This is a genomic window from Alteromonas sp. KUL17 (genome assembly GCF_006538305.1).
GTDB lineage: Bacteria > Pseudomonadota > Gammaproteobacteria > Enterobacterales > Alteromonadaceae > Alteromonas > Alteromonas macleodii.
This window is the reverse complement of sequence record NZ_BJKJ01000003.1, coordinates 115,344-173,014: the sequence shown is the minus strand read 5'-3', so window position 1 is coordinate 173,014 and position 57,671 is coordinate 115,344. Positions and strand designations below refer to the sequence as shown.

At 43.3% G+C, this 57,671-nt stretch carries 43 protein-coding genes (2 of these 43 cut by a window edge); 36 read left to right on the top strand and 7 right to left on the bottom strand.

Going from position 1 to position 57,671, the window contains the following annotated elements; all coding sequences use genetic code 11:
* A protein-coding gene (locus tag KUL49_RS21440) for a S8 family serine peptidase (protein WP_165477873.1) crosses the window boundary here: on the bottom strand, window positions 1–1,273 show its 5' end (the start). It extends 2,705 nt beyond the left edge of the window; only the first 1,273 of its 3,978 coding nucleotides appear in the window; its start codon is at window positions 1,271–1,273; its stop codon lies beyond the left edge, outside the window.
* A 501-nt stretch (window positions 1,274–1,774) separates the two neighbouring features.
* On the opposite strand from KUL49_RS21440, the gene KUL49_RS04060 reads away from it, so the two are divergent.
* The 28 genes from KUL49_RS04060 (at window position 1,775) to rmf (ending at window position 42,177) form a co-directional block, all read left to right on the top strand.
* Window positions 1,775–2,962: a thiamine pyrophosphate-dependent dehydrogenase E1 component subunit alpha gene (locus tag KUL49_RS04060; protein WP_131136383.1), complete on the top strand. Its 1,188-nt coding sequence runs from the start codon at window positions 1,775–1,777 to the stop codon at window positions 2,960–2,962.
* Window positions 2,962–3,939, top strand: a complete 978-nt coding sequence (locus KUL49_RS04055; RefSeq protein ID WP_014949532.1) for an alpha-ketoacid dehydrogenase subunit beta — start codon at window positions 2,962–2,964, stop codon at window positions 3,937–3,939. The genes KUL49_RS04060 and KUL49_RS04055 overlap by 1 nt, the downstream gene beginning before the upstream one ends.
* A gap of 16 nt (window positions 3,940–3,955) precedes the next feature.
* Window positions 3,956–5,653, top strand: a complete 1,698-nt coding sequence (locus KUL49_RS04050) for a dihydrolipoyllysine-residue acetyltransferase (protein ID WP_131136382.1) — start codon at window positions 3,956–3,958, stop codon at window positions 5,651–5,653.
* Between the two features lie 147 nt (window positions 5,654–5,800).
* Window positions 5,801–6,679, top strand: coding sequence for a 23S rRNA (adenine(2030)-N(6))-methyltransferase RlmJ (locus tag KUL49_RS04045; protein ID WP_131136381.1), 879 nt, complete (start codon window positions 5,801–5,803; stop codon window positions 6,677–6,679).
* An 83-nt stretch (window positions 6,680–6,762) separates the two neighbouring features.
* Complete coding sequence (locus KUL49_RS04040) at window positions 6,763–8,643, top strand: phosphotransferase (protein ID WP_039227720.1); 1,881 nt, start codon at window positions 6,763–6,765, stop codon at window positions 8,641–8,643.
* On the top strand, window positions 8,636–9,496 hold the full coding sequence (tesB, locus tag KUL49_RS04035) for an acyl-CoA thioesterase II (RefSeq protein ID WP_131136380.1): 861 nt from the start codon (window positions 8,636–8,638) through the stop codon (window positions 9,494–9,496). Before KUL49_RS04040 ends, tesB begins: the two co-directional genes overlap by 8 nt.
* Before the next feature lie 10 nt (window positions 9,497–9,506).
* Window positions 9,507–10,031 (top strand): gamma carbonic anhydrase family protein, encoded by a 525-nt coding sequence (locus KUL49_RS04030; RefSeq protein WP_131136379.1) that lies wholly within the window; start codon window positions 9,507–9,509, stop codon window positions 10,029–10,031.
* A gap of 520 nt (window positions 10,032–10,551) precedes the next feature.
* The gene (locus tag KUL49_RS04025; RefSeq protein WP_039227716.1) at window positions 10,552–11,673 is read left to right on the top strand and encodes an alanine--glyoxylate aminotransferase family protein; all 1,122 of its coding nucleotides are present in this window, start codon (window positions 10,552–10,554) and stop codon (window positions 11,671–11,673) included.
* A 391-nt stretch (window positions 11,674–12,064) separates the two neighbouring features.
* Complete coding sequence (locus KUL49_RS04020) at window positions 12,065–12,796, top strand: SIMPL domain-containing protein (RefSeq protein WP_131136378.1); 732 nt, start codon at window positions 12,065–12,067, stop codon at window positions 12,794–12,796.
* Between the two features lie 12 nt (window positions 12,797–12,808).
* Window positions 12,809–13,264 (top strand): GAF domain-containing protein, encoded by a 456-nt coding sequence (locus KUL49_RS04015; protein ID WP_131136377.1) that lies wholly within the window; start codon window positions 12,809–12,811, stop codon window positions 13,262–13,264.
* A 2-nt stretch (window positions 13,265–13,266) separates the two neighbouring features.
* Window positions 13,267–13,557, top strand: a complete 291-nt coding sequence (locus KUL49_RS04010; RefSeq protein ID WP_014949541.1) for a hypothetical protein — start codon at window positions 13,267–13,269, stop codon at window positions 13,555–13,557.
* Window positions 13,558–13,573: 16 nt separating this feature from the next.
* Entirely contained in the window at window positions 13,574–14,242 is a 669-nt protein-coding gene (proQ, locus tag KUL49_RS04005; protein WP_014949542.1) for an RNA chaperone ProQ, read from the top strand.
* Window positions 14,243–14,245: 3 nt separating this feature from the next.
* A complete protein-coding gene (prc, locus tag KUL49_RS04000) occupies window positions 14,246–16,288 on the top strand; it encodes a carboxy terminal-processing peptidase (RefSeq protein ID WP_014949543.1) in 2,043 nt (680 codons plus the stop codon).
* Window positions 16,289–16,370: 82 nt separating this feature from the next.
* Window positions 16,371–17,705, top strand: coding sequence for a sodium-dependent transporter (locus KUL49_RS03995; RefSeq protein WP_131136376.1), 1,335 nt, complete (start codon window positions 16,371–16,373; stop codon window positions 17,703–17,705).
* Window positions 17,706–17,777: 72 nt separating this feature from the next.
* A complete protein-coding gene (nhaC, locus tag KUL49_RS03990) occupies window positions 17,778–19,253 on the top strand; it encodes a Na+/H+ antiporter NhaC (protein ID WP_014979337.1) in 1,476 nt (491 codons plus the stop codon).
* Window positions 19,254–19,300: 47 nt separating this feature from the next.
* On the top strand, window positions 19,301–21,910 hold the full coding sequence (gene pepN / locus KUL49_RS03985; protein WP_131136375.1) for an aminopeptidase N: 2,610 nt from the start codon (window positions 19,301–19,303) through the stop codon (window positions 21,908–21,910).
* Window positions 21,897–22,115: a DUF2835 family protein gene (locus tag KUL49_RS03980; RefSeq protein WP_242633715.1), complete on the top strand. Its 219-nt coding sequence runs from the start codon at window positions 21,897–21,899 to the stop codon at window positions 22,113–22,115. Before pepN ends, KUL49_RS03980 begins: the two co-directional genes overlap by 14 nt.
* A 356-nt stretch (window positions 22,116–22,471) precedes the next feature.
* Window positions 22,472–24,550: a DUF1302 domain-containing protein gene (locus KUL49_RS03975; RefSeq protein WP_131136374.1), complete on the top strand. Its 2,079-nt coding sequence runs from the start codon at window positions 22,472–22,474 to the stop codon at window positions 24,548–24,550.
* 11 nt (window positions 24,551–24,561) lie between these two features.
* Window positions 24,562–25,929: a DUF1329 domain-containing protein gene (locus KUL49_RS03970; protein ID WP_131136373.1), complete on the top strand. Its 1,368-nt coding sequence runs from the start codon at window positions 24,562–24,564 to the stop codon at window positions 25,927–25,929.
* Window positions 25,930–26,008: 79 nt separating this feature from the next.
* On the top strand, window positions 26,009–27,055 hold the full coding sequence (locus KUL49_RS03965; protein WP_131136372.1) for a YCF48-related protein: 1,047 nt from the start codon (window positions 26,009–26,011) through the stop codon (window positions 27,053–27,055).
* Between the two features lie 15 nt (window positions 27,056–27,070).
* A complete protein-coding gene (locus tag KUL49_RS03960) occupies window positions 27,071–29,389 on the top strand; it encodes an RND family transporter (protein WP_069944360.1) in 2,319 nt (772 codons plus the stop codon).
* Window positions 29,390–29,584: 195 nt separating this feature from the next.
* A complete protein-coding gene (locus tag KUL49_RS03955) occupies window positions 29,585–34,423 on the top strand; it encodes an NAD-glutamate dehydrogenase (RefSeq protein ID WP_131136371.1) in 4,839 nt (1,612 codons plus the stop codon).
* A 166-nt stretch (window positions 34,424–34,589) separates the two neighbouring features.
* Window positions 34,590–35,597, top strand: a complete 1,008-nt coding sequence (gene pyrD / locus KUL49_RS03950) for a quinone-dependent dihydroorotate dehydrogenase (protein WP_131136370.1) — start codon at window positions 34,590–34,592, stop codon at window positions 35,595–35,597.
* Between the two features lie 67 nt (window positions 35,598–35,664).
* Window positions 35,665–37,761 carry a bifunctional 23S rRNA (guanine(2069)-N(7))-methyltransferase RlmK/23S rRNA (guanine(2445)-N(2))-methyltransferase RlmL gene (gene rlmKL, locus KUL49_RS03945; RefSeq protein ID WP_131136369.1) on the top strand — a complete coding sequence of 699 codons (2,097 nt, stop codon included), beginning with the start codon at window positions 35,665–35,667 and terminating at the stop codon, window positions 37,759–37,761.
* Complete coding sequence (locus KUL49_RS03940) at window positions 37,758–37,991, top strand: glutaredoxin family protein (RefSeq protein WP_131136368.1); 234 nt, start codon at window positions 37,758–37,760, stop codon at window positions 37,989–37,991. The genes rlmKL and KUL49_RS03940 overlap by 4 nt, the downstream gene beginning before the upstream one ends.
* The gene (locus KUL49_RS03935) at window positions 37,988–39,928 is read left to right on the top strand and encodes an ABC transporter ATP-binding protein (protein ID WP_131136367.1); all 1,941 of its coding nucleotides are present in this window, start codon (window positions 37,988–37,990) and stop codon (window positions 39,926–39,928) included. Before KUL49_RS03940 ends, KUL49_RS03935 begins: the two co-directional genes overlap by 4 nt.
* Before the next feature lie 12 nt (window positions 39,929–39,940).
* Window positions 39,941–41,698 (top strand): DUF3466 family protein, encoded by a 1,758-nt coding sequence (locus KUL49_RS03930; protein WP_131136366.1) that lies wholly within the window; start codon window positions 39,941–39,943, stop codon window positions 41,696–41,698.
* A gap of 302 nt (window positions 41,699–42,000) precedes the next feature.
* A complete protein-coding gene (gene rmf, locus KUL49_RS03925; RefSeq protein ID WP_014949558.1) occupies window positions 42,001–42,177 on the top strand; it encodes a ribosome modulation factor in 177 nt (58 codons plus the stop codon).
* A 100-nt stretch (window positions 42,178–42,277) separates the two neighbouring features.
* Here rmf and fabA read toward each other — a convergent pair whose 3' ends face one another.
* Complete coding sequence (gene fabA, locus KUL49_RS03920; protein ID WP_131136365.1) at window positions 42,278–42,796, bottom strand: bifunctional 3-hydroxydecanoyl-ACP dehydratase/trans-2-decenoyl-ACP isomerase; 519 nt, start codon at window positions 42,794–42,796, stop codon at window positions 42,278–42,280.
* Window positions 42,797–43,004: 208 nt separating this feature from the next.
* Here fabA and KUL49_RS03915 point away from each other — a divergent pair, with 208 nt between their 5' ends.
* Window positions 43,005–43,292: a hypothetical protein gene (locus KUL49_RS03915; protein ID WP_014976601.1), complete on the top strand. Its 288-nt coding sequence runs from the start codon at window positions 43,005–43,007 to the stop codon at window positions 43,290–43,292.
* 5 nt (window positions 43,293–43,297) lie between these two features.
* Here KUL49_RS03915 and KUL49_RS03910 read toward each other — a convergent pair whose 3' ends face one another.
* A complete protein-coding gene (locus KUL49_RS03910; protein WP_131136364.1) occupies window positions 43,298–44,929 on the bottom strand; it encodes a cryptochrome/deoxyribodipyrimidine photo-lyase family protein in 1,632 nt (543 codons plus the stop codon).
* Window positions 44,930–44,941: 12 nt separating this feature from the next.
* On the bottom strand, window positions 44,942–46,249 hold the full coding sequence (locus KUL49_RS03905; RefSeq protein ID WP_131136363.1) for a DASH family cryptochrome: 1,308 nt from the start codon (window positions 46,247–46,249) through the stop codon (window positions 44,942–44,944).
* 111 nt (window positions 46,250–46,360) lie between these two features.
* On the opposite strand from KUL49_RS03905, the gene KUL49_RS03900 reads away from it, so the two are divergent.
* The 6 genes from KUL49_RS03900 to KUL49_RS03875 all read left to right on the top strand — a co-directional run bounded on the left by KUL49_RS03900 (window position 46,361) and on the right by KUL49_RS03875 (window position 54,398).
* Window positions 46,361–47,785 carry a deoxyribodipyrimidine photo-lyase gene (locus tag KUL49_RS03900; protein ID WP_131136362.1) on the top strand — a complete coding sequence of 475 codons (1,425 nt, stop codon included), beginning with the start codon at window positions 46,361–46,363 and terminating at the stop codon, window positions 47,783–47,785.
* Between the two features lie 3 nt (window positions 47,786–47,788).
* The gene (locus KUL49_RS03895) at window positions 47,789–49,327 is read left to right on the top strand and encodes a cryptochrome/photolyase family protein (protein WP_131136361.1); all 1,539 of its coding nucleotides are present in this window, start codon (window positions 47,789–47,791) and stop codon (window positions 49,325–49,327) included.
* The gene (locus KUL49_RS03890) at window positions 49,314–49,463 is read left to right on the top strand and encodes a DUF2256 domain-containing protein (protein WP_131136360.1); all 150 of its coding nucleotides are present in this window, start codon (window positions 49,314–49,316) and stop codon (window positions 49,461–49,463) included. Before KUL49_RS03895 ends, KUL49_RS03890 begins: the two co-directional genes overlap by 14 nt.
* A 123-nt stretch (window positions 49,464–49,586) precedes the next feature.
* Window positions 49,587–50,891: a DUF2254 domain-containing protein gene (locus KUL49_RS03885; protein WP_131136359.1), complete on the top strand. Its 1,305-nt coding sequence runs from the start codon at window positions 49,587–49,589 to the stop codon at window positions 50,889–50,891.
* A gap of 1,755 nt (window positions 50,892–52,646) precedes the next feature.
* Entirely contained in the window at window positions 52,647–53,843 is a 1,197-nt protein-coding gene (locus KUL49_RS03880) for a tyrosine-type recombinase/integrase (RefSeq protein ID WP_131136358.1), read from the top strand.
* A 204-nt stretch (window positions 53,844–54,047) separates the two neighbouring features.
* The gene (locus tag KUL49_RS03875; RefSeq protein WP_014949580.1) at window positions 54,048–54,398 is read left to right on the top strand and encodes a hypothetical protein; all 351 of its coding nucleotides are present in this window, start codon (window positions 54,048–54,050) and stop codon (window positions 54,396–54,398) included.
* Between the two features lie 38 nt (window positions 54,399–54,436).
* On the opposite strand, the gene KUL49_RS03870 is transcribed toward KUL49_RS03875, so the two are convergent.
* Both KUL49_RS03870 and KUL49_RS03865 read right to left on the bottom strand, forming a co-directional pair.
* A complete protein-coding gene (locus KUL49_RS03870; RefSeq protein ID WP_014976618.1) occupies window positions 54,437–54,793 on the bottom strand; it encodes a diacylglycerol kinase in 357 nt (118 codons plus the stop codon).
* A 125-nt stretch (window positions 54,794–54,918) separates the two neighbouring features.
* Window positions 54,919–55,341, bottom strand: coding sequence for a universal stress protein (locus tag KUL49_RS03865; protein WP_131136357.1), 423 nt, complete (start codon window positions 55,339–55,341; stop codon window positions 54,919–54,921).
* A gap of 203 nt (window positions 55,342–55,544) precedes the next feature.
* Between KUL49_RS03865 and KUL49_RS03860 the strand changes: the two genes are divergently transcribed.
* Window positions 55,545–56,021, top strand: a complete 477-nt coding sequence (locus KUL49_RS03860) for a c-type cytochrome (RefSeq protein WP_131136356.1) — start codon at window positions 55,545–55,547, stop codon at window positions 56,019–56,021.
* A 78-nt stretch (window positions 56,022–56,099) separates the two neighbouring features.
* Here KUL49_RS03860 and KUL49_RS03855 read toward each other — a convergent pair whose 3' ends face one another.
* On the bottom strand, window positions 56,100–57,671 hold the 3' portion of the coding sequence (locus KUL49_RS03855) for an FMN-binding glutamate synthase family protein (protein WP_075177956.1). Its footprint extends 60 nt past the window's final position; 1,572 of the gene's 1,632 nt are visible here — the last part of the coding sequence; the start codon falls outside the window, past its right edge — the gene reads right to left on this strand; its stop codon occupies window positions 56,100–56,102.

The following is a 57,671-nucleotide window of genomic DNA, read 5'->3' as shown; positions in this document are numbered from 1 at the left end:
AAAGGGCCGGAATAGAACCTAAAGTGGTATCGCCTTCAACGGTCACCTCGTTTGCGAACAAACGACCCGTTGTTGTATTTGCGACCGTTATTACGTCTTCTGAACAACCAGGACAGCCAATAGTGCCAGCACCCGGACCATCGTTACCCGCTGCAAAAACGGTAACAACGCCTGCATCGTGCATGGCTTCAAGTACGTCTTCATATACTGAGCCGTTAGGGTTTCCACCTGCACCGCCGCCCCACGAGTTATTTACAATGTCGGCGCCGTCTGTAAGCGCGGCTTCAAGCATTGATAAAAGCATTGAAGAGGCACCACTAGAAGACGCTGGGTTAGCAGGTGTGGCATACAAACCCTTGTAAACCATTAGGTAAGCGGCTGGAGCAACACCAGAAATCTCTGCTTCAGCACCGTCTCGCTCTGCCATTACTCCGTAGTTACCTACAGCTGTACCGGCTACGTGCGTACCGTGTCCATTGAAGCCTAGCGGGCTTTCATATTCTTCCTCAACAACAGCGAAGCCTTCTACGATATCAGCGGCACGAGCAACAATAAGTTTGTTGTTACAAAAATCCGGTACTTCTGAACAGTAGTCGTCAGTTGGTAGCGTATCTGCAGGAGGCGCTTCAAAGTTCTCACCACTAAATAGTGGGTTCTTAGGGCGAATACCACTATCGATGATAGCAACCTTTACACCTGCACCAGCATTTTCTTTACCACCCAGCTGTTCCCAAGTTTCTACGGCGCCAATGAGGTCCAAACTTGCGTCCATTTGTGCGTGATGAATGACGTCAGGATATACTGCTTTCACCGTTGACAGGCTTGAAAGCTGATCAAGAGCACTTTTTGAAACGATACCCGCAAAGCCATTGAACGCAGCCGTATATGACATATCAGCTTTAAATGACTTGTCGAAAGACTTGATAGATTGAATGACGGATTGCTGTTGCGATTCAAGGAATGACTTATATTCCTTTGCTGCGCTTGACTCAAAGTTAACCTTTTTACCTTTGTGCGCAGCCATACTGCTTACACTTGGGTTTACTGCGCTGAATTGCGCCATCGGTACATCAGTTAGCTGGACGATAACACGTACACTATCGCTATTTGCTTGAATGGCATTTGCAAGAATATTCTTCTTGTCGAACGACGCCTCAATGGCATTTTGTTGCTCTACGCCGTAACCAGATAGTTGATTTGATATAGCTAAAGCACCAAAAGCTGAGCCCGCTAATGCGGTAGCAATAACTGTACTTAGGATTGTTTTTTTCATAATTATTCTCGTGTGAATAGTTCCCTGGAGCCCAACGATTTTTTTGTTTGCTTTAAAGGTCATTCGCCTTTTTTTAAATGCAACTTATCGCTATGACTATCTATTACTAGCACACTTTTATTCCTTTTGTAACGAGTGTTTCTGCAATACACAAATTACACATTTTGTTACATTTACAGACAAATATGCATTGCCTACCTAACTTCTTTTTTTATTTGCAATTTCTTGTGAATACATACAAGAAGCGTTGCCGTCTAAAATAAAAGTAACCATATTTAAATGGGTGTCGGAGAAATGAATGTCCTACGAGATTTTCATATTTTTTACATGAACTTTACGTTTTTAGGACGAATATCCTTTTCAATTAGACTAATTGAGTATGGCTATTTCACCCATCGAAAAAAACGCCCACGAATAAGTAGGACACTCCTGCATTTTCTCAACTAGCATAATGTAATCTCTATAAGTCGCTATTAACCCTCATATTTAAGGGGATCAAACGTGAAAGACAGAAATCATTTGGCCGAAGTAAAAACAACAAATAAGGTCAAAATTATTACTAAAGGGGTTGTTGATATCCCAATGCTGCAAATCCTTTCTGCCGAAGGTGAACTCATTGAAAAAGCAGTTGAGCCTGACCTCAGCAAGGAAGAAGCATTAAAAATATTTAATACCATGCATTACATTCGAGTATTGGATGAACGTATGGTGGGTGCACAGCGTCAAGGTCGTATTAGTTTTTACTTGGCAAGCACAGGTGAAGAAGCGGCTTCAGTTGCAAGTGCTGCAGCACTATCAGACGACGACATGATCATGTCTCAGTACCGTGAGCAAGGCGCATTAGCGTACCGCGGATACACCACAGAACAATTCATGAACCAAATGTTTAGCAATAAAGACGACCCAAACAAAGGACGTCAAATGCCTATCCATTATGGTGACAAACCACTTAACTTCATGACGATATCTTCACCACTAGGCACACAGATCCCTCAAGCATCTGGATATGCCTATGGCCAAAAAATGTCAGGTAAAGATGTGGTTACTATCTGTTACTTCGGTGAAGGTGCAGCCTCAGAAGGGGACTTCCACGCAGGGCTAAATATGGCCGCTGTACTAAACTGCCCGGTAATCTTCTTTTGCCGAAATAATGGCTACGCCATTTCAACACCAGCAGAAGAGCAATTCGCGGGTGACGGCATTGCGTCTCGTGGTTTAGGTTACGGTATTAAAACTATCCGTGTTGACGGAAACGATGTGCTAGCTATTTATGCAGCTACCAAAGAAGCCCGTCGCATTGCCATTGAAGAAAAATGTCCTGTGCTTATTGAAGCCATGACTTATCGCTTAGCGGCACACTCTACATCAGACGACCCGACAGGTTATCGATCTCGCGAAGAAGAAGATAAGTGGCGTGCAAAAGACCCTATCGCTCGTATGGCGAAATGGTTAGAAAGCAAAGGCTGGTTTGACGAGGCTGAGAACCAAAAGCGCGTCGATAAAGCAAGACAAGACGTTTTAGCAGCAATGAAGAGTTGTGAAAAGACTGACGTATGTGCCATTGAAGACATTGTCGAAGATGTATACGACACAGCACCTTGGCACTTAAAAGAACAACTCAGTGAATTGAAAGCGCATATTAAGAAGTACCCGAAGATGTACCCTAAAACAGCAGGGAGAGTAAAATAATGGCTAAGATGAATCTACTTCAAGCAATTAATAATGCACTCATCACAGCCATGACCGAAGATGAGAAAGTAATGGTCTTTGGTGAAGACGTGGGCCATTTTGGTGGCGTGTTCCGTGCAACCAGTCACCTTCAAGAAAAATTTGGTAAGGCGCGTTGCTTTAACACGCCGCTTACTGAACAAGGCATTATTGGCTTCGCGAACGGCTTGGCCTCACAAGGCTCTGTACCTATTGCTGAAATTCAATTTGGTGATTACATTTTCCCTGCATTCGATCAAATTGTGAATGAGACGGCTAAATGGCGCTACCGTTCAGGCGGTCAGTTCGATGTTGGTACGCTAACAATTCGTACACCTTATGGTGGCGGTATCGCAGGCGGCCACTACCACAGTCAATCACCAGAGGCATTCTTCGCTCACTGCCCAGGGTTAAAGATTGTTATCCCTCGTGACCCATATCAGGCGAAAGGTTTGTTACTTGCATCAATTCGCGATAAAAACCCCGTATTGTTTATGGAGCCTAAACGTCTTTACCGTGCTTCTGTATCGGAAGTGCCTGAAGAAGATTACGAACTGCCATTAGGTAAGGCAGATATTGTTCAAGAAGGTAGCGATATCACCTTATTAGGGTGGGGTGCGCAAATAGAAATTCTGCAAAAAGCTGCAGAAATGGCTCTTGAAGATGGTGTGTCGTGTGAAATTATCGATTTACGCAGCATATTACCGTGGGACGTTGAAACGGTTATGCAATCTGTAATGAAAACAGGTCGCTTATTGATAAACCACGAAGCACCGCTAACAGGTGGCTTTGCGAGTGAAATCGCAGCGAGCATTCAGGAACGTTGTTTCTTATACCTTGAAGCGCCTATTGCAAGAGTGTGTGGTTTAGACACGCCGTATCCTTTGGCGCACGAAAAAGAATATATGCCAGATGAAACGAAGACGTACGAAGCCATAAAACGTACGCTTCACTACTAAGCCGGGGGACGATGAAATGACAATTGAATTTATCTTACCGGACATTGGTGAAGGTATAGTTGAATGTGAACTTCTGGAATGGTTAGTTTCTGAAGGTGAGCATATAGAAGAAGATCAACCTGTCGCGGAAGTAATGACCGACAAGGCTACCGTGCAAATTCCTGCAATGCATGCGGGTGTGGTTAATAAACTGCATTACGCGGTAGGCGATATTGCTAAAGTGCACGCACCATTATTCTCTATGACGCCAGATGATGCCGACGCTAACTCAGATACACATGAAGACGCGCAAGCGGAAGTAAAAGACAATGCGGCTGAAACAGCGACAGCGAATGACAGTGCTTCTTCAAACGCTTCAAACGGCAAGCACATCGAAGACTTTATTTTGCCAGATATTGGTGAAGGTATTGTCGAGTGCGAAATTGTGAAATGGAACGTGGCTGAAGGCGATGAAATTGAAGAAGATCAAGCCGTTGTAGAAGTGATGACCGACAAGGCAGTGGTAGAAATACCTGCTAAAAACGCGGGCACAGTGCATCGTCTTTATTACGCGCAAGGTGATATAGCAAAAGTGCATAGCGCATTATTTGCACTAGAAGTTGTCGGCGAAGCCTCGGCGAGTAACAGCACAGCTGACGCTTCACCATCTTCACACACCGGTTCATCAAACGATGCTTCACAAAGCTCAGTGCAAACTCAAACAAACGGTTTAAGTCAGCAATCAACGCAAGTGGCACCGTCAAAGTTCAGCGACGGCGAGTACGAGCCACCGATTGCTATAGAAGGTAAAGTGTTGGCAAGCCCCGCGGTAAGGCGCGTTGCGAGAGAAAAGAATATCGACCTTTCTTCGGTGAAAGGCTCGGGTAAAAAGGGGCGAATTCTTAAGTCTGACGTGCTGAATTTACAACAGCCCAGCGTTGGTAGTTCGACTCAAAGTGCACCGTCTTCTTCAAGCTCATCTACGTCACAAAAGGGCGATTCGAGTAGTGTAAACACTGTAGTTAAAGGCAGCGTTAGAACGGAAAAAGTACGCGGTATTCAGGCCGCTATGGCGAAGCAAATGTCGGCTTCGGTCTATACTATCCCTCACTTCACAGTAAGTGACGAGTTGGTAATGGACAACTTGATGTCACTACGCAAGCTGCTTAAACCTGAATTTGAAGCGAAAAACGTAAAACTTAGCTTTATGCCGTTTTTCGTTAAAGCGATGTCGTTGGCACTTAATGAGTTCCCTGTCATTAACAGTCAGCTTAACGAAGACGCCACTGAGATAAGCTACTTCGCAGATCACAATATTGGTTTTGCAGTAGACTCTAAAATTGGTTTGCTTGTACCCAATATTAAGCGTGTTCAAGACCTATCTCTGTTGGATATTGCTGTTCAAATGCAGGATATTATCGAACAAGCCAGAGCGGGCCGCGTAGCTGGCGAGCACCTAAAAGGCGGTACGATTAGTATCTCTAATATCGGTGCAATAGGCGGTATTACCGCAACGCCAGTAATTAATAAGCCAGAAGCTGCTATTGTTGCTCTCGGTAAAACGCAGAAACTTCCACGATTTGACGATGAAGGGAACGTTAGCGCGCAAAATATCATGGCGGTTAATTGGTCTGGCGACCACCGTATTATTGATGGTGCGACTATGGTGCGATTCAATAACCTTTGGATGAGTTACCTAACTCAGCCGGAAAAAATGTTGATGCACCTTAAGTGATATCATTCAAACCAATTTGATTTGCAGTAGCAATATTTTTAAAGGGCCAATAGTAAAACTATTGGCCCTTTTTTGTTTTGTATACCTCAAAGCGCGTTGACGTTATTATAGAGCACTATAAACAAACGAGAATTTTACTGAGGTTTTGTGCTTAGTTATCAACATGCCTTTCATGCGGGCAACCACGCTGATGTCATTAAACATCTTTGTTGGATTGGCGTTATTAACGCATTAAAGAAAAAAGATAAACCTTTTACGCTTTTCGACACCCACGCAGGCGCGGGCGCGTACGATCTAACCGACGCCATGTCATCAAAAAATAAAGAGTATGAGACGGGTATATCTCGTTTGCTTATAGATGATAAAGGCGTTCAGGACTTGCCAAATTTGTTGGCCGACTATCTATCGTTGTGCGAATCATTTTTGGCGCAGCAGCAATATCCGGGCTCGCCTGCAATAAGTGCAAAAGCGAAAAGGGATGGTGATAACTTACACCTAATGGAACTTCATCCTGCGGAATTCGATAAACTAGACAACAACGTGTCCCGTTTACGCACCCGTAACAGCCACGTACATAAACGAGACGGATATGAAGGTCTTCGCGCACTTACTCCACCTAAACCCAATCGTGGTGCTATTTTAATCGATCCTCCTTATGAGCGCGTGAATGAATATAGCGACCTTGTTAAGGGTGTGGAACAGGTATTTAAACGCTGGCAGCAGGCACAAATCGTAGTGTGGTATCCACTATTGTCAGAGAGGGCTGGCGCCAAAAGTGGTGCAAGTGAAGCTATGTGCGAGAAGCTTGCAGCATTAGGTAAACCCTGTTTTAAAGCAGAAATACATGTAGCAGAAAATACCCCAGATGCTGGAATGTATGGTTCTGGCGTATTCGTGTTAAACCCGCCTTGGCAATTAGATGCTAATTTAGAGAGCGCGCTAGAAAGCGTTGTTGGTATGTTAGGTGCCGATGAAACGGGTTATCACGCTACAGCGCATGTTACTTGGATAAACGAAGATAATTGATTGCTGTGCAGTTTAACAATGGTAAGCGTATCGCTGCTGATTAATCTGTTTCAAAAAGTCACTAAAAGTGTGAAGTAAAAAACATGTCGCAACTCAAAGGCCTAAAACATTTCTATATACCCGATGAGCAGTCGATATATCTGCTATCTCATGCGGATGCGAAAAAACTAAAAGACTGGGTAAACCTTTGTATCTCGCAGTTAGAAGGGTTGGGGTACAGTGACATCGAACTTTTAGGGAAAGGAGCCTTTGGGTTTGCGTTTGCAGGGAACGCGCCAAGCGGTGAATCACGGGTATTTAAGTTTTCGCGAATAACGTTGCCGCAGCATGTGCAAGATAGACTAGAAGAGGAAGCTTTTATGCTTTCTCACGTTAATCATGAGTTTGTGCCGCGGTTCATTGAATATCAACAAATACGCAAACAATCCATCTTAGTTATGGGGCGCGCACCTGGCGAAGACCTAGAAAAAGTCAGCTTGAAAACAGGTCCACTTTCGCCCCGTATTATCGTCAAAATTGCAGTGCAGGTCGGCGAACTTTTATCCAGTTTTCGCCAATACAGTGAAAATGGAGAAATTAAACCCATTGTGCACGGAGACATAAAGCCCTCGAATCTGGTTTGGGATGCCGAAAATGAATCGGTTGGATTGATTGATTGGGGCTCTTCAGTGTTCGCACAGACTGACATCACTGGGCAATATGTGGGTAACAATGTCATGGATTTAATGTCGGGTGAACTGCATCAAACTAATGCTCGACTTGGCGATGTTTATTTTATTGGCGAGGAGCAGCTTAATGGCGCACTCTCCAGCCCCCGCTTCGATGAACAAGGCTTGGCCAGTACATTATATGCATTAGCATCAGGGCAATCGTGTCGTTACGGAAGCAAGGTTATTACACCTTCATCCCTTGGTCTTCCTAAAATGCTTGCTAATATCCTTGAGCACATGCTCAGTGAAGATCCTACAAAGAGAAGACAAGGCGGAGATTACCTGTTTAATCATCTCCACGTTTTGAAGAATATGGTTTTCACTCAAGACAAGCCAACGCAATATACACCGTTGATCCCTACATGGCTGGCCCACACTCAGAACCGTGCTGATATTGAAACCGTTGTTTACAGCTCTCGAAAATCTTACCTACGCCAACAAGCAAGACTGTCTGACTCGTTAGATGAAAAAGACGTAGAGGAACTTCGTTATATAGACGATGCGCAATTTGACCGCTACTACAAAAACTATTTACAGGGCATGGGGGATACCGAAAAAGCATTTGTTTCAGCAATAAGCAGATTAGGCCGTTACCCTGTAGTTGGCGGTATGGCCGTGCGCTGGGAGCCAGAAGGTATATATGTCGATTCAAGCTTGAACTTGTATGATGAATCAATGAAAGCTGCGTTTGATTTAGCAGTGAATAATGTCATTAATTTAGCAAGGGCTATTCACAAGCCTGCGGTGTTCAAATGTTGTATGTTCAACGCCAAAAACACGCTGCACATTGAACGCGAAAGTGAAGATGAAGACTTTAAACCAGCAGGCGGTATGTTTATTCCCTACGAACTATCACGGGTTTCTGCACAAAAGGATGAAAGCCGTACTCACTCCTATTTCGAAGATGGCGATGATCCGGACGAACTATTAAAGCTGCCTCAGGAGATTATCGATACCATCGTTCAACTTAATACAATACATCACACTGGTTGTATTATATTTGAAGCATTACCGCGGCATTTGAAAATTCACAACTATTACACGTTGCTTGATCACAGCCAAGAAGAGCGCTTCCACGCATTATTAGCGCAACTCGTTCAGCAAATTCCCAAAATAAAAGGGCTAGGCATTTCAGGGTTTATGAAGTTACCCTATAAAGATACGCGCTTTTTCGAGCATAAAGCAAAATTGCCTGAAAAGTACTACCCGCGAAACCCAAAAGCAGTAATTGAAGAGAAAGTACAACATGTCTGAGATTAAACTATCGTCACTTTTTGAACTCGAAACAGTGGAAGCTGGCATCTATCGAGGTCAAAGCTGGGATTTAGGCTTCCGCGCCTTGTTTGGTGGACAAGTTTTGGGGCAAGCGTTAGCAGCTGCATACGAAACAGTGGAGGCTGGTAGAGTCGCACACTCATTCCACACTTATTTTTTACTACCAGGCGATGCTAAAAAGCCTGTAGTTTACGATATTGAAGTAGTGCGAGACGGCAGAAGTTTCTCTGCTAGACGGGTTAAAGCCATTCAGGATGGTAGAAATATTTTCTACATGACAGCGTCTTTTCAGGTTCCTCAAGATGGCATGGAGCATCAAAACCCAACAATGCCAGATGTGCCTGCGCCGGAAGATGTGCAGTCTGACATTGAATTCTATGAAGCTAACTTCAATAAAATTGCACGGCCTATGCAAGAAGCGTTGAGCTATCATAAACCTGTAGATATCCGCACGGTAGATGCAGCTAACTCTTACCAGTCAGCGAAACGCGAACCGACGCGTTATATCTGGTTAAAAGCAAGAGACACAATGAATGCATCACTGACTGTTCATCAAGCTGCGCTTGCTTACGCATCAGATTATCATTTTCTCAGTACGTCGCTTCAACCACACGGTGTTGCGGTAACCGATAAATCACTTCGAATCGCAACGATAGACCATGCTATGTGGTTCCACCGCACAATCAATATGAACGAATGGTTATTGTATGCAATGGAGAGTCCCTTTAGCGGAGGCTCTAGAGGTTTGGTACGCGGACAAATATTTAACCAAAATGGTGAACTTGTTGCGTCAACCATGCAAGAAGGATTAATGAGAAAAGTAGACGAATAGGGAGAGGGTAATGCGCTACAAATTAGGTTCTACATCACCGCTGGTTGATGAAAATACGTTTATAGCGCCAGGCGCACATGTTATTGGTAATGTTGAACTCAAAGTGGGTTCAAGCGTTTGGTTCAATGCGGTTATACGCGGCGATATGGACAAGATAACCGTTGGTAAAAATACGAATATCCAAGATGGCAGCGTATTACACACCGATGCAGGTATTCCTTTAGTGTTAGGTGAAGGGGTAACAGTAGGACATAAAGTCATGCTTCACGGCTGCGAGATTGGTGACTATTCCTTGATAGGAATTAACGCTGTCGTATTAAACGGTGCAAAAATTGGAAAGTACTGCATCATTGGCGCTAACGCTTTGATAACGGAAAACATGGAAATTCCTGATTACAGTTTAGTAGTTGGAGCGCCTGGTAAAGTCATTAGAACATTTGATGAGAAGATCGAACCCAAACTAAAAGCATCCGCTGAACATTACGTAGATAACGCCAAAACATATAAGTCATCATTACAGCCAATTGATAGCTGAAATTTAAGACTAGGCTGTTCGCGATATTTTGAATCCCCATAAAAAATGCCCAGAACAAACGTTCCGGGCCTAGGGGAATGGCTCATTGCTGAGCCGTGCGCTAACTTTTACACAGGAGAGTTTAAATAAAATCTTTTAAACGGACAATGAGTATAGAATACATTTGTTTAAATTATAAACAATTTTTGTGTGAATTTTATCTTACACTCTCAACGTCAATTAAATTGTAGAACTTATACGTTAGTAATCAATGGACTAAAGACTGGTCGGATGTGGTGTTTTTTGAGCAAAAAGGTGTACAGTTTATATCCACATGTTGCACACATTTTATCCACGTGATGAAGCGTTGTTAATGTATACCCTTGTTAAATATATAGACATACTTTCATTCATGTAAGTTATGTTGAAAACAGACGGTTGTACCATGCCATTATCCTTGTAGTATGACGTCAACGTTCATGCTAAATATGCGTGATACTGACTCTAAAAACAGGCTCTTACATTAATACGAGGATGGATTATGCAATCATTTTCTACTTTTATTCCCCCTGAACGGACTTTGATGGGTCCAGGACCATCCGATGTTAACCCCAGAATTCTAAACGCCATGGCGAGACCCACCCTGGGTCATCTCGATCCATTATTCATTGAGTTAATGGACCAAACCAAACAGCTTTTACAATATGCATTTAAAACTGACAATGCACTTACTATGCCTATTTCTGCTCCGGGCTCAGCAGGAATGGAGGCATGTTTTGTTAATCTTGTAGAACCAGGCGATAAGGTACTCGTGTGTATTAACGGCGTATTTGGCAATCGAATGGTCGAAAACGTAGAGCGTTGTGGTGGTGAGGCTATTACCGTCAACAATACATGGGGCGAGCAAACTGACCTTAATGTGGTAGAAGACACCCTTAAAGCCAATCCGGATATAAAGATCCTTGCCTTTGTTCACGCCGAAACATCTACGGGCGTACGCAATGAAGCCAAAGCGCTTTGTGAGCTGGCTAAAAAGTATGATTGTCTTAGCATTGTTGATGCAGTTACCTCTCTTGGAGGTATCGAGTTAGATGTTGACGGTTGGAGCATTGACGCTATTTATTCAGGTTCACAGAAGTGTTTGAGTTGCGTGCCGGGTATCTCTCCTGTTTCATTTAGTGAAAGAGCAGTTAACGTTATTCAAAACCGAAAAACGAAAGTGCAAAGCTGGTTTCTAGACATGAACTTGATTGTTGGTTATTGGGGGCAGGGCGCCAAGCGTGCCTACCACCATACCGCACCTGTCAACAGTATGTACGCTATGTACGAAGCACTTCTGATTTTAAAAGAAGAAGGCTTAGAAAATGCGTGGCAGCGTCATGCATTGGGTCATGAAAAACTTGCGCAGGGTTTAAGTGAACTTGGGTTAGAGCTAACGGTAGACAGTGCTTATCGTTTGCCTCAATTAAATGTAGTTAAAATTCCAGACGGCGTAGACGATGCTGCCGTTCGCAAGCAATTGCTTGAAGATTTTAATTTAGAAATCGGCGCCGGTTTAGGCGATCATGCCGGTAAAGTATGGCGAATTGGTCTTATGGGATACGCATGTAAACCCCGTAATATCGATCACTGCCTTGCTGCGTTGCGCACTGTGCTTAAGTAAAACGCCTAGCGCCTTTTACTCTTTTCGGTCAACACGTTCAGCGAGATGCTTAGCTGAACGGTTGGCTTTTAACCATTTAGCATATAAAACCTATTTAACATAGCGCTTAGATATCAGTCCGCATAGATCATTACCCACTCAGTGATATTTGAAATCTTCGTAATCACGCCGTGTTACCGCAGGTATAGTGGCACTACATCAAGTTGACTGGTATTACTTATCCATTTTTGGGTCTTGCCTCATAAAAAGCGCATCTCGGCGAAGTTATATCTCTTCTCGTCTTAGTTCAGTGCTAAGATTTCGTTTATTGCGTATATTCATAAACTATTCAGTTTTAAACATTTATCCTTTAGGTAACGTAATTAAAAGGCACCATAAAAAAGGAATCTCTATGAAAATGATCACGCGTACTAATACTTATTCGACAGCTAAAAGTGTAGTTAAAAAAGCATTGTTAGCATCATCATTTATTGCCTTATCTGCACCTATGGTTGCCGCACAGGCCGCACAAGAAGCGGTTATAAATGTGCAAGGCGTAGGAGAGGTAGAAGTGACACCAAACGCTTATTCAGTCACACTCGTTGTTGAAGAAGAAGGTAATACAGTAGGTAAACTGAACACTCAGCTTGATTCGGATCTGCGTTCTATTGTTAAGTTCTTGCTTAATCAAGGTATAGATGAAAAGCACATTCAGAGTATGCAGGTACGCTTACAACCTCGTTATATCAATACGCCACAAGGCCGTCAGCAAGAAGGTTTCACGTTGTCACGAGATATCACCGTCACATCTACTGACCTTGAAACTTATGACAAAGTATTAGATGGCGTGCTTAAACGAGGTGTTGATCGCATACAACAATTCAACTTTATTTCAGTTGGTGAAGGCGATGCCTATCAAAAAGCACTTATCTCTGCGGTAAAAGACGCAAAGCAACGTGCACAGTTATTAGCAAAAGAATTAGAGATTGAAGTAGGTGAAGTTGTTGCAATCTCAGAATCTGGTGGCAATATGCCGATTCCAGTAATGCGCGCAGAAGCTTTTGCCAAAGACATGTCTATGTCTTTACCTGGCCAAGAGCGCATAGAAGCGCGTGTTAATGTGTCTTTTAACATTGTTCAATAGCAGGAAATTCGTTTGAAAGAACAACAGTACGGTCAGTTAATAAACCAAGCAAAGAGCTTGGTTTCTGGCGAGCACGATCTTATCGCTAACATGGCAAATATAAGTGCGCTGCTTTTCAATAGCCTCGAAGAGGTAAATTGGGCAGGTTTTTACCTATATAAAGAGGACCAGTTGGTACTCGGTCCATTTCAGGGGCAACCAGCATGTATTCGCATTCCACTTGGAAAAGGCGTTTGCGGAACGAGTGCAAGTACCAGAACTGTTCAGCGTATAGCAGACGTTCATCAGTTCGAAGGACACATTGCCTGTGATGCTGCGTCAAACTCTGAGATTGTTGTTCCACTAGTGCTAAACGATGTGCTGGTTGGCGTACTTGATATCGACAGCCCTGTTTTTGAACGCTTTACCGAAGAAGACGAAAAAGGGCTCGTTGAAATTGCTCAAATTCTTATGGATTCGCAGAAATAATTATGAAATCCAGTGTTGATATTCACGTTGTTTTATCCACGTATGAGGATATGGAAGACTTTCATGATGACCCAGATGAGGCATCTGAACGTTTAAATTTCATCTTACATGCGGTGTACGACAATGCAGAAGAAGATATTGAAACACAGCGTTTAGAGCAAATTTTGCACTACGCATGGGAATCTTGGCAACAAGATAAGCATTTATTAGAAATAGATGACGACGAATTGCTTGATTGGGTTGACCACACGCTGGCAACTTGGGATGATGCAAGTAACGATGAAATCTCCTGAATAATTTAGAAAGTTAATGGAATCACCAGAGAAGTTTACCAACAGTAAGGAAGTGATAGCTTTCCTTGCAGAGACCTTTCCGAAATGTTTTAGCATTGAAGGCGAGGCCCGCCCACTTAAGATCGGTATTTTTCAAGATCTTGCCACACGTTTAGAAGAAGAGGAACGCGTTAGCAAAACCTTACTTCGTTCTACACTACGACATTACACCAACAGCTGGCGCTATCTTCATAGCATCAAAGAAGGTGCAAACCGTGTAGATTTAGACGGCGTTGAAGGCGATGCAATTGAAAAAGAACACGCTGATCATGCGCAGCAGCAGTTAGAAGAAAGCAAAGCAAAAGCAGCTGAAAAGCGCAAAGCTAAGCTAGCTCAGCAGCCTAAGCGAAAAGATAAACGTCAATTTAATCGTCCAAAAGGTGAAAAATCTGCAAATTCGGACCATGCTGATACTAAGCGCGGAACTAAACCGAAAAATAACAGACCAAACAATACACCACCTGCGAAATTGACAGATAGCGATTTACAGCAAGGTACGCAAGTTACCGTTAAATTAGGTAAAGCACCTATGCCTGCAGTAATTACCGAAGTAGCTAAAGATGGCATTCACGTTCAATTAGACTCAGGCATGGTAGTTAAAGTAAACGCAGACGCTTTACGTTTGGCACGCTCCAAGAGGTCGTAAAATATGAGAGACATCCTTCGAATTTCCATCGCCAGTGCTTTTCTTACCGTTGGGGTAGGAGCAGGCGCAGTTACGTCAACACCAGAGGTAGACGAGCTTCCCATTTTACAACAGGAATCTCAACACAGTGTTGCAGCTAAGCGAGTAAGCGCACTCTTTACCAGGGCGCACTACAAGGAAATTTCGTTGGATGATGCACTCTCAGCTAGAGTTTACCAGCGCTTCATCGATTCATTAGATCACAATAAACAAGTGTTATTGCTGTCTGATGTTGTGGGTTTTGAGAAATACCGCACATTGTTTGATGATGCGCTGAGTAAAGGCAATCTTTCTGTTGCCTACGATATGTACAATGTAAGTGCGAAGCGTCGAATTGAACGTTACGAGTTTGCACTTGCACTGTTAGAAAAGGGCCCTTTTGATTTTGAAAAAGAAGGCGATAAGTTCTTTTACGACAGAGAAGATGCTGAATGGCCAGCTAATAAAGCTGAGCTGGATGAAATTTGGCGTCAACGCGTCAAGTACGACGCGTTAAATCTAATACTTGCAGACAAAACATGGGAAGAGGCGAAAGAACTTCTTACCAAACGCTATACGCGAGCGATTAAGCGCACTAAGCAAGCAAAGAGCGAAGACGTTTTTCAAACTGCAATGAATGCATTCGCACGTACAATTGAAGCTCACACCAGTTACTTATCTCCGCGTAACGCTGAACGTTTTCAAATGGACATGAACTTGTCGTTTGAAGGTATTGGTGCAGTATTACAAAGCGAAGATGATTACACGGTAATCAAAAGCGTTGTACCTGGCGGTCCTGCAGACGAGTCTGGCGCAATAAAACCAGAAGATAAAATTGTTGGCGTAGCACAAGACGACGAAGAGTTTGTTGATGTGATTGGTTGGCGATTGGACGAAGTGGTTGAGTTAATTAAAGGCCCGAAAGGAAGTACTGTTCGTCTACAGGTTGAAAAAGGAGCCACGGACGCGAAGACCACGTCGGTAGTTAGCCTTACTCGCGATAAAATTAAGTTAGAAGATCGCGCAGCCAAATCGGAAGTATATGTGCCAGAGACTGGTCCTCACGCGGGTGAACCTCTAGGTGTAATCACCATTCCAAGTTTTTATAACAACCTTAGTATGGATGTTGCTAAAGAAATAGAAAGCTTGAAAGCGCAAAACGTTAAAGGCGTTATCGTAGACTTGCGCGGTAATGGCGGTGGCTCTCTAACAGAAGCAACGTTACTTACTGGCCTATTTATCGAAAAAGGCCCGGTGGTTCAAATTCGATACGGTCAAAGCAAAGTTAGCGTTAACCGTGATACAGATGGCGAAGTGGCTTATGATGGCCCGTTAACCGTATTAGTTGACAGATATAGCGCGTCTGCTTCAGAGATTTTTGCGGCAGCGATGCAAGACTACAACCGTGCTCTCATCGTTGGTGAACAAACCTTCGGGAAAGGGACAGTGCAGCAGCATCGCGGTTTAGGTAAAATTTATGACCTTTACGACAACCCATTAGGTAGTGTTCAGTTTACTATCGCCAAGTTCTATCGCATTGACGGCGGCAGCACACAGCATAAAGGCGTTATTCCTGACATTCTTTATCCATCGGCGGTTGAACCAGCTGAATGGGGAGAAAGCCAAGCGGAAAATGCGTTGCCATGGGACAGTATCAATCGCGCTAACTATACGACGTTTGCAGACGGTACTGCTGCGCTTGATGTTTTAACAGCGAAGCACAACAAACGTATTTTACAAGATCCTGAGTTTTCTTATATCCAAGACGACATAAAGGAATATAAGGAAAATAAAGACAAGAACTTCATCTCATTAGTTAAATCTGTACGTGAAGGCGAGAAAAAAGAGGCGGAAGAGAAGTCGCTTGCTCGTGCTAACGAACGTTTACAGCGATTGGGAATGGAAACTGTTACAACATTGGACGACCTACCTGAAGATATGGAAGAATTAGATCCATTCTTGGACGAGGCAGCCAATATTACTTTCGATATGATCGAAACAGGCCGTTACGCTATCACAAGAAATTAAGTGATTAGAGAAAAGGGCTGGTCTAGGGCCAGCCCTTTTTTTGTGTCTATAAATTATTAAAACAATAATAAAGGGAAATAACATGGCTATCAGAGGCGAATTTTCCTCTCGAATAGGGTTCGTGCTAGCAGCGGCAGGCTCGGCAGTAGGACTAGGTAATATTTGGGGCTTTCCTACAAAGGTAGCAAGTAACGGTGGCGCAGCATTTGTTCTCGTATACTTACTGCTGGCTTTTGTACTCGCTTATCCCGTACTTATGGCAGAACTTATAATCGGACGTAGTTCACGTTCAAATATGGTTGACGCTTTAGGTAAAATATCAGGCAATTTCGTCGGAAGGCTAACGGGCATTTGGGGCTGTGTTACCGTGTCACTTATCCTTGCATTCTACGCTATTGTAGGCGGATGGATGCTGGTGTATTTCGCCGATGCTGCCGTTAGCATGGTGGGATTTACGAGCGCTAGCGACTGGCTACTCACTTCATCAGTTACGCGTAACATTATTTTCTGCTTCTTATTCATGGGTTTAACTGCATTTATCGTTGTCGGAGGTGTGAAGTCCGGCATTGAGAAGTGGTCAGTGCGTTTGATGCCTACATTGGTTATTCTCATTCTTGCATTGATTGTTTATGTGAGCCTACAGCCTGGTGCCGTAGAAGGTTGGTCAGCATATTTAGTACCTGACTTCTCTCGCGTTCTAGACCCAGACTTATTAATTAACGCCATGGGACAAGCCTTTTTCTCAATGTCTTTAGGTGTGGGTACCATGCTGGTTTATGGTTCATACCTAAGTAAAAATGAAAATCTACCTAGCATTGGTGCGTCGGTAGCGCTTGTCGATATCGGTGTTGCGGTTATTGCGGGTATGCTTATTATCCCGGCCATGTACGTTGCGTTAAACAACGGCGTTGAAATCTTCACACCGGAAGGCGCGTTAATCCAAGGTGACACGCTGATTTTCAAAGTACTACCAGCACTGTTTGATACCATTGGTAGCGTAGGTCTTTTCGTTGCTTTTACCTTTTTCGCGCTAATGACAATTGCTGCCGTCACGTCTTCAATTTCAATGTTAGAAGTTCCCGTTGCGTTTATGGTAGAAAGTAAAGGCCTTCAACGTAAAAAGGCCGTGTTATTAATGGCATCGGTGATCTTTGTATTAAGCTGCATCATCATTTTAAATTTTGAAACCTTGTTCGGCTTTGTTATCGCATTAACTACCGAGTATAGCCAACCGTTACTAGGGCTCGCCTTGTGTATTTTCGCAGGTTGGGTGTGGCGCAGAGATGCAATACTCGATGAACTTAAACAAGGTGATCAGTTTGCTGAACACAGCATTTTCTGGAAGATTTGGCCTTGGTACGTACGCTTTGTGTGTCCCGTTATCATTGCGCTTATGTTCTACCGCTCAGTCTTCTAAAGCATTCTGGTAAAAAGCGGACAGCACGCTTAACGCGTTACAAATACAATAATAAGGTTTTAAAAAACGACAATGACGAATAAAGAAATAAAAACGCCGTCACTTCTCGATGCAATGCTTCCTATTCTTGCGTTAGTCATAATGATGGGAAGCGCAGTTTATTTGTTTGCCGATAACTCTTCTTACGGTCCAAACCAAATTGCACTTCTTCTAGCGATGGGCTTAGCTGCTATCATTGGAATGAAAAATGGCTACAGCTGGAAAACTATCGAAAAGGGCATTGTAGACGGTATCTCAATGTCTTTAGGTGCCTGCTTAATTCTGTTAGCGGTAGGTTCTCTTATTGGCACATGGATGCTAGCCGGAACCGTGCCTACGCTTATCTATTTCGGTTTAGAGTTGCTTAACCCCTCGTTTTTCTATGCTGCCGCTTGTCTGATTTGTGCGGTTGTTGCAATGAGTATAGGTAGTTCTTGGACTACCGCGGCGACTGTGGGTGTTGCGCTAATGGGCGTTTCTGCAGGCATGGAAATGTCGGCAGCAATAACCGCCGGCGCAGTAGTTTCAGGTGCATACTTTGGCGATAAAATTTCGCCCTTATCTGAAACAACAAACTTAGCGCCTGCCGTTGCGGGCACGGATTTATTTGAGCACATCCGTTACATGCTTTGGACGACGATTCCGAGCTTTGTTATTGCGCTTATTCTATTTACGGTACTGGGCTTTAGTGAAGTGGGTGAGGCCAAAGCAGAACGCATTGAACAGATGCAACTTTTGTTAAACGAGTCCTTTGACTTAGGTTGGCATTTGTTAATTCCCCTTGTCGTTTTGCTCACCTTAGCGATTAAAAAGATGCCTGCGTTTCCAGCTGTTTTTATCGGCGCTTTGTTAGGTGGCGTTTGGGCAGTAGTTTTCCAGTGGGATGTGGTTACTTCTATGGCAAGTGGTGACGACTCGGTGAATGTAGGCGCGTTGAAGGTAGTTTGGACTGCGCTATTCGATGGCGTAAGCTTCTCAACACCTGACGAGAACTTAAATAGCTTACTTTCTCGTGGTGGCATGTCTTCTATGTTAAATACCATTTGGTTGATCATCTGTGCAATGTCGTTTGGTGCCGTATTAGAGCGTGTTGGCCTATTAAAGCGTGCAGTTTCTGCGATATTAATTGGTGCAAAATCCGCAGGGGATATGGTGAGCAGAACCATTCTTACTTGTTTTGGTACCAACCTGGTTACTGCAGATCAGTATATTTCAATCGTGATGCCAGGCCGTATGTACAAAGAAGAATTCAAAAAGCGTGGTTTAGACCAATTGAATCTTTCTCGAAGCCTTGAAGACGGCGGCACACTTACGTCTCCACTTATTCCTTGGAACACCTGTGGTGCTTACATGCACAGTGTTTTATTAGTCAATCCATTTGATTACGTATTCTATGCATTCTTCAACGTAATCAACCCGATCCTTGCTGTTATTTATGCGTATTTAGGTATTAAGATTTTACGTATTACGCCACCGCATGTTGAAGTAAACAGCAAAGATACGGTTTAACACAGAGTTCCAATTAAACCCACGTAGGCTTTCTTCCAGGAGGATCTATGTCAGTTCAAGCTAAACGCCGGGCGGATTACCAGCCGCCCGCTTTTTCAATAGCGACAGTTGACCTACATATAACGCTACACCCAACGCAAACCAAAGTTATCAGCACGTTGTCCGTCACTCGCAATGGCGCGCACGATAGTCCATTAGTACTTGATGGCGATAATTTATCGCTAGATTCTATTTCTATTAACGGTACGCACCTATCTGATAATGAATACACGGTAACAGATAGCGCTTTAAGCGTGGTTACTGAACTTGATGAGTTCGTCTTAGAAATTACCAATACCATTGCCCCTGAGCACAACAAAGCGCTGGAAGGCTTGTATTTATCAGGTGATGCCTATTGTACGCAGTGTGAAGCGGAAGGGTTTCGTCGCATTACGTACTTCATGGACCGCCCGGATGTTTTGTCGGTCTACACAGTGACGGTAGTTGCCGACAAATCAGTACCGATGCTTTTGGCCAATGGCAACCCAGTGGACAAGGGCGAGGTTGACGAAAATACGCATTTTGTTAAATGGCACGATCCACATCCAAAACCTTGCTACCTTTTTGCTCTAGTTGCCGGTGACTTCGATTTACTTACCGATAGCTACACCACCACTAGCGGTAAAGAGGTTGCGCTAGAACTTTATGTTGATAAAGGCAAAAAGTCTCAAGGCATTTTCGCATTAGAATCTCTCAAACGGGCGATGAAGTGGGACGAAGATGTGTTCGGGTTAGAGTACGACTTAGATATCTACATGATTGTTGCCGTCGATTTCTTCAATATGGGAGCGATGGAAAACAAGGGCTTAAATGTATTCAACAGTAAGTTTGTATTAGCCGATCAAAAAAGTGCCACCGACGATGACTTTTTCAATGTTGAGTCGGTTATCGCGCACGAGTACTTCCACAACTGGACCGGCAACCGTGTTACTTGTCGCGATTGGTTCCAGCTAAGCCTTAAAGAGGGGCTTACTGTATTTAGAGACCAACAGTTCAGCGCTGATATGACTTCGGCGTTAAGTAATCGTATAAAGCACGTTCGTGTTATGCGAGAACACCAGTTTGCAGAAGATGCGAGTGCAATGAGTCATCCAATTCGTCCAGAAGAAGTCATTGAAATGAACAACTTCTACACGGTGACGGTTTATGACAAAGGCGCTGAAGTTATTCGCATGTTCCACACATTATTGGGGCCAGATGGCTTCAGACGTGGTATGGACGAGTACTTTAGAAGACACGACGGTCAGGCTGTCACCTGTGATGACTTCATTTCAGCAATGCAGTCTGCTACTGATTTAGATTTAACCCAGTTTACCCGCTGGTATAGTCAATCTGGTACGCCAGTGATTTCTGTCGCACACAGCACTGAGGTTGATGATGATGGCATTGTTAAGCATAGCTTTACATTGTCACAGCACACACCTGCAACCTCTGATCAGAAAGAAAAGCTTCCTCTATATATTCCTGTAAATATCGAGATTATTGATGATGAGGGGAAAAGCTATACAGACAACGAGTCGTTAATTCAAAACGGCATGGTCATTTTAAAAGATGATGCTATGCGTTTTACTGTAGAAGCCAAAACGACTAATTTAACACCTGTAGTATTGGGTAACTTCTCAGCGCCAGCGAAAGTAGAAAACCCATTGGGGACAGAGTCTTTACTTACTATATTTAAGCATGCGAAGGATCCATTTAATCGGTGGGATGCAATGCAAACGTTGTATGACCGCTGTGTGAAGCAATTAGAGGAATCGCCGGGGTCTGGTATTAGCAATGAAATCTGGAACGGTATCAAGCAAGCGATTGCCCAAGAGCAGAACAACCTTGAATTGCTGAGTGAATGTTTAGTCATACCTTCGTTTGAGACACTGTGCCAAAGCCGAAGTAACATAAACGTTTCCGCACTTTCGAAAGCGAGAAAAGCGTTTTGCGACCAGTTTGCTCGCGCACTCGAAAAAGAGCTAAAACAAGTCTTCGAAAATATCGAGAAAAGCGCGTATTGCTACACGCAAGAAGCGGTGAATCAACGTCGCTGCAAAAATGTCGTGCTTGCACACTTAGCGCGGTTACCCCAACACGAGCATATTGTGGTTTCTCAGTTTGAAACCGCTGACAATATGACAGATACGCTAGGCGCGTTGAGAAGCGCACAACACTGTAGCGCCACCACTTTCGACAGTTTGATGGCTCAGTTTGAGGAATCATGGAATCATGATCCTCTTGTGTTGGACAAATGGTTCGCGCTTCATGCGACACAAAATCGCGACGATATTTTCGCAACTATCACTATGTTGTGCGAACACCCGCAGTTCGCAATGAGTAATCCGAACCGTGTTCGTTCTGTTATTGGTAGCTTCGCTTTCTATAACAGCGAAAGGTTTCATGCACTCGATGGCAGTGGGTATAAATTTGTAACCGACTACTTACTTAAGCTCGATGCGGTCAACCCACAGGTTGCCGCCCGTATTGTAACGCCACTGACGCAATGGCAGGGCTTTGCAAGCGAGCATCAGGTGCATATGAAGCAACAGCTTGGCCGTTTGCTTAATCACAAAGGTTTAAGTAAAGATTTGTTTGAGAAAGTAAGTAAAAGCCTTGCTTATGACAAGCATTAGCCAAACTGACTCGGTTTTTTACTTTTCAATAAATGCACCTTACAAGCAATGTGAGGTGCTTTATATTCCATCTATGCCAGATGTGGTCATGGTCAGTGAATCAGGCCTAAGCGTCCAAGTACCGACCAACCGGCTCAGGCAATTTGTTACGTCTGATGGTATTAAAGGTCGTTTTAGGATGATTATTGATGCCAACAAAAAATAAAATCCTTTGAAAGGCTCGCATAGAGCCTTTTTTGTACGCGACGAGTTACTCTCTTGCATACAAGTTTTCACCACTCCCATACGTAACACTTATGCGTTTTCTTTTGTCATTGAGCGTTCCAAAATACTTAACGCAACAGTTTCGCAATATTTCTGTACATTTTTCCTGCAAGTTTATAAATGCCTTTTATACTCACAATAAAGCAATAACTATTTGATACGACTAATGTTGTAAATTTTGTTAACTGGTAGGATTAGTTCTTGCGGTTATGGCAAAATGATGTAATGATTTTGTTAATCGTTATGGTTGGTCATGATGTCACGTATTAAGTCACATCGACTTGGGAGTATAAAAATATGAAAAACGGGCCTAGCGCTTTTAAGATATCACCGGTAGCAGCGGGAGTTCTCTCACTGCTAGGTGCTGCTGCAGTACCAGCACACGCTGCGAATTGGCAAGTGGGTGATGTAAGTATATCTTTAGATTCAACATTTACATTAGCTACAAGTATTCGAACAGAGGCAAGAGATTACGACCTTATAGGTAACAGTAACCATCCTCAATTCGACTGGAGCGGTTATCACGCAGCTTTCAACCCTTTATACCCAAGTAGCGACGTGTGGGGTTTAGCAGATGGTGGTTATTCCACCAATGGTGACCTTGGTAACCTTGCACACGATCCAGGTGACGCGTTTGCAACGCAAATTTCAGGTACCCATGAATTAGATATCAATTTTGGCGACTATGGTTTCTTCGCCCGTGGTTTCTGGTTCTACGACTTTGAGCAAATGGACGGCGACCGTCCATACTCTAACCCAATAACGGGTAACCAATACGACTTGTGTCAAGACCCTGAAGCAGAAGACCTACTGTGTACCGATGTACGTCTTTACGACGCATTCTTTTATGGCGACTGGTGGATTGGCGACAAACCACTTACGCTTCGTGTAGGCCGTCAGGTGATCAGTTGGGGTGAAAGTACATTCATCCAGCACGGTATTAACACAACGAACCCTGTTGATGTAACACGAGCTCGTGCTCCAGGTGCAGAACTTAAAGAAGTATTCCTTCCAGTAGGGATGGTGTACGCGTCTTTAGGTTTGACTGACACAGTAAGTATTTCTGGTTATTACCAGTACGAATGGCAGCGCAGCTGGCTTCCAGTTTCTGGCAGCTACTTCGCGGGCAACGACTTTGCAGGTGAGGGCGGTCAACGCCAAAATATCCAGCTTGGTTTCAGTGGTAACCCAGACATCGACTTAGATCACCTTCTCACTGCGTTAAACGGATATGGCGATTTGCTTCGCTCTGGCGCTAATCCAGCTGACATTTCGCAAGCCTACCTTGCTTATCCAACCAAAGTGGCTATCCGCGGTTTTTCTGACGAAGCGCACAATGACGCGGACGATCAGGGTCAATACGGTTTACGCTTGACGTGGTTTGCTGAAAATTTGAATGAAACTGAGTTTAGTTTTTATCATATAAACTATCACAGCCAGCGCCCACTAATTTCAGGTGTTACTTCTGATTTCACTGCTGAAGGCATAGCGGCAGACCTTGCCATGTTAGCTGACCCAAATATAACAATTACTCGGGACAATATCACCGACTTAAGAGCATTCACAAAGTCTGAATTTTTCTACCCTGAAGATATTAAACTGTACGGTATGAGTTTCAACACCAATATCGGCACTACAGCGCTTGCAGGTGAATTTGCTTATCGCGTGGATGAACCTCTTCAAATTGATGATGTAGAACTACTTTATATGGGTATGCCTGAACAGTTAGCAAATTCAGATATAGAGGCTCTGCGTCGCCCAGATTTGCAAGGCATTTCACAGCTAAACAACATTGGTAGAACGGTAGGCCCTGGCGAGACAGCAGAAGGCTTCCTATTCTCTGATACATGGCAAATGCAGTTTACTGCCTCACACGTGTTTGGCCCTAAATTTGGCTCTGACAACTTCGTACTATTAGGCGAAGTAGGTTATGTGAACGTTGTAGATATGCCAGATCCGAACGTAATTCGCTTAAATGCGCCTGGTACAGCTCGTACGCCGTCACTGGAGCCTATCAATGGCAATAGTCGTGAAGGTTTACACCAAGCGCTATCAGACGGACCAGAGACTAACCCGTTTGCTACTGACGATGCGTGGGGTTACCGCTTACTTGCTGTCGCTGATTACAACGACATTATGGCCGGAATTAACTTACGTGCTCGTGCAACATTCTCTCACGATGTAGAGGGTACAACACCAGACCCTCTATTCCTTTTCACAGAAGATGTTAAGTCTGCTGCAATTTCATTGACGTTCGACTACCTAAGCAAGTGGTCAGCAACAGCGTCGTACAGCGCTTTCTGGGGCGGTATTGGTACTACTAATGCGCTATCAGACAGAGACTTCGTTTCATTTAACATCAAATATGCAATCTAAGAGTGGTATTTATGATTAGAAAAGTAGGAATTATCGCTGCGGCTTTGTCACTTGCTCTGTCAGGTGCAAGCACGATGGCAAAGGTGTCTGACGCAGATGCCAATAAACTAGGTAACGAATTGACGCCACTGGGCGCTATGAAAGCAGGTAATGCAGACGGCAGTATCCCAGCGTGGACTGGCGGTATTACTTCAGCACCAGCGGGCTACACAGTGGGTGATCACCATCCAGACCCGTACCCTGAAGATAAAGTGCTATTTGAAATCACGGCACAAAACTACAAAGAATATGCGGACTTTCTATCTGAAGGTCAGAAAAAGCTTTTCGAAGCTTACCCTGAAACCTTCCGTATGCCGGTTTACCCAACGCGTCGTTCTGCGTCTAATCCCCAGGCTATCTACGATGCAACTAAGGTAAATGCAACTAGCGCGGAGCTATTAGACGGCGGTAACGGAATTAAAGGGGCTGTTCTTGGTATTCCGTTCCCAATTCCACAAAATGGTCTTGAAGCAATTTGGAACCATATACTTCGCTATCGCGGTGAAGCGGTTCAGCGTAATGGTGGTCAAGCTGCAGTAACAACTGGCGGTGATTACAACGTAATCGGTTTCGATGAGCAGTTATTAATTAAGTACGCAGAAGAAGGTGCTACACCAGAAAAGCTTACTGACGAAAACGTCCTTTTCATGTTTAAACAAAAAGTAACAAAGCCTGCTCGTTTGGCGGGTACAGCACTGCTTGTACATGAAACAGTTGACCAAGTAAAAGAGCCGCGTAAAGCATGGACCTACAACACGGGTCAGCGACGTGTACGTTTGGCCCCAAACATTGCGTATGATACACCTGGAACTGCAGCTGATGGCCTTCGTACTACCGATGACTTTGATATGTTTAACGGCTCACCAAACCGTTACAACTGGAAGTTAGTGGGTAAGAAAGAAATGTTCGTTGCATACAATAACTATGCACTTCATTCAGATAATGCGAAGTACGATGACATCTTAAATCCAAACCACGTTAATCCAGACCTAACACGTTGGGAAAAACACCGCGTTTGGGAAGTAGAAGCCACATTGAAAGACGGTTTCCGTCATATTTATCAAAAGCGTGTATTCTTCATTGATGAAGATAGCTGGCAAATTCAAGTTGCTGATATGTATGATAATCGTGGCGAACTTTATCGTGTTGGTGTAGCGTATGGTGTGAACTATTATGAAGTACCTACCCAGTGGTCTACGCTGGATGTGTACCATGACTTGAACTCTCGTCGTTACCTGGCCATTGGCCTCGATAACGAAGAAGAGATGTACGACTTCACCGTACGCCCACGAGATGTGGAATTCACACCTCAGGCGTTACGACGAGAAGGTATGCGCTAATCGCCTTAAACAACAAACGGTTGGCAATTGCCAGCCGTTTTTGTATGCAGACAATTATAAATAGGGGGAATGGTTAATTATGAAAAAAACCATTGCAGCGTGCATTGCCGCCACTTTCGCAGTTAATTACTCTACAACTGCAATCGCCGAAGAAGCATTCATGGCACCACTGGTTGAGCAATCGGTTCTTTTGGACATAGACGCTGATACATTTGTCGTTATTGTCGGTGAACGCGGTCACGTGTTAGTTTCAGAGGATGGTGAGGCATTTACTCAAAAAGCCGTACCAACACAATCAACGCTTACAGCGACAACTGTTGTAGGCGAGAATATTTGGGCAGTGGGCCACGACGCTGTCATTCTTCATTCTTCAGATAAAGGCGAGACGTGGGAAATACAAAATTTCCAACCTGACCTTCAGCGCCCATTTCTAGACGTTTTATTCTTCAACGAAAAGCAGGGGATTGCTACAGGTGCCTATGGCTTGTTCTATCGAACCTTAGACGGTGGAAAAACGTGGACGGCAGAACGTCATGCCAGTCTGCTTGACCCAATGGATCAAGAATACCTTGAAGATATTCGAAAAGAAGATGAAGACTTCTATCAGCAAGAACTTGAATCTATTTTACCCCACTTAAACAGAATTACCCTTGATGGTGATACGCTTTACCTGGCAGGCGAAGCCGGGTTGCTAGCCAAAAGTACCAATATGGGAGAATCGTGGGAACGGTATTACGTCGACTATACAGGATCGTTTTTCGATATTAAGCCGCTTGATGAAAATACCGTTCTAGCGGTTGGCCTTCGCGGAAATATATTTGTTAACAGAAACGAAGGTGAGTGGGAATACGTACAAACTTGCTCAACCAGCACACTAAATTCAATTCTAATTGGCTCTGAATCGAAGGTTTATGCTTTGGGTAACAACGGAATGATGGTAAGCGCACAGCGACCTTTACCCACCAGTATGCGAGACCCCTATGCAAACCTTTCAGATTGCGAAGCAGATGAAGGCATTGTCGTTTCACAAATTAAAGACAAAGCCGCGCTTCTTAATGCAACACAGTTTAAAGGTAAGAATATTGCCGTTACTGCGAATGGCATTAAAACGTTGAATTTAAAATAGGGCAGTATAAAAACAATGACCCATTTTCTTGAAAAATTAGTATTCGGAAACCGTAAAATTGTCGTAGCCTTGTTTGCTATAGCCACAGTTTTCCTTGGTTACCAAGCTTCACAAATGCGCTTAGACGCAGGTTTTGAAAAGAACATACCGCTAAATCACGAATACATGAAAACGTACATTGAGCACCGCCAAGATTTTGGTGGCGCTAACAATATATTAGTTTCTGTGTGTGATAAAAACGATAACATCTACAATCAAAACTTCTTCGATACACTAAAGAATGTTCACGACCAACTCTTCTTTATTAATGGGGTGAATCGTTCGTTAGTTATTTCGCTTTTCTCTCCTTCAACACGCTTTACTGAAATAGTGGAAGGCGGCTTTGCAGGCGGGCCAGTCATTCCTGCCGACTTTAATTCTGCGAGCCCAGAAGCATTAGAGTTGGTGGCAGCTAACGTAGAAAAGGCAAACATCGTCGGAAGACAAGTATCCAGTGATTACAGCTGCGCAATGGTAACAGCGCAATTGCTCGATATTGACCCGCAAACTGGCGAACCTCTCAATACATTGGCATTAGCAGCAGAGCTTGAAGAGCAGCTTCGCGGTCAATATGAAAACGAAAATACGTCTATTCATATAATTGGCTTTGCGAAAATGATTGGCGATGTGGCCGACGGTGCAAAAGACGTGTTGATCTTTTTCGCCATTGCTATCGCGATTACTGCCGTAATGGTGTATTTCTTCTCGCGCAGCATCATGCTTACGTTATTGCCATTAGTATGCTCAATCATTGCCGTTATCTGGCAGCTAGGCCTGCTTACTTCAATTGGCTTTGGTATGGACCCTATGTCAATACTGGTGCCATTTTTGGTATTTGCCATTGGTGTGAGCCACGGCGTACAGATGATTAACGCGGTAGAAAAACAAGCAGTAACCGGTATTGGTGCTAAACGGGCATCTATGGCGGCATTCAGAAACTTGCTGGTTCCAGGCGGAATTGCATTGTTATCTGATACGGTTGGCTTTATGACGTTATTGGTAATCGATATCGGCATTATTCGCGAGTTGGCGATTACGGCAAGTATGGGTGTAGCGGTAATCATTCTTACCAACTTGTTGCTGCTGCCTGTGCTGATGAGCTTCTTAAAACTTGACCAGAAATATGTCGAAAAATTCGCGGGTAAAGAAAACGCTAATTCGAAATTCTGGGAAGTCATCGCAGCTTGTTCACGTAAAAAGCCTGCGGCAATAATTCTTATCGTTACTGCTATCCTATTCGTGTTTGGTCATTTCCAAGCTCAGAATATGAAGATTGGGGACTTACATGCGGGTGCACCTGCGCTTCATGAAACGTCACGCTACAATCAGGACACTTTCCTGATTACCGATAAGTACGAAGTAACGGTAGATTACATTTCTATTTTGGTTGAAACCACACCAGAAGCTTGTACGTCACACAGCGTGATGAAGGCCATGGACGATTTCCAGTGGAAAATGGAAAATGTTCAAGGCGTTCAATCGGCGGTTTCGTTGGCATCTGTAGCAAAAATTGTTAACGCAGGTTACAACGAAGGCAACGTTAAGTGGCAGGTACTCCCTCGTAACCAGCAAACATTGGTGCAGGCAATTTCTCGCGTTCCAACGTCGTCTGGTTTACTTAACGGCGACTGCTCGGTCATGCCAATTATTCTGTTTATGGAAGACCACAAAGCAGAAACGATCTCTCGTGTCGTTGAAGCGGTAAAAGCGTATCGCGATGAATATCAAACCGATGATATGAAGTTCAGTCTTGCTTCTGGGCCTGTTGGCGTGATGGCCGCAACTAATGAAGCGGTGAGTGCAGCGCAAGATCCTATGATGCTTTATGTATTTGGCGCCGTTATTGCGTTGTGTCTAATTAGCTTCCGCTCGCTGCGTGCTACGTTAGTTGTTGTTATTCCGCTGTATGTGGTGTCTGTACTGGCGCAAGCCCTAATGACATACCTTCAGATTGGCCTCACCGTTTCTACATTACCAGTTATCGCACTTGGCGTGGGTATAGGTGTGGACTATGGTATTTATATACTCTCTACCAAGAGCTTAATGCTGAAGAAAGGCGCTACCGTTCAAGAAGCATATTTCGCTGCCTTAAAAGAACGTGGGAGTGCTGTGCTATTTACCGGTATTACGCTGGCAATAGGCGTGAGCACATGGGTGTTCTCTTCGCTTAAGTTCCAAATGGATATGGGCATTTTGCTTACATTTATGTTCGTCGTGAACATGCTTGGAGCAATAATTGTACTGCCTGCACTAGCAAGATTCCTATGGTGGAACAAGAATGACCCTGATGCATAAAATATTTTTGCATAGCTAAGCATTAAAAAGGGCCTTTAGGCCCTTTTTTTGGGTGTTTTCTGCATACTTATCTATGCTGTTAATATAAGGTTAAAAATGGGCTTTCATTAGCGTCATTTATTAGAGAAAATAGTTAGGTACTCGGCACTTATACCAAGCTGGATTGGTATTACGACATTCAAAAAAGGTTAACAAATGACAGTCACCTCACAGCGACACTCAGTACTGCTAGACAATGTATTTGCACTTATCGACAAAAAAGTAGATACCAAGCAGAAGTCTCTTGTGCAGCAATTCGGACGTCTGTTGTATAAAAATATTTCAAGCGATGACCTAGAAAATCGCAACGACAGCGACCTTTATGGTGCAACACTTAGTTTATGGAATGGCTTGGCGAAGTTTGAACATACGTCGCCATACATACGCGTATTTAACCCGGAAATTGCCAAACACGGCTGGCACTCAAGCCACACAATTGTTGAGATTATTGTGTCGGATATGCCATTCTTGGTTGACTCGGTGCGCATGTTGCTAAATCGTTTGAACATCACCGCACATTTATTCCTTCACAGCCCAATTGGCATTAAGCGCGACAAAGCGAACAAAGTTGAAGCGTTTGCTGAGCCAGGTCAATCGCTTGAAGGTGCGAAAAAAGAAACGGTCATCTTTATCGAAATCGATAGACAAACATCGAAAAAAGATATCGATGCTCTAACACAAGAACTGCACTCTGTCGTTGATGAAGTTTCTTTGGCAGTTCAAGACTGGCAAGGTATGACAAATACCTTGCAAGACGTAATTAAAAACAATGCTAAATTTAACTGGCCTGTATCTGCAGAAGCCAAAAAGCAAACTAAAGCTTACTTAGAATGGTTAGGCGATCACAACTTCACAATGATGGGTTACCGTTATTATGATGTTAAAGCCATTGAAGGGGACCATAGATGGATCCCTCAAAACGACACCAGTTTAGGTTTGCTTAAAAACTCAGTAAACGACCGTGAGCGTTTGTTGTCTCGCTTGCCTGCGTCGGCCCGTGCGGAAGCGCTTAGCAAAAACCCATTGATTCTGACTAAAACAAATTCACGCGCGCGAGTACACCGTCCTGCATATATGGACTATGTAGGCGTGAAGGTGTTTAACAAAGAAGGTCAGGTTGTTGGTGAGCACCGCTTTTTAGGTTTGTATTCTGCCTCTTTCTATAACAACAGCGTAACTCAGCTTCCGATTTTACGTGAAAAAATCAAACGTATTTGTGAGCTATCTGGTTTCGAGCCCGGAACTCACGCATACAAAGCGTTTGCAAATATTATAGAAACCTACCCACGAGATGAGTTGCTACAAACGCCAGCAGAAGAGCTAGCGCAAATTGTGATGGGTATTTTTCAAATGCAAGAGCGTGGAATTTCACGTTTATTCATTCGAAAAGACATTTTTGGCCGCTTTTTCTCGTGCATGGTGTTTGTGCCAAGAGAGCGCTATAACACCCAGTTACGCAAAGAAACCCAAGCGCTACTTAAAGCGTCATTGGGCGCAACTGAAGAAGTGGAATTTACTACGTTCTTCTCAGAGTCTGTATATGCCCGTACGCATTACATTGCTAGAGTCAACGACAACAACGCGGAATTCGATGTGAAGGAAATAGAGCAAAACATTATTGAGTTGACCAAAACCTGGAATGACAGACTCGCGTCAGCTATTTCAGCGGCACACGGTGAGGCTTCGGGTAAAGCGTTGGAACGCAAATACAACAATGCTTTCTCTCGCAGCTATATGGAGCATAACCTACCGTCAGCAGCGCTTGTAGATATTGGCAAACTAGAGATGTTAGACGACAGCCACACACTGGATATGTTGTTCTATCGTCCACAAGAAGAAGACGCTGACAGCCAAGTAGTTAAGCTTAAGCTTTTCCACCGTGCCGAGCCTATCCATTTGTCTGACGTGTTACCGATGCTTGAGAATTTCGGGTTACGCGTAATCGATGAAAGCCCTTATAAAGTCACGTGTTCAGAAGGTGAACGTAACTGGGTCATGGACTTCACCATGTTACATAAAAGTGGTCAGCACTTTGACATGGAAAACGCCCAGGTTCTCTTTCAAGATGCCTTTGCCAAAGTGTGGTACAAGACACTAGAAGACGACGCGTTTAACCGCCTTATCCTTGGCGCGAATATGACTGGCCGTAAAGTTACGGTACTCCGTGCTTATGCTAAATACATGCGCCAGACCGGCAGTTCTTTCAGCCGTGACTACATCGCAAACACACTAGCTAACTATCCAGACATTGCTCGTTTACTCGTAGACTTTTTCGACCAGCGTTTTAATCCTAAGAAAAAGCGTAATGAGAAAAAAGAGGAAGGTATTCTTGAGACTATTAGGGAACAGTTAGATAACGTTAGCAACTTGGATGATGACCGAATTATTCGTCGTTATCTGGATATGATGTCTGCAATGTTACGCACAAACTTCTATCAGGCAGACGATGCCGGCAATGAAAAATCATATGTATCATTTAAGATGATGCCTGAACTCATTCCTGACATGCCATTACCACTGCCTAAGTTTGAAATTTTTGTTTACAGTCCTCGCGTTGAAGGTGTGCACCTACGTGGCGGCAAAGTTGCCCGCGGCGGTCTTCGTTGGTCTGATAGACAAGAAGACTTCAGAACAGAAGTACTCGGCCTAGTAAAAGCGCAACAAGTTAAAAACACGGTGATCGTGCCGGTTGGTGCAAAAGGTGGTTTCGTTTGTAAGAACCTACCTGTAGGCGAAGGTCGCGCAGCTATTCAGGCTGAAGGCCAAGCATGCTATCGCACTTTCATCACCAGCTTGTTAGATATTACTGACAACATTGTAAATGGTGAAATTGTTCCTCCTAAGGATGTTGTTCGCCTTGATGATGACGACCCTTATTTGGTTGTTGCTGCAGATAAAGGCACCGCCACATTCTCTGATATCGCAAACGGTATTGCGGAAGAGTTTGGGTTTTGGCTGGGCGATGCATTTGCATCTGGCGGTAGTATTGGATATGACCATAAGAAAATGGGTATTACTGCACGCGGCGGATGGGAGTCGGTTAAACGTCATTTCAGAGAAATTGGTATCGACTGTCAGACCACTGACTTTACCGCTGTTGGTGTGGGTGACATGGCAGGTGACGTATTCGGTAACGGTATGTTGCTATCAGAGCATACGCGACTAATCGCTGCGTTTAACCATTTGCATATTTTCTTCGATCCAAGCCCAGATGCAGCAGCAAGTTATAAAGAGCGTCAACGCCTGTTTGAGAATCCAAGCCTAAGCTGGGAAGACTATGACAGTAAGCTGATTTCAAAAGGCGGTGGCGTATTTAGCCGCGCGTCTAAATCTATCAAGCTTACACCTGAAATGAAAAAGTGGTTAGGTACGCGTCAACTAACGATGACGCCTAATGAGCTAATTCACAATATATTGAAAATGCCAGTCGACCTACTGTGGAACGGTGGAATCGGTACGTATATTAAGAGCAAGAAAGAATCTCACTCAGACGTAGGTGACCGTGCTAATGATGACTTACGCGTCAATGGTCGTGACGTACAAGCTAAAATTGTGGGCGAGGGCGGTAACTTAGGTCTAACGCAGTTAGGTCGTATTGAATATGCGTCTAACGGTGGCCGAGTTAACACTGACTTCATCGATAACGTAGGTGGGGTTGATTGCTCAGATAACGAAGTAAACATCAAAATCTTGCTTAACAGCCTAGTTAACGACGGTGAACTTACGCTTAAACAGCGTAATAAGTTGCTCTACGATATGACCGACGATGTAAGTCGAATTGTACTGAAAGACTGCTACCGTCAAACTCAGTCTATCTCTATTACTGAGTTAGCTGGCGTTAAGCAACTTAAAGAACAGCTTCGCTTTATCCACGGTCTTGAGCGTGAAGGTCAGCTAAACCGTGAATTGGAATTTATTCCAAGTGACGATGAGATTTCTGATCGCGTAGCCACGGATCAAGGTTTAACTCGCCCAGAGTTAAGCGTATTGATTGCGTACGGCAAAATGGTACTTAAAGATGCACTTAATATTCCGGAAATTACTGACAATCCTTACCACGGTAAGTTGTTAGTAGAAGCCTTCCCTAAAGTGCTCCGCGAAAAATTCGCAACACACATGCAACAGCATCCGCTTAGAAGCGAAATTATTGCGACTAAGTTAACCAACAACATGGTTAACGACATGGGCCTTAACTTCGTGTTTAGAATGCAGGAAGAAACTGGCGCAAGTGTGAGCGAAATTGCTGACGCATACGCAATTGTTCACGGTATCTTTAATATGAAGACGCTGTGGGAGCGCATCGAACAACTGGATAACGTTATTCCAGCTCAGCTACAGCTTAAAATGTTAGATGAAGCACGTAGAATTATGCGTCGCGCTTCGCGCTGGTATATTCGCCACGGTAATAAGACGCAATCCATTGAAGAAGCCATCGCGAGCTACCGTGGTACCTTCGATATATTATCGAAGAACCTGCAAAACTACTTGGTTAAAAGCGAATTTACTCAGCTTGAAAACGCTACGCAGAAATACATTGATAAGGGTGTACCAGAAGACATCGCTTATCAGGTTGCAAGCTTCTCTAACATGTTCTCTAGCTTTGACCTTGCGCAAATCGTTGAAGCAGATAAGCATGATACCGATGTAGTCGCTAAGCTTTACTATCAGCTAGGTTCTCGTTTAGAACTTCACTGGTTCTTAGATCAGATAAACAACCAGGCGGTAAGCAACCACTGGCAAGCGTTAGCTCGCGCCTCGTATCGTGAAGAGTTAGATTGGCAGCAGCGTTCCATTGCAGCTAACCTGCTAGCTTCTCGCGAAGACGTAAGTAGTGCAGATCAAATTCTTGATGAGTGGATTGAAAGCAATCAGGTCCTACTTAAGCGCTGGTATCACATGATGTCTGAGTTTAAGACCAGTACAACGCACGAATTTGCGAAATTTTCTGTCGCTTTACGTGAATTGATGCTTTTAAGCGTGAAGTCTAACCATTAGAATACACGCACCTTAATGATTTAAGCCCTGTTTATCAGGGCTTTTTATTGGCCGACTGAACATTGCTGTACGTTTTTGCAGCATCGTTTGTAAATGCAAACCTCATACAAGCGCAATATACCTTGATGATCAACAGGCCCTTAATTAGCGAGCGGTAAAAATAACCATGCAATCTCTAGTGCAAAAACTCTTGCTTCAGTGTGAACCTGAAAAAAGTCACGATTTCACCATTAACTGGTTAAACAAGACCCAACATACACCGCTGAAATGGATGTACAGCACACCGACGATTAAAAAGCCCGTTACCGTTGCAGGCATGACCTTCGATAACCCGGTAGGACTTGCCGCCGGGCTTGATAAGAACGGCGATTGTATTGATGCGTTTGCCAGTATGGGATTTGGTTTTGTTGAGATAGGCACGGTAACGCCTCGTCCGCAGCCAGGAAACCCAAAACCTCGTTTATTCAGAATTCCGGAAAAGCACGCCATTATTAATCGCATGGGATTTAATAATAAAGGTGTTGATCATCTTGTCGAACAAGTGAAAAAGGCTCAGTTTAAAGGGCCTATTGGTATTAATATTGGTAAAAATAAAGATACCGAAGAAGCGAATGCGCTCGACGATTACCTGATTTGTTTAAACAAAGTTTATCCTTACGCAAGCTACGTCACTATTAACATTTCGTCACCGAACACACCTGGTCTAAGAAACCTCCAATACGGTGAAGCGCTCGATAAGCTGTTAGTTGGCCTAAAAGCAGCACAAGAAACGCTAACGCAAACCCACGGTAAATATGTGCCGCTGTTCATTAAAATAGCGCCAGATTTGAGCGATGTGGAAATTGACAGTATTGCTGCTTCGCTAATTAATAGCAAAATGGATGGTGTAATTGCTACTAATACGACACTTTCACGTGATGCCGTTGCCGGATTACAGCACGCTGAGGAAATGGGCGGTTTAAGTGGCTCAGTTATGACAGATATGAGCTTAGAAGTAACACGCAAGCTAAACAAAGCACTTGACCGCGCTATTCCTATTATTGGCGTTGGTGGTATTGACTCACCCGAAGCGGCACAAGCACGCTTGGACGCTGGCGCATCACTGGTGCAGGTCTACTCGGCTTTTATTTATCAAGGCCCATCGCTCGTTAAACGCATCGTAAACGCGTTATAATATACCCAAACCAATCTCTCGTGTACGTGCTTTTTCTTAAGCACGTACATCAAAAACAGGTACATGAATGAATACTATTCTGGTTACGACCAGTCGCGGTCTTGACGAACTATTAAAACAAGAAGTGCTACGCCTTTGCCCTGATGCGCAAGTTAAGCAAGGGCCTGGCACTATTCAGTTTGAAGGCTCAAAAGAGGATGCGTATAAACTTTGCTTATGGTCACGCTTAGCTAACCGCGTAGTTTGGGTGTTGGCATCAGGCAAAGCAGGCGATGCAGATGCACTGTATAACACGGCTATGGGTATTGACTGGCAAATGCAGATGGATTCACGTCATACCTTATCTGTACAGTTTATCGGCACAAACTTTGCCATAAAAAACACTCAATTTGGTGCGGTTCGTGTTAAAGACGCCATAGTAGATTCATTTGTAGAACAAGGCTTACCGCGCCCATCAGTAGAACGAAAGAGCCCTGATATTTCTGTGTACGCAAGACTACATCGCGATAATGTAATTTTAGGCATAGATTTAGCGGGGGCAAGTCTGCACCAACGCGCATACCGACAAGAAACCGGTGACGCGCCGCTTAAAGAGCATATCGCAAGCGCAATGCTAATGCGTAGTGGATGGACAGAGAATACCGATGCGCCATTGGTAGACCTTATGTGCGGTTCAGGCACTATCGCCATAGAAGCGGCTTACATTGCCCGAAACATTGCACCAGGTATTAAGCGAGTTTACTGGGGCTTCACTAAATGGCTTGGCCATGAAGCGAAAGTGTGGGATGAGTTAGTCGAACATGCTATTTCCGCGCAAAAGCCAAGCTGCGGCGGCATTTACGCAGGTGACTTCAGCCGTAAAATGGTAGCCATTGCGAAAGCCAACGCCGATTTCGCTGGTGTGTTTAACGATATTTCCTTTTCACAACAAGACGCAACGAAATCGTCGCCGCCGGTGAGTACTCCAGGCTACGTTGTGTCTAACCCTCCTTACGGTGAGCGTTTAGGCGAACTAACCTCGCTAATACCATTATTTAGTGACTGGGGTAAGCGCTTTAAAGAAGCGTGGAAAGGATGGCATGTATCGCTTCTTAGCAGTAATCGTGATTTGCTGCGCGTGCTCAAGCTACGTGCCACTAAAGACTATGCCATGAATAACGGTAAGTTAGAGTGTCGCTTGGCCAACTATGTGCTTGATGAACAAAACACGGTGCAGTTTAGTGAAGACGCCAGCAACCATGAGTTTGCTAATCGTTTGAAGAAAAACCTCAAACGCATGAAAGGCTGGATCAAGAACGCTAACACTAACTGTTACCGCATATACGATGCTGACTTACCGGACTATAACGTTGCTGTAGACAGGTATGGCGATTGGCTGGTCGTTCAAGAGTATGCGCCACCTAAAACTGTATCTGAAGATAAGGCCCGTAAGCGCCTGCAAGAAGTGTTACTTCATTTGCCTGCCGTAACAGGTATATCACCAAAGCACATTGCGCTTAAAGTACGAAGCCAGCAAAAAGGCACCAAGCAGTACGAGAAAATTAACCAGTCTGGCGACATGATGGAAGTGTTTGAAAATGGCGCGCGTTTCCTGGTTAACCTGACTGACTACTTAGACACGGGTCTTTTCTTAGATCACCGTAATACCCGTCAAAAGGTTCAGGCGTTGTCCCAGGGTAAAGATGTGCTAAACCTGTTTTCATATACGGGAAGTGTGTCTGTTTTTGCGGCTATGGGTGGTGCGAAATCTGTTACTACTGTGGATATGTCTAACACCTATTTAGAATGGGCAAAGAAAAACGTAGCACTGAATAAACTTACTGGCCCACATGCTTTTATTCAAGCGGATTGCACAACGTGGTTAGGTACGCATAAAGGGAAATACGACTTAATCTTTATCGACCCACCGTCGTTTTCTAACTCAAAGCGGATGCAAAGCACATGGGATGTACAGCGCGACCACGTAAAAATGCTTACCGACGCTAAAGCGTGTCTAAAAGAGCAGGGGATTATTATATTCTCTAACAATAAGCGTGGCTTTAAGTTAGATGAAACCGCCATTAACAATCTTGGATTGTCAGTGGAGAATATAACCAAAGACACTATTCCTGAAGATTTCGCCCGCAAAGGCAACATTCATCAGTGCTGGGTATTAAGTTCATGAAAATTTATTTCTACACCGGGCCCCAATGTAGTCTGTGCGACTTAGCTGATGTTGAACTTCAGCAAACGTCAATGTTTACATCGCTTGAGATAGAAAAAGTTAACATTCGCACAAGCACCGAGCTTTACCATTTGTACGGTGCAAGGATCCCCGTTTTAAAACGGGCAGATAATGAAAAAGAAATCGGCTGGCCTTTTAATACCGCCGATTTAGAGGAGTTTTTTCAGTGAGCATTTTGCAGTTAAAAAACATCACTGTTATCTATGGAAATCCACCGCTTTTAGACGGTGTAGAACTCGTTATTCAGCCTAAAGAGCGCGTATGTTTAGTTGGGCGTAACGGAAGCGGTAAATCCACCCTTATGAAAGTGATTGCCGGTGATATTATTGCCGACGACGGCCAGCGTATTATCGAAAACAATACGGTTATTGCTCGCTTAGAGCAGGACCCGCCTCAAACCACCGATGTGACACTTTTTGATTATGTTGCCGAAGGTTTATCTGACGTAGGTGAAACCCTTAAAGCTTATTTTCACCAAACCCGTATCGTGGGTGAAGATCCAAGCGAAGCGAATTTAAATAAATTACAGCGTCTACAAGAACAGTTAGAAGCCAGAGACGCATGGCAGTTTGAACAGCAAATAGAACAAACGCTCACCATGCTAAAGCTAGACCCTGAGATATCGTTATCTACTCTGTCTGGGGGATGGCGTAGAAAAGCAGCGCTAGCTCGCGCGCTTGTTCGACAGCCGGATTTGCTCCTGTTAGACGAGCCAACTAACCACCTTGATATTGAAATGATCCGCTGGCTTGAATCCAGCTTGAGTAATTACCAAGGCGCAATTGTGTTTGTAAGCCACGACCGTGCATTTATACGTGCCATGGCTACGCGAATTATTGATCTAGACCGCGGCTCGGTTACGAGCTATCCGGGTAACTACGAAACTTATTTAGAAAAGAAGCAGCACGATTTAGAGGTTGAAGCTACACAAAACGCTGAGTTTGATAAAAAACTAGCGCAAGAAGAGGTATGGATTCGTCAGGGCATTAAAGCCCGCCGTACCCGCAACGAAGGCCGAGTAAGAGCGCTGAAAAAACTACGCGAGGAGCGTAAAGCGAGAAGAGCGGTTCAGGGCAATGCGGTAGTCAATCAACACCAGGGCGCGCGCTCTGGAAAGATGGTGTTTGAAGTAAAAGACTTAAGCTATAGCATTGAAGGTAAGCCTATTGTTAAAGGGTTAAACCTGAATGTTTTGCGTGGTGACAAGCTTGCTCTTATTGGTCCTAATGGTAGCGGTAAAAGTACGCTTATCAAGCTTCTACTCGGCGAACTCCAGCCCGATAGCGGCAACTGCAAACAAGGCACTAACCTTGAAGTTGCATACTTTGACCAGCACCGCCACGGGCTAGATTTAGAAAAGTCTGTGATAGACGCGGTAGGCGACGGAAAACGCGACCTGATGGTAAATGGCCACCCGCGCCATGTGATCAGCTATTTACAAGATTACTTATTTACGCCTGAACGCGTTAATGCCCCGGTTAAGTCGCTATCAGGTGGAGAAAAAAACCGCTTGATGCTAGCAAAACTGATGCTTAAACCGAGCAACGTATTGGTGCTGGATGAACCTACCAATGACTTAGATGTTGAAACCTTGGAAATGCTCGAAACCTTACTAAACGAATATACCGGCACCGTGCTTTTAGTCAGTCACGATAGGGAATTTGTTGATAACGTAGCAAACAGCAGTGTGGTATTCGAGGGTAATGGAATGCTTCGCGAATTTATTGGGGGTTTCACTGACGTAGAAAACTGGTATAAAGAGCAACAGGAAAAACGTCAGCAAATCGAAAAGGAAGAAAAAGCCAAGGTAAAGAATGAAACTAATTCAACTTCAGACAGTCCTAGTGCTAAGTCTTCTCCCCGTAAGACGAAAAAGCTATCATACAAAGACCAGCGTGAACTTGAGTCCTTACCGAAAGAACTAGAAACACTTGAGGAAGAGCTTGAGGCTATGCAAGAAAAAGTGAACGACCCGGACTTTTTCAAACAAGACAGTGACATTACTGCCAAGGCGTTAGCCGAGTTGGCAGATAAAGAAGAATTACTTTCCCAGAAATATGCGCGCTGGGATGAACTAGAAAGTATGCTGGAAGATAATCAGCAGTAAATAGGATTTTAAATGAAACGAACTCAGCTTGCCGCCGCCGTTCTGTTGGCAACAGGAAGTGTTTCGGCATTCGCCGCGACCTATTCAGTGACGCCTCTTCCTTTACAGGATACCGCTAGAAACAATTTTGCTCGTTCGATCGATAACTCAGGCAAAATGCTGTCTGTTGCACAGTTGGAATTCAACCCACCTATCGACGCTGAACAGCTTGAAGAAGATACAACTTTTTTCGATCAATTCGGTGAAAGCCTAGAAAACGAGGACAATGCGCGTCAGGGCGTTTTTACTGATGTCGATTACACCACGATCGTAAACTATCTTCTGTCGAATTCGACGTCGACAACGGGTCAGAAACTGGCGTCATACAGAACCTATGCCACCGATACGCAAGATATCGCTTTGGTGCCAGGTCTTGATCAGGTAACAGATAAGTTCGATGACTATACGCAGTCTGTTGAATCAACAGGGCGAGATAGCCTGAACGGCAACTTCATCGTTGGAGATTCAACGGCGCTAGTGGTACTTGACCCATATGAAGACGAAGATGGCGACACAATTAACTACACGTATCCGGAGTCGGCACAACAAGCGTTTGTCCAAGCTTCGGGCGAAACTAAAGTACTACCTGCAGTTGACACGACAGCGGGCGGCTTTTCGTCAGCTCGTGCAGTTAACGCGAATCTACAAGTAGCGGGCTTTAGTACGGTTAGTTTCCGTGACGATGTAAGTGATGCAGTAGATACATGTGCAGATGATGAAACCCGTGGAGACAGATCGGAAGGACGCTGTTTATATACAATATACAACGGTGAATTTGCTGTTCCACGCATCTCTAGCTATTTTATCAATTCCTCTTCTGCCTACCTGCCTAGTTTCGTTCTCCTGTCTGAAGTGAATGCCACAATATGGCAAATCGATGTCAACGGCGATGTAATCAGCACCGATACCTACCCGTTATTATTTGAACCTGATGAAGACGATACACGCCACTATTTCACGTATGCCTATGACATAAATAACCAAGGTATCGCAGTCGGTGAAGGCCTTACTGGAGATCGCATTACGATAACGCGCCCAAATACATCAGGCAGGACTGAAAGTGAACGAGTTGCAACGGTTTTCAGAGACGGTGAAACCATTGAACTTCTTCCACGCGAAGAAAATATCATTAGCCAGGCTATCGCAATTAATGACGAAAATTGGGTGACGGGCGCAGTGCTTCGTTCACAAAGCGATATCGCACGTTCTCGCTTATTTGTGTATAACCTTGATACCCAAGAGCAGCATTACCCCGATGGTTTCTTCGTGAGTGCCGGTGTAACCGCAAACGCTATCAACAATAATAATATTGTTGTGGGTAAAGCAGACGTAGATGCAACAAGCGATACTCTTCGTGAAAGCGCAGCATTTATGTACAACATAGACACTGAAGAGTTTACTGACTTAAATGATTTAGTGTCTTGTGATAACCCGTACGAGCTAATTGAAGCGGTAGATATTAATGATGACAATGAAATCATTGCGAACGCGAGAATTAAGGCGATAAATAAATACGTTACTGGCGTTGATGTAATTAACTCTGACGGTGAAACACAAGAAGTTGACACAGTCGTTGCTGTTAAGCTGTCTCCATTAGCAAATGGCTCTATCGAAGAATGTGAAGTCCCGGAAGACGAACAACCTTACGAGCGACAAGGAGCTGCAACAGGTTTACTCGCATTTTTTGGTCTATTTGCTTCAGTATTTATGCGTAGACGTTTAAAGAAATAGCTGACCATTTGGACAATATGTAATCAATATTAAAAGAGCCACCTATGCGTGGCTTTTTTTATGCCTAAAAAACGTAAAAAAAGACATATTTATGCATAAAAAATGTAACATAAATTTCATAGAAACTTCATTTATTTAAATTTTGTCAAGCCCTTTTATTTTTTATTTTTCTTGAACCATTTAGTTAATTGCACTATCACAGTATTGTACGCAATCACTTTTCCGGCACTGTCAACCGAAATGATGTAGAGCGCTCGAGAAAATGATTTGTTGTACTTTCAACAAACAAAAGAGGCTAATCAATGAAAAGACAAAAAAGAGATAAACTGACACGCGCCCATTCGAAAGGCTATCAAGCTGGCATTAGCGGTCGTTCAAAGGAAAATTGTCCATTTCAGCAAAACGATGCACGTTCACAGTGGTTAGGTGGATGGCGCGAGGCAGTAGAAGACAGACACTTAGGTTTAAGTGTTAAATAATACTTCTCTTTTATGAACTGATTATGCAAAAAGGAAAGCCCCTGAAAAGGGGCTTTTTGTTGGTCAACGTTAATTGACCTTATAGCTCTATAAAGGCAGTTTAGAAGTTTGAGGTATCTTGGAACAAGCCAACTTTCAAATCTTTCGCTACGTAAATCTCACGGCCATCAACTTCTACTGAACCATCTGCCATACCCATGAAAAGTTTACGCTTTATCACGCGCTTCATCGTGATCTTATACGTTACCTTCTTAGCGGTTGGAAGGATTTGACCGGTAAATTTAACTTCACCTACACCTAAAGCTCGGCCTTTACCAGGGCCGCCGCTCCAACCTAAGAAGAAACCAACTAACTGCCACATCGCGTCTAGGCCTAGGCATCCCGGCATTACCGGATCACCTGGGAAGTGACAATCAAAAAACCATAAATCGGGGGTAATATCTAATTCAGCGATAATTTCGCCTTTCCCATGCTCACCGCCATCTTCTGTAATTGAAACTACGCGGTCCATCATTAACATGTTAGGTGCGGGAAGTTGACTGTTACCTGGGCCAAACATTTCACCACGGCTACACGCCAATAAATCTTCTTTGCTAAAACTATTTTTCTTCTCTGACATTCCCAACTCGTTGCTGTTATTAAAGTGACGCTGCTAATTTAGCGAACAGTTGTACGCCAAACAACTCTGAACAGTCATTTTTCTGAAGAAAAACGCATGCTAATATAGGTTTAGCAACTTTGGCTTGTACAAACATCGTTCTACACGTGTGATTTTTGTACGACTTCTAAATACAAGCTCTACAGTAACGTAACATTGTGTGAAAACTATGACAGAACAAACAACGAAAAAAAGCATTAAAAAGAGTGCCGCAGATAGAGCAAAAGCCAACGCTGATAAACAACGAAGGTTCAGAGAAAGGCAAAAAGACGCAGGTAAGAAACTTGTAAGAGGCTATGTTAGCCCCGAAGCAAAGGCATGTTATGACGAAATACGCGACAAGACTGGCTGGACTGACAGTGAAGCCATGTCAAATGCCATGCGGCTTATGTACGCAGCTTACAAATGTGGACAAATTAAACTACTGAATGAATGGCTTCGAAAAAATAACCGTTAGCCGGTTTATTTAATTTTTGTTTTCAGCCATGCACGACTCGGACTATTTTGCATGGTGTGGCGTTTCACAATGCGATGCGCTTCTTTAACCACATCATCTCGCTCGCGATAGTCCCATAAGCGCTTTGCCGTGATGCGATTATTCTCTGTTATATCAACGAGCGGTTCCACGTAGTCGCGTTCAACGTCAAAATCTAACATTTGCGCTTCTAGGGGCGGCAATAGGTGAGGGGCGTGAACAGCTTCACTGGGTAATTTAGCAAGTTCCGGCACCCACTTCTTGATGAATACACCTTCAGGATCTAATTTTGAAGATTGTGTTGCAGGGTTGTATAACCGCACGGTGTGAATGCCGGTTACGCTAGCCTGCATCTGTATTTGGGGGTAATGAATACCTGGCTCAAAATCTAAGAACTGTGTTGCCAAATAATGCGCTGCCTTTAGCCAATGTACATTTAGGTGATGACACAGAAAACTGGTTATCATGGCACGCATTCGAAAGTTTAAGTACCCGGTATACTTAAGTGCTCGCATGCAGGCATCTACCAACGGATAGCCGGTCAATCCCATTGTCCAAAGGTAAAAGCGACGCTCGGCTTCTGGGCCATCTATAAACGGAAAGTTTTCGTATCCACTATTCATTGGTCGCCATTCAATACTGTGTTCGCTCTCAAATTTTTGAATAAAATGGCAGTGCCAATGTAACCGAGACGTTAAAGCGGCTAGGGCGCGACTCCATTGTTTTCTATCAGAATTCGGCAGTAACTTTTTCGTCTGCTTTTGATGTTGAACGCTTTGGTAAACTTGCTTAATTGATAGATTGCCCCATGCCAAGTAGGGACTTAAACGAGAACATGCCCGTCTTGCATATTCCGGCTTAGAAATATGTTGATGGTAGTATTGTCCTCTAGCATCGAAAAAATCTTTTAATACTTGCCAAGCACGCCTTTCACCGCCTGGCTGCATCTTGTTTAATTTTTTTAACTTGTCTAAAACATCCTGCCGATAATAATTCGATTTCTCGCTAAAATGAGTGCCGGTTTGACTAGTAATATGACAATCAAACAGACCAAGCTCATCTAAATTTTTGCAAGCAGTATTGATGTTGTTGTGCTGGGTCCAGTCGACCCAATTAACGCTGTTTATATCAATATCATAGGTTTTCGTTGTAAAGTGACGATCCCAGTTTTGCTGCCATTGCTCACGGTGAGGCAAACCACGCATCACTGCGCCATACTGGGACTCAATATGGTTTATTTTCTTTTTCTTCAAATAGTTACTTACTGAAATGTCACGGTTATGCGTAACGCTCAACCCTATTTCTTGGTAACTCCTAACCGCTGAAATGGCGTAGTGCTGGGCAATAAGTTCGAGCGCATCAATAACTTCACAGTGTAAGGTCAGTAAACGGGCGCCTGAAGGCAACTGGGCGTTAATGTCGTCGATACTTTGCTGGATAAATTGCCAATGACGCATGTCCATATGCGGGTCGGCTATAAGGGAAGGTTCCCAACAAAAAAGCGGAAGAATGTTTTCGTTTTTTTCAACTGCACGGTAGAGAGGCTCGTGGTCTCGAAGACGAAGGTCACGTTTAAACCATATGACAGTGACAGATTGTTTAGAATGTACTGGAACCATACGACGAACTAACTACAACCACTTTTTACGAAATTGGCCGTCCGAATCATAAATCTCAGTCTGCTTTTGAAGGTTGAACTGTCTGTGGCCGCGAGGGTCGCTTCCAACACCAGCTAAGTAAAGCCAATTGCCCCAATTACTCCCCACATCGTAATCGATTAATTGATGCTCAAACCACGCTGCACCGTATCGCCAGTCCTGCCTTAGTTCGTGAACCAAACAGCTCGCAACCAGTTGCCTGCCTCGGTTTGACATATAGCCAGTTTCAGCGAGTTGTCGCATGCAAGCATCGACTATCGGATAACCGGTTTTTCCTTCGCACCATAACGCAAAGGTTTCCGGACAATGCTGTGTCGACGGCTTTTTACCCTGGATACCGCTAAAACGAAACCAATTGGCCCCGTATTTACACTGTAACCAATGAAAAAATTCGCGCCAAAGTAATTCAAAGTATATCCAATAAGTGGAATCGTTTTTTTCAACGGTTGCTTCAAACTGTTGAACTTGCCGAATGACTTCCCGTGCAGACAGCGACCCGTTCGCTAACCAGGCCGAAAGCTTGGTACTGTCTTGCCAAGTATCTAAAGCGTTCCTTGTGTCTTTATACGTTGCTGCAGCTTTCCAATCGAAGAGATAAGTATTTAAATGCGTCAGCGCTGCTGTTTCACCTCCAACAAACGATGATTGAGACGGGCTTGGTAAATCAGTATCAATGGCGAATAAAAAAGACTCATCTAATTGCGGTGTAAAAGGGCTTGGTAAGCTTTCCATGGGTGGATGGACAGATAATGGCTTACAGTGCTTTTCCACTTTTCTGCGAAACGGACTAAAAACGTCGGGCATCTCTTCGATGTTGAAAGGAAGGGTTTGAGCATCAAATAAGCCAAACGTCGGAGTTTCTATTACTGTTACCGAATCGAAAAAGCGCTTTACTGTATTTAATTGTGCTCTCTCATCAAAACCACAGTGCTCGCTTACCCCAAGGTGAGAATATTGTCCGGACTTCATCAATTGAACTAAACACTCAGCAGGGTCGCCTTTGACAATGAGCAAATCATGTCCGAGCTTAGCTAATTGCCGTTTTAAATCCACAAGTGTTTGAAGCAGGAATGTGTGCCTATGTTTCCCCATAGGCGCAAAACCATATGTCGTAGGTGTAAACGCTTTATCATCAAGAATATAAAGAAAAGTAACCTGCTGAACTGCTTCACACAGCGCAGAAATAGCAGCATTATCGTGAAGTCTAAGGTCATGTCGAAACCAATATAAACCTCGTTGATTGTTGTTCGTACGTTTTGATTGTTGGTGGTGATTTATCATACTAATTTTGAGTACTTTTTTACTATTTCTACGGATCCTGAATCCGAGTTTTATCGTAGTACATGCAATACGAATAATATTAAGATTTGGCGCAATGCCTGAGGAAAAAAAGTGACCGTTCCCGTTAGTATAATGTGGTTCAGACAAGACCTTCGTGTAAAAGACAATCCGGCCTTAAACGCTGCCTGTGATATGGGAAAAATAGTACCCATCTACATATATGATGACACTGCACCTAATGGCAGAGAGCCTGGGGGGGCAAGTAAATGGTGGCTGCATCATTCACTCTCGTCGCTCAATAAACGCTTGAACGGACATTTACAAATATTTAAGGGTGACCCACGAACACTTATTCCAAAGTTAATGAAGTCATTTAACGCTAAAGGTATCTTTTGGAATCGGTGCTATGAGCCATGGCAAATAAACCGCGATAAAACGATCAAGAAAACCTTAATCGAGCATGATTATGAAGCCCATAGCTGTAACGGCAGCTTACTATGGGAGCCAATGAAAGTATTGAAGAAAGACGGTACACCGTATCGCGTATTTACACCCTACTACAAGAAGGGCTGCCTGCAGGTTGAAGAGCCTCGTTATCCCAAAGCACCACCCGCACGTATTACTTATGCGGATGTCGACAACGACAGCGATGGATTAACATCGCTAGACTTACTCCCTTCCATCAACTGGGATGCAACCATTGAAAAAGAGTGGTCACCAGGCGAAGACGGCGCCGCTGATAATTTAGCTGACTTTATTGAAAATTCAGCACGTAAATACAAAGACGGCAGAGACATACCGTCAGCCAATGGGACATCGCGTTTGTCGCCGCATTTACACTTTGGTGAAGTGTCTCCAAATCAAGTTTGGTACGCGATAAAAGACAAGTTTGGAAATAGTGAAGACAAAAGCATTGAAACCTACTTGAGTGAGTTAGGTTGGCGCGAGTTCAGCTATTATTTGCTGTTCCATTTTCCTACTTTGCCTAATAAGAACCTCAACGAAAAGTTCGATAAGTTTCCTTGGCGCACAGATGCGAAAGCGCTCAAAGCGTGGCAAAAGGGAAATACAGGCATTCCTATCGTAGACGCTGGCATGCGCGAACTGTGGCAAACGGGCTACATGCATAATCGAGTTCGCATGATTGTGGGCTCGTTTTTAGTGAAAAATCTATTACTAAGTTGGCATGAAGGCGAGCGATGGTTTTGGGATACATTGTTGGATGCCGACCTTGCGAGTAACAGTGCCAGTTGGCAATGGGTTGCGGGTTCTGGCGCAGATGCTGCGCCTTACTTTAGGATATTTAACCCAATACTACAGGGCGAAAAGTTTGATAAAAAGGGCAACTATGTGCGTAAGTATTGCCCTGAATTGAAAAAGCTGTCAGACAAGTATATCCATAAGCCATGGGAATCCCCTTCGGCGGTATTGAAAGATGCAGGTATAGAACTTGGTAAGGAATACCCAAAACCTATTGTTGATTTAAAAGCATCGCGTCAACGCGCGCTAGACGCATTCCAAACATTAAAAGAGTAGGGTATGGCAGCACTCATTTTAGTTTTAGGCGATCAGCTTACCGAGACGTTGCCAGCGATTGCTAACGCAGTAAAAAGCAAAGACACAATTTTGATGGCGGAAGTACGTGAAGAAGCCACCTACGTTAAGCACCATAAGAAGAAGATAGCATTTTTGTTTAGCGCAATGCGTCATTTTGCCAAAGCGTTGCGAGACGACAATTTTAACGTTAACTATGTTCATTATAGCGACAAAAACAATAAGGGCGATTTGCTCGCTCAGATTAAGCATGAACTTAACGGAAATGATTTTGACGAAGTAAAGGTGACTATGCCCGGAGAGTACCGCTTACTCAAAAGCATGGAGCAATGGGAAAACGTGCTGGGCATACCCGTTAGTATATGTGATGACAATCGCTTTTTATCGTCCCCACAAGAATTTACGGACTGGGCTGAAGGCAAGAAACAACTCCGAATGGAGTTTTTTTACCGTGAGATGCGTCGCAAACACAACGTGCTCATGGATGGAAAAAATCCCATTGGCGGTAAGTGGAATTACGATGCCCAAAATCGCGAAGCAATGCCTGAAACCCAGAGAGTACCGAAGCATTCTACGTTTGAGATTGATGACATTACTTCGAAAGTTATCGAGCTCGTAAAAAGCGAGTTTAGCGATCATTTTGGCGATATCAATCACTTCCACTTTGCGGTAACTCGAAAAGACGCACTCAGCGTATTGAATACTTTTATAGAAGAAAGATTACCTAACTTTGGTCAGTATCAAGATGCCATGGTGGAAGGCAAGCCTTGGCTTTATCATTCACATATCGCGTTTTATTTGAACTGCGGTTTACTGACGCCAAAAGAAGCCATTCATGCAGCCGAGCAAGCTTACCATGCAGGGCAAGTTCCACTGAATTCTGCTGAAGGGTTCATTCGCCAGATTCTGGGCTGGCGGGAGTATGTCAGAGGGTTCTACTGGCACTTTATGCCAAATCTAAAAACCGATAACTACTTCAATAACAGCCGCGCATTGCCCTCGTTCTTTTGGGACGCCCAGACGAATATGAACTGTATGCGCCAGTGTATTAAAGAATCGCAGCAGAACGCTTATGCCCACCACATACAAAGATTGATGGTTATTGGTAATTTTAGTCTTTTAACTGAACTTAGCCCTGAGGAAGTGCAGGCATGGTATCTGTTAGTGTATGCCGACGCATATGAATGGGTTGAACTTCCTAATGTTGCGGGCATGATTTTGTACAGCGATGGAGGTAACCTAGCAAGTAAGCCGTACGTCGCAAGCGGAAGCTACATCAACAAGATGAGCAATTACTGCAAAAATTGCGGATACCAAGTTTCTAAAAAGACCGGACCAAAAGCGTGCCCGTTTAACTACTTATACTGGCACTTTATTGACAAACACAAGGAAAAATTGAGCAACAATCACCGCATGGCCATGATCTATAAAACCTACGGGCGAATGAAAGAAGAAAATATCGAAACTATGAAGCAAGATGCCTCAACATTTCTGACTAAGCTAACCAAAAATGAAGAAGTCTGATTTACCCACCAAAATTTGTCCGGTTTGTCAGAGACCATTTACTTGGCGCAAAAAATGGGAAAAGAACTGGGAGAATGTACGTTATTGCTCGAAGCGTTGCTCTGGTAATAGGAAAAGCGCTGAAGGCAAACAGTAATTGTGAAAAAAATCTTTTATCCAGGCTCACGCCACAATTAAAAACCACGTTATGAAGTGGTCTAGTTAAACATTTGTTTCTAGCGGTACGTATAAAACGTAGTGGAAATACAAGGAGTGTTTTATGGAAGCACCGATTACCGTAGATAGACTGCGTTTCCTTTTATACAGTGTAAAAGAAAAGCTTTGGGTAAAACCTCTTGGCTTTTGTTTGCTCTCAATCTTTGTTGTATTCGTCGCGAAAGTAGCTGACGGGACTTCATTGGCTGAGCATATTCCTGAAATAAAACCCGAATCAGTTGAAACACTGCTTTCAATAATGGCATCTAGCATGATGGTGATCGCCACGTTTTCTGCAGGTACCATGGTTAATGCTTATGCTTCGGCCAGTCAGTCGTCAACGCCGCGTTCTCTAAGCCTTATAATATCCGATGATGTATCACAAAATGCACTGTCAGTTTTCATAGGCGCATTTATCTATAGTGCTGTAGCGCTTACTGCAATGACTCAAGCTTTTTTCGATGAAGCCGGGCTTTTTATTTTATTTTGTCTAACCTGTCTGGCTTTTTCGATAGTTATTTTAACTTTTATCCGGTGGGTAGACAGCGTTGCACGATTAGGGCGCGTGGGGTCAACGTTATTAAAAGTGGAGCACGCCACGACACGCGCAATTAAAAATAGAATAGATATGCCGTGCTTAGGCGCAGTACCGCAAGAGCAAATAAAAGAGCAGGGGACGTATGCCATTTATACTAAACAAGTGGGCTATATACAGCTTATAGACATTGCCAAACTGCAACAATTAGCTGATAAAAACGACGGTTTTATCAATGTTGCCATGTTACCCGGTGAGTTTGTCTCACCAGAGCGTGCCATAGCATATTCGAATAAAAAGGTAGTATCAGATGAAATTGTTGACGCATTTACTATAGGTGAAGCCAGGTCCTTTGAGGCTGATCCTCGCTTTGGCTTTATCGTACTAGCCGAAATTGCATCTCGTGCATTATCGCCATCGGTTAATGACCATGGTACTGCAATAAATACCATTAGCAGCATTACACGCCTTATGTTGTTGTGGCACAAGCCCAAATCCGAAACTGAAACCGAAAACTCACAAAGCGATAGCGCTCAGCATGATGAGTCTAAATATGACCGCATTTCATTGCCTGCGTTAAATGTGAATGATCTATTTGACGATGCGTACACCAGCATTGGTCGTGATGGTGCTGCTAATATTGAAGTTGCTATCCGAATACAAAAGTCACTAAAAACAATTAAAGCGTGCTTTAAAGATGAAGGTACAAGCATAGAAAGAGATTTTGTTGAGGCGGCGTCTAAGTTAGCGAAGCAAAGTTACGAACGTGCAAAGTTGGCATTGGATTACGAAGACGATATTAAGCGAATTGAGCGCGTTTATAATGATAACTAAACGTGTAAGTTATTACTGCCAAAATCACTGCTAAGAATTCTGCTAAAAATGCTTAAAGTAAACAGCTAGCCAGTCTATATAATCTCTGCATACCACAAACCATGTAATCTACATAAATGATCGATCGAGTTTCTTTTTGTAGTTAATCAGATTCAATCTGATTAACTACAACTCAGATAAACACAGCAACATTCTAAATAACTAAAAATCCACATTTAATAAATTAAAGCCTAGTATAAAAATACAAAGACTGCGTCTTTCTGTTTGTTAGTTATACCCATAATTTATCAAAAAACTAGCGTGACGCTACGTGAATAAAAATACATTTTGCGAGGTGTAGTGCTACAGATTTCACGTAGCGCACGATTTATAAATTCCATGTCTAAATCCAAAGTTCATAGCAACTTTCAATAAAAACCACTGACACAAGTGAAGCAATTGCGGTAAGGCCGAAGCACTAAAATAGCTGCCGCGCATAAAAGTCTGTAAGTAATCACAGTCAACAAACCAACCAAATAGATAGACATCAACGCTCTAATCTTCCACACACGCAATTACGCATAATGTATATTATGTTAAATAGAGTGCCAAAGTTAATGGTGAATGAGCCAGATGGAGCTTTGCAAGGTGCTTTACGCTATCCTTCTCGTAATATTTAGGTATTCGTAAGGTTTAATGACAACTAGCACAGATAAATAATAGACTTAATCATGTTCCTAAAAACATTTATCAGGCTTTATTCTTCTTTGCTTTTTATAATGAATGTACAGCCAGTAATATTAATTATTAACTCAATCAGCCAAAGGCTTAACGCTGATGAATTAAATAAAGGATCCCAATTATTTCTAAAATAAGACGACTAGCTGTAAGGTTAAGGTTTTTCTAACATTTAGCGTTACATGTAATAATTACGGCCCGTAAAACTCATTTATTGATTGCTCTTTATTTTAAATATCATCAATTATCTATACTTCTTATTAAATTAAACATCGTGCATGGAGACCGTTCGTTGTTTTAAAGTTGGGTGGCGTGGATAGCACGTAGAATTAAAACATAATCGACGCGATGTTTATTGAATTCATATCTGCGTAGACGTCGTTTATTCGGCTACGTACCGTATCGACGTCTTATTATCGTCGTACTGTAGTCGCCATTAGATAGGCGCTCTATGAAAAGCGTATAAAAAGCAAAGGTAATAACTTCTAGGTTATCGCCTATTCCGCTTTTGTAACGTTTATTTTAAACTCGTTTGGTTTTGAAAAATGTGCGATTAGCCAGCAAACATGTTGGAAGTAAATCATGTGAAGTACTTCTTTAATAAATAAGCTTTTAGGGTGTTTTTCCATCGCTTTTCAGCTTATTTTTTAGGCGTTGCTACGTGAAATCTGATCGCGCATTCGGGGTATTACCTTGCAGATTTCACGTAGCGCACGATTTAAATTGCACAAAAAACGTACTCTCTCAGCAGGCCACAAGCCTTATCTAGCGATATGGTTTGGAATAAATACGAGATAGGCCAACAATTGACGGCATTGAAACACCCAAACTGTTTATATATACAGTAATATGATAGAGTAGCACTGTACTTGAGATTAAAATAGTAAAGTGGTTAGTGGAGTGATGAATGGATTAGTGCGTAACTTCACGCATGATAATTACAGTTATCATGCGTGAATATTGTTATATATCAATAGTTTATCAGGTTATGTTAAATCTAGAATAATAGTCACAATAATGTCTTCATCAGGTTGCTCAATGCCCTCAAAAACTAATAGCTCATACTTGCTCACAACTCAATTAGTTAACAGCAACAGTGATAGCAGCTCACAGCCACAAGACTCAAGTAGCGCGACGGTTCCAGCTTTGGGTATCGAGTACTCTCGTGGTAAGCAGCACACGTCAGGTTCTGACGACCTAACAACAAGTCAATGTTCATCTTCTGATAAAAACGTTGAAAGCTATTATCAAGATATTTTTACCAAGCTTCCATACAATACACAACGGGCATACATTAGTGACTACAATGAGTTCGCAATTTTTTGTAAGCAAGCTGGATTAAGTGGCTTTAAGAACAACTTCGAACACAATGAGATCTGCATTAAACAATATGTCGAAGCGTTGTGTCGTTCTCCCCTAGCCTATAGAACCATTAAACGTAGGCTATCTGCTCTTAGTAAATTTTTAGGCGTGGCTAAATTGCCAAACCCCATTATTAGATCTGCGTATCTAAGAGACTTCATCCGTTTATCGCTTATAGAGAATAGAAAGTTTCGCTTGTCTCACAAACAAGCGGTTCCGCTTACGATAGATATGCTTGAACAAATAAACAATGCAATTATTCCTGATTCTTTATTAGAGCTCCGCGACCTTGCAATCATTAACCTGATGTTTGATGCATTGCTTCGCGCTGATGAATTAATTCGAGTTTGCGTCGAGGATATATCTGCGCGTAATAACACGCTGTTGGTTGTTTCTTCGAAAAGCGACCAGTCTGGTCAGGGTCAATATCGCTATGTTTCTTCCAGCACTATATCTATGGTTCAAGAGTATATTAACGAAGCTAATCTTGACCCAAAAACTAAAGCAACCCGCCTTTCTTCAGATTTACGCGGCCTGCACAAAGGCGTTTTGTTTAGACGACTAACAAACCATAAAACAGCACTTTTGCCATTTGATGAGAACATTCCCAGCCATAAGGCAAATGTACTTAACTATTCGAGTGTCTACAGGATTTGGCGACGTATTGCTCAACGCGCAGGTATTAGCGAAAACATTACCCCTCATAGTGGTCGTGTTGGTGGTGCAGTTTCTTTAGCCGAAGATGGCGCATCTTTACCCGAGCTTCAACTGGCTGGAGGTTGGCAATCACCGGAAATGCCTGGGCATTATACAAAACAGGCTAACGTAAAGCGTGGTGGAATGGCAAAATTGTCGGCAAAACGAAAAAGATAAAGCTCATTAAATACAGCAACTTAATCAATGCATGGTTACGCATAACCAACGACATCAGTAACAATGTCTAACTCACCTACTCTCTACATCCTTTTACCAATCTGAAACTGTATTACTCGCGTATCAAAAGGTAAATTTGCCCTAAACCTATATTAATGAATAGGTTTTCTAAGTTGGCAAACATTCAAGTAAAAGGAGTGATATATGAGTAGCGGTATTGATACAAAGCATGGAAAATTACTCGCGGAAATGGTGGTTCCCTCGTCGTCATGGAATGTCCAACCCGAGAAGCAAGACCCATTCAAGTCACAAGAAGCAGCACTAGATTATTTAAACTCAAACAATGAGCCGTTATATCTCCACGTGCCATTAGCTCAATCTGATGATTACGTGAGAATCTGCGTAACTTCACGAGGCGATGATGTTGTTTTTACGATAAAAGATATCAATAACGGTGGTGAAACTTCATTGCATTATTCGCACATTAAAAACTTAGATAGCACAATTAGAACCTTAGTTTCAGAATGTTGTGACCAGAAAATCAAAGCCCTATAAGTTAGGGCTTTCTTTCCGCCTTTAAATCGCAAATTGTACTACCAAAGAATGCTAATCCACGTAAAGCCGGCCATCATTAGGCTAATGAACACTGCTGCCGAGCCGATATCTTTAGCACGCCCTATTAATAAATGGATGTCTGTACTGACATGATCACAGAGTTTCTCAATAGCGGTGTTGAGTAGCTCAGTGATAAGCACTATCAGTAAAGATATCACCAGCAATATACGTTCTACATGCGTAACGTCGATGAAAAACGCTACAGGTGTCATTATCAATATTGCGAAAATTTCTTGTCTGACCGCAGCTTCACTTAAAAAGGCTGCTCGAAGCCCCTTAAGTGAATAGTAAGTGGCATAGAGCACGCGTAAAATACCTGTCCGTTTCGTTATCATGATAAGTAATTTTAAGATTAGTTACAGCCTTACAAAACGTAACTGACCTTCGTTACATCTGCATGACGGCGAAGGTATTTATCATGAATATTTAAGGCATTTTCGACGCTAATCGCCGCATTAATTTATACTTTCACAGCTAGCACGTCTGTTTTAACACCATGTAGTACTGCATTGGCCGTTGACCCAAGTAGCAAACGAAGACCGCTCTGGCCATGGGTGCCGACAACAATGAGATCTGCATTAATCTTTTCGGCCATATGGTGAATCTCATCAGCAGGAGAACCTATCTCTACATTGATGTGGCTGTAAGGTATATCATGTTTTGCGGCAACGTCTTTTAATTGCCCTAATGCCTGCTCTCTTACTTCCTCTGAAAAATCCCGTTCTAGAAATAGTCCGTAAGGCTCTACATTGGTTTGTGGATAAGCAACATACAGGAGGTGAATTTTGTGACTATTGCCCGCTATTGCAATGGCTTTCTCCACCACTAATTCGTAGTCAGAATAAATATCTATAGGTACTAAAATTGTCTCGTAACCTTGCATTGTGGCTGTCCTCAATTTTTGTTAGGTAGCAGTGCTTTTCTACCATACCGTTAACTAATTCCATTAAATAGTAGTGCTATACAAATAATTATTCTTTGAGCTAGGTCAATGATTAGTCTGCAGCCTCATTCATAATCAGTGTATGCACATTAGTTCTAGCGAACATTACGTATCCTTACCGTAAAAGAAAGAGGGAAATGAGTATGAAAACGGCAATAGTTGTTATAGCAACGCTTCTCCTTTTCGCCTGTGGCCAGGGCGCGCAGTCACCTCGCGGCTTTAGCTTGCCAGAAGGCAATATGGAAAAAGGCTATTTGGTATTTAAAAAGTATCAGTGCCAAGACTGTCACAGAATTGCAGAAGAAAAAGAGTCCGACAATGCGCAATACCTAGTCGCGAAGCCTATTCCGTTGGGCGGCAGCAGTGGAAGAATTAAAACTTATGCAGAGTTGGTGACAAGTATTATTAACCCATCACACAAACTTACTCCTCGACAGCCTGCCAGTTTCACCAGCGAAGACGGTGTCTCATTAATGCGAGTAGTAAACGACGAGCTAACGGTTTCTGAACTAATAGATTTAGTGGCGTATCTTCAGCCTAAATATAAAGTAACACCCTACAGGACTAGTGATTACCGCCTCTATCAACTGCGTATTCCAAGCGAGCAATCTAAAGATTAACTCGCAGTTTTAGGCATTAAAAATCATTAAGCGTGACTCCACAATCGGTATTTGATTAGGAGTCATGGCTTAGTTTTTTTAAGATACCGCTTTCGTTTCTTTCTCTATTTCTGCCAATAAACTACAAGGCATAAAGCTTTCAGAATTTGCTTCTTTTAAGTGTAATTTAAATCTATCGGGAACGTCGTCGGTTAAGAAACTTCCTGTTTTAACTAACGGGAAAATTTCGTCGTAACGCGCAATATTACACTGATCTACTCGCCTAAATATATGGGTACGATTTAGTTCGCTAGTTCTCACATGTCCTGTAGAAGACAAGATATCCATCAGCGCATGAATAGTTTTTTTGTGAAAGCGGTACACGCGCTCGTACTTGTCTTCAACGTTTAAGCCCTTGGCAAGCTTGGGGTCTTGCGTTGCTACACCGGTCGGACATTTATTCGTATTGCATGACAGCGACTGAACACATCCAAGTGCCAACATCATTCCTCTGGCACTGTTACATAGATCGGCGCCTAAACTTAGATTTTTCGCTAACTGAAAAGCGGTAATGATTTTTCCAGAAGCAATGATTTTAATTTTGTCGCGAATACCAAAACCAGTGAGACAATCGTCAACAAACGCCAACGCTTCACGCAGAGGAAATCCTATAGAGTTTGTGTACTCAAGCGGTGCGGCGCCGGTACCTCCTTCGCCCCCGTCTACCGTTATAAAATCTGGCGTTACGTCCTTCTCTACCATGGCTTTGCACATGGCAATAAACTCACTTTTTCTACCCAGCGCCAGCTTAATACCCACTGGTTTATATCCACTTAACTTGCGTAACTGACTAATAAAATCAACCATTTCTAAAGGCGTTGCAAACGCTTTATGTCTAGGGGGAGAATCAACTTGAGTTCCAGGCTCAACACCTCTTATTTTAGCTATTTCAGGGGTATTTTTATACGCAGGTAAAATACCACCATGTCCAGGCTTAGCGCCCTGGCTTAGCTTTATTTCTATCATTTTTACATTGTCGAGTTTGGCTTTTTCTTCAAAAAGAACAGGGTCGAAACCGCCATCTTTACTTCTACAACCAAAGTATCCCGTACCAATTTGCCAAACGATATCGCCACCGTTTTCGAGGTGATATGGGGTTAAACCACCCTCACCTGTGTTATGGTAAAACCCGCCTTTTGCAGCACCTTTATTTAGCGCCAAAATGGCATTTTTTGACAAGCTTCCAAAGCTCATTGCGCTTATGTTAAGTATGCTTGCACGATACGGCTTTTTGCAATGAGGACCACCTACCGTCACTCGGGGATCTTCATCCATGTCTTCCACTTCGCGAGCAGATAAAGAATGGCCAATCCACTCATAGCCATCTTTATACGTATCTAGCTGAGTACCGAAGGGAACAGTTTCTCTACTGTTTTTCGCACGTTGATAAACAATCGAACGAAACATGCGGGAAATAGGTGCTCCGCCAGTATCGGTTTCTATGATGTATTGCTGGATGTAGGGCCTTAGTCCCTCGACAGTCCATCGTACCCTGCCAATTAATGGAAAGTTCTTTAAAATGGCATGTTTTGTTTGGAAGGCATCATATAGACCAAAAATGAGTAGCGTGACTGATAAAAGTAAAAACCACCACACGGGCGCCCACAATAC

Coding starts and splice junctions, on each gene's coding strand:
- KUL49_RS04055 (WP_014949532.1), top strand. CDS start 2,962: ATGGCTAAGATGAATCTACTTCAAGCAATTAATAATGCACTCATCACA.
- KUL49_RS04050 (WP_131136382.1), top strand. CDS start 3,956: ATGACAATTGAATTTATCTTACCGGACATTGGTGAAGGTATAGTTGAA.
- KUL49_RS04040 (WP_039227720.1), top strand. CDS start 6,763: ATGTCGCAACTCAAAGGCCTAAAACATTTCTATATACCCGATGAGCAG.
- tesB (WP_131136380.1), top strand. CDS start 8,636: ATGTCTGAGATTAAACTATCGTCACTTTTTGAACTCGAAACAGTGGAA.
- KUL49_RS04030 (WP_131136379.1), top strand. CDS start 9,507: ATGCGCTACAAATTAGGTTCTACATCACCGCTGGTTGATGAAAATACG.
- KUL49_RS04025 (WP_039227716.1), top strand. CDS start 10,552: ATGCAATCATTTTCTACTTTTATTCCCCCTGAACGGACTTTGATGGGT.
- KUL49_RS04020 (WP_131136378.1), top strand. CDS start 12,065: ATGAAAATGATCACGCGTACTAATACTTATTCGACAGCTAAAAGTGTA.
- KUL49_RS04010 (WP_014949541.1), top strand. CDS start 13,267: ATGAAATCCAGTGTTGATATTCACGTTGTTTTATCCACGTATGAGGAT.
- proQ (WP_014949542.1), top strand. CDS start 13,574: ATGGAATCACCAGAGAAGTTTACCAACAGTAAGGAAGTGATAGCTTTC.
- prc (WP_014949543.1), top strand. CDS start 14,246: ATGAGAGACATCCTTCGAATTTCCATCGCCAGTGCTTTTCTTACCGTT.
- KUL49_RS03995 (WP_131136376.1), top strand. CDS start 16,371: ATGGCTATCAGAGGCGAATTTTCCTCTCGAATAGGGTTCGTGCTAGCA.
- nhaC (WP_014979337.1), top strand. CDS start 17,778: ATGACGAATAAAGAAATAAAAACGCCGTCACTTCTCGATGCAATGCTT.
- pepN (WP_131136375.1), top strand. CDS start 19,301: ATGTCAGTTCAAGCTAAACGCCGGGCGGATTACCAGCCGCCCGCTTTT.
- KUL49_RS03980 (WP_242633715.1), top strand. CDS start 21,897: ATGACAAGCATTAGCCAAACTGACTCGGTTTTTTACTTTTCAATAAAT.
- KUL49_RS03975 (WP_131136374.1), top strand. CDS start 22,472: ATGAAAAACGGGCCTAGCGCTTTTAAGATATCACCGGTAGCAGCGGGA.
- KUL49_RS03970 (WP_131136373.1), top strand. CDS start 24,562: ATGATTAGAAAAGTAGGAATTATCGCTGCGGCTTTGTCACTTGCTCTG.
- KUL49_RS03965 (WP_131136372.1), top strand. CDS start 26,009: ATGAAAAAAACCATTGCAGCGTGCATTGCCGCCACTTTCGCAGTTAAT.
- KUL49_RS03960 (WP_069944360.1), top strand. CDS start 27,071: ATGACCCATTTTCTTGAAAAATTAGTATTCGGAAACCGTAAAATTGTC.
- KUL49_RS03955 (WP_131136371.1), top strand. CDS start 29,585: ATGACAGTCACCTCACAGCGACACTCAGTACTGCTAGACAATGTATTT.
- pyrD (WP_131136370.1), top strand. CDS start 34,590: ATGCAATCTCTAGTGCAAAAACTCTTGCTTCAGTGTGAACCTGAAAAA.
- rlmKL (WP_131136369.1), top strand. CDS start 35,665: ATGAATACTATTCTGGTTACGACCAGTCGCGGTCTTGACGAACTATTA.
- KUL49_RS03940 (WP_131136368.1), top strand. CDS start 37,758: ATGAAAATTTATTTCTACACCGGGCCCCAATGTAGTCTGTGCGACTTA.
- KUL49_RS03930 (WP_131136366.1), top strand. CDS start 39,941: ATGAAACGAACTCAGCTTGCCGCCGCCGTTCTGTTGGCAACAGGAAGT.
- rmf (WP_014949558.1), top strand. CDS start 42,001: ATGAAAAGACAAAAAAGAGATAAACTGACACGCGCCCATTCGAAAGGC.
- fabA (WP_131136365.1), bottom strand. CDS start 42,796: ATGTCAGAGAAGAAAAATAGTTTTAGCAAAGAAGATTTATTGGCGTGT.
- KUL49_RS03915 (WP_014976601.1), top strand. CDS start 43,005: ATGACAGAACAAACAACGAAAAAAAGCATTAAAAAGAGTGCCGCAGAT.
- KUL49_RS03910 (WP_131136364.1), bottom strand. CDS start 44,929: ATGGTTCCAGTACATTCTAAACAATCTGTCACTGTCATATGGTTTAAA.
- KUL49_RS03905 (WP_131136363.1), bottom strand. CDS start 46,249: ATGATAAATCACCACCAACAATCAAAACGTACGAACAACAATCAACGA.
- KUL49_RS03895 (WP_131136361.1), top strand. CDS start 47,789: ATGGCAGCACTCATTTTAGTTTTAGGCGATCAGCTTACCGAGACGTTG.
- KUL49_RS03890 (WP_131136360.1), top strand. CDS start 49,314: ATGAAGAAGTCTGATTTACCCACCAAAATTTGTCCGGTTTGTCAGAGA.
- KUL49_RS03885 (WP_131136359.1), top strand. CDS start 49,587: ATGGAAGCACCGATTACCGTAGATAGACTGCGTTTCCTTTTATACAGT.
- KUL49_RS03880 (WP_131136358.1), top strand. CDS start 52,647: ATGCCCTCAAAAACTAATAGCTCATACTTGCTCACAACTCAATTAGTT.
- KUL49_RS03875 (WP_014949580.1), top strand. CDS start 54,048: ATGAGTAGCGGTATTGATACAAAGCATGGAAAATTACTCGCGGAAATG.
- KUL49_RS03870 (WP_014976618.1), bottom strand. CDS start 54,793: ATGATAACGAAACGGACAGGTATTTTACGCGTGCTCTATGCCACTTAC.
- KUL49_RS03865 (WP_131136357.1), bottom strand. CDS start 55,341: ATGCAAGGTTACGAGACAATTTTAGTACCTATAGATATTTATTCTGAC.
- KUL49_RS03860 (WP_131136356.1), top strand. CDS start 55,545: ATGAAAACGGCAATAGTTGTTATAGCAACGCTTCTCCTTTTCGCCTGT.